The sequence below is a fragment of the Tabrizicola sp. genome, from assembly GCF_034366665.1.
In the GTDB taxonomy this organism is placed as follows: Bacteria; Pseudomonadota; Alphaproteobacteria; order Rhodobacterales; family Rhodobacteraceae; genus Tabrizicola.
Map to the genome: position 1 here is coordinate 1 of NZ_JAXMMF010000154.1, position 53,217 is coordinate 53,217.

56 protein-coding genes are annotated in these 53,217 nt (G+C 66.5%); 28 read left to right on the forward strand and 28 right to left on the reverse strand.

Features of this window, described 5'->3' with window-relative positions; all coding sequences use genetic code 11:
* The 3 genes from U1E69_RS21645 to U1E69_RS21655 all read right to left on the reverse strand — a co-directional run.
* A partial coding sequence (locus U1E69_RS21645; RefSeq protein WP_322246558.1) for a hypothetical protein occupies nucleotides 1-600 on the reverse strand: 600 nt, incomplete at its 3' end.
* Nucleotides 601-617: 17 nt separating this feature from the next.
* Complete coding sequence (gene argF, locus U1E69_RS21650; protein WP_322246560.1) at nucleotides 618-1,544, reverse strand: ornithine carbamoyltransferase; 927 nt, start codon at nucleotides 1,542-1,544, stop codon at nucleotides 618-620.
* 72 nt (nucleotides 1,545-1,616) lie between these two features.
* Complete coding sequence (locus U1E69_RS21655) at nucleotides 1,617-2,807, reverse strand: aspartate aminotransferase family protein (RefSeq protein WP_322246561.1); 1,191 nt, start codon at nucleotides 2,805-2,807, stop codon at nucleotides 1,617-1,619.
* A gap of 335 nt (nucleotides 2,808-3,142) precedes the next feature.
* Here U1E69_RS21655 and U1E69_RS21660 point away from each other — a divergent pair, with 335 nt between their 5' ends.
* Nucleotides 3,143-4,069 (forward strand): Hint domain-containing protein, encoded by a 927-nt coding sequence (locus U1E69_RS21660; protein WP_322246562.1) that lies wholly within the window; start codon nucleotides 3,143-3,145, stop codon nucleotides 4,067-4,069.
* Here the strand turns inward: U1E69_RS21660 and U1E69_RS21665 are convergent.
* Nucleotides 4,066-4,971: a serine hydrolase gene (locus tag U1E69_RS21665; RefSeq protein WP_416200319.1), complete on the reverse strand. Its 906-nt coding sequence runs from the start codon at nucleotides 4,969-4,971 to the stop codon at nucleotides 4,066-4,068. The two genes, U1E69_RS21660 and U1E69_RS21665, sit on opposite strands and share 4 nt — an antisense overlap.
* A gap of 154 nt (nucleotides 4,972-5,125) precedes the next feature.
* Between U1E69_RS21665 and U1E69_RS22660 the strand changes: the two genes are divergently transcribed.
* Nucleotides 5,126-5,269: an MYXO-CTERM sorting domain-containing protein gene (locus U1E69_RS22660; protein WP_416200316.1), complete on the forward strand. Its 144-nt coding sequence runs from the start codon at nucleotides 5,126-5,128 to the stop codon at nucleotides 5,267-5,269.
* 225 nt (nucleotides 5,270-5,494) lie between these two features.
* On the forward strand, nucleotides 5,495-6,100 hold the full coding sequence (locus U1E69_RS21670) for a GcrA family cell cycle regulator (RefSeq protein WP_322246564.1): 606 nt from the start codon (nucleotides 5,495-5,497) through the stop codon (nucleotides 6,098-6,100).
* Nucleotides 6,101-6,162: 62 nt separating this feature from the next.
* Here U1E69_RS21670 and U1E69_RS21675 read toward each other — a convergent pair whose 3' ends face one another.
* Nucleotides 6,163-8,169 carry an AsmA family protein gene (locus tag U1E69_RS21675; RefSeq protein ID WP_322246565.1) on the reverse strand — a complete coding sequence of 669 codons (2,007 nt, stop codon included), beginning with the start codon at nucleotides 8,167-8,169 and terminating at the stop codon, nucleotides 6,163-6,165.
* Between the two features lie 142 nt (nucleotides 8,170-8,311).
* On the opposite strand from U1E69_RS21675, the gene rimO reads away from it, so the two are divergent.
* The 3 genes from rimO to U1E69_RS21690 are packed head-to-tail and all read left to right on the forward strand — an operon-like array spanning nucleotide 8,312 to nucleotide 10,963.
* Nucleotides 8,312-9,691, forward strand: a complete 1,380-nt coding sequence (gene rimO, locus U1E69_RS21680) for a 30S ribosomal protein S12 methylthiotransferase RimO (protein WP_322246566.1) — start codon at nucleotides 8,312-8,314, stop codon at nucleotides 9,689-9,691.
* Nucleotides 9,688-10,524, forward strand: coding sequence for a hypothetical protein (locus U1E69_RS21685; protein ID WP_322246568.1), 837 nt, complete (start codon nucleotides 9,688-9,690; stop codon nucleotides 10,522-10,524). Before rimO ends, U1E69_RS21685 begins: the two co-directional genes overlap by 4 nt.
* Nucleotides 10,525-10,576: 52 nt before the next feature.
* Nucleotides 10,577-10,963 (forward strand): DUF393 domain-containing protein, encoded by a 387-nt coding sequence (locus tag U1E69_RS21690; protein WP_322246569.1) that lies wholly within the window; start codon nucleotides 10,577-10,579, stop codon nucleotides 10,961-10,963.
* 6 nt (nucleotides 10,964-10,969) lie between these two features.
* On the opposite strand, the gene U1E69_RS21695 is transcribed toward U1E69_RS21690, so the two are convergent.
* The 5 genes from U1E69_RS21695 to U1E69_RS21715 all read right to left on the reverse strand — a co-directional run bounded on the left by U1E69_RS21695 (nucleotide 10,970) and on the right by U1E69_RS21715 (nucleotide 13,336).
* Complete coding sequence (locus U1E69_RS21695) at nucleotides 10,970-11,299, reverse strand: PRC-barrel domain-containing protein (protein ID WP_322246620.1); 330 nt, start codon at nucleotides 11,297-11,299, stop codon at nucleotides 10,970-10,972.
* Between the two features lie 118 nt (nucleotides 11,300-11,417).
* On the reverse strand, nucleotides 11,418-11,780 hold the full coding sequence (locus U1E69_RS21700; protein ID WP_322246571.1) for a diacylglycerol kinase: 363 nt from the start codon (nucleotides 11,778-11,780) through the stop codon (nucleotides 11,418-11,420).
* A gap of 68 nt (nucleotides 11,781-11,848) precedes the next feature.
* The gene (locus U1E69_RS21705; protein ID WP_322246572.1) at nucleotides 11,849-12,205 is read right to left on the reverse strand and encodes a YigZ family protein; all 357 of its coding nucleotides are present in this window, start codon (nucleotides 12,203-12,205) and stop codon (nucleotides 11,849-11,851) included.
* 108 nt (nucleotides 12,206-12,313) lie between these two features.
* Nucleotides 12,314-12,562 carry a DUF6455 family protein gene (locus U1E69_RS21710; RefSeq protein ID WP_322246574.1) on the reverse strand — a complete coding sequence of 83 codons (249 nt, stop codon included), beginning with the start codon at nucleotides 12,560-12,562 and terminating at the stop codon, nucleotides 12,314-12,316.
* 66 nt (nucleotides 12,563-12,628) lie between these two features.
* Nucleotides 12,629-13,336 (reverse strand): M48 family metallopeptidase, encoded by a 708-nt coding sequence (locus U1E69_RS21715; protein WP_322246576.1) that lies wholly within the window; start codon nucleotides 13,334-13,336, stop codon nucleotides 12,629-12,631.
* Nucleotides 13,337-13,448: 112 nt separating this feature from the next.
* Here U1E69_RS21715 and U1E69_RS21720 point away from each other — a divergent pair, with 112 nt between their 5' ends.
* Nucleotides 13,449-13,691 (forward strand): hypothetical protein, encoded by a 243-nt coding sequence (locus U1E69_RS21720; protein WP_322246578.1) that lies wholly within the window; start codon nucleotides 13,449-13,451, stop codon nucleotides 13,689-13,691.
* A 5-nt stretch (nucleotides 13,692-13,696) separates the two neighbouring features.
* Here the strand turns inward: U1E69_RS21720 and U1E69_RS21725 are convergent, their stop codons facing one another.
* A complete protein-coding gene (locus U1E69_RS21725; protein ID WP_322246579.1) occupies nucleotides 13,697-13,945 on the reverse strand; it encodes a DUF167 domain-containing protein in 249 nt (82 codons plus the stop codon).
* A gap of 155 nt (nucleotides 13,946-14,100) precedes the next feature.
* Between U1E69_RS21725 and U1E69_RS21730 the strand changes: the two genes are divergently transcribed.
* Nucleotides 14,101-15,204: a class II histone deacetylase gene (locus tag U1E69_RS21730; RefSeq protein ID WP_322246580.1), complete on the forward strand. Its 1,104-nt coding sequence runs from the start codon at nucleotides 14,101-14,103 to the stop codon at nucleotides 15,202-15,204.
* Here U1E69_RS21730 and U1E69_RS21735 read toward each other — a convergent pair.
* Nucleotides 15,201-16,046, reverse strand: a complete 846-nt coding sequence (locus tag U1E69_RS21735; RefSeq protein WP_322246582.1) for a DNA/RNA non-specific endonuclease — start codon at nucleotides 16,044-16,046, stop codon at nucleotides 15,201-15,203. The two genes, U1E69_RS21730 and U1E69_RS21735, sit on opposite strands and share 4 nt — an antisense overlap.
* Before the next feature lie 159 nt (nucleotides 16,047-16,205).
* Here U1E69_RS21735 and U1E69_RS21740 point away from each other — a divergent pair, with 159 nt between their 5' ends.
* Both U1E69_RS21740 and U1E69_RS21745 read left to right on the forward strand, forming a co-directional pair.
* Complete coding sequence (locus U1E69_RS21740) at nucleotides 16,206-16,784, forward strand: nitroreductase (RefSeq protein ID WP_322246584.1); 579 nt, start codon at nucleotides 16,206-16,208, stop codon at nucleotides 16,782-16,784.
* Nucleotides 16,784-17,476, forward strand: a complete 693-nt coding sequence (locus U1E69_RS21745; RefSeq protein ID WP_322246621.1) for an EI24 domain-containing protein — start codon at nucleotides 16,784-16,786, stop codon at nucleotides 17,474-17,476. The genes U1E69_RS21740 and U1E69_RS21745 overlap by 1 nt, the downstream gene beginning before the upstream one ends.
* Nucleotides 17,477-17,546: 70 nt before the next feature.
* Here the strand turns inward: U1E69_RS21745 and U1E69_RS21750 are convergent, their stop codons facing one another.
* Nucleotides 17,547-17,816 carry a DUF1467 family protein gene (locus U1E69_RS21750; RefSeq protein WP_322246586.1) on the reverse strand — a complete coding sequence of 90 codons (270 nt, stop codon included), beginning with the start codon at nucleotides 17,814-17,816 and terminating at the stop codon, nucleotides 17,547-17,549.
* Nucleotides 17,813-18,217: a methylmalonyl-CoA epimerase gene (gene mce, locus U1E69_RS21755; protein WP_322246587.1), complete on the reverse strand. Its 405-nt coding sequence runs from the start codon at nucleotides 18,215-18,217 to the stop codon at nucleotides 17,813-17,815. The genes U1E69_RS21750 and mce overlap by 4 nt, the downstream gene beginning before the upstream one ends.
* 132 nt (nucleotides 18,218-18,349) lie before the next feature.
* Here mce and U1E69_RS21760 point away from each other — a divergent pair, with 132 nt between their 5' ends.
* Nucleotides 18,350-19,030, forward strand: a complete 681-nt coding sequence (locus tag U1E69_RS21760) for a response regulator (protein WP_322246589.1) — start codon at nucleotides 18,350-18,352, stop codon at nucleotides 19,028-19,030.
* Here the strand turns inward: U1E69_RS21760 and U1E69_RS21765 are convergent, their stop codons facing one another.
* From U1E69_RS21765 to U1E69_RS21785, 5 genes are all read right to left on the reverse strand, one after another.
* Nucleotides 19,031-19,747, reverse strand: coding sequence for a GNAT family protein (locus U1E69_RS21765; RefSeq protein WP_322246591.1), 717 nt, complete (start codon nucleotides 19,745-19,747; stop codon nucleotides 19,031-19,033).
* A gap of 63 nt (nucleotides 19,748-19,810) precedes the next feature.
* Nucleotides 19,811-20,278: a DUF1993 domain-containing protein gene (locus U1E69_RS21770; RefSeq protein WP_322246592.1), complete on the reverse strand. Its 468-nt coding sequence runs from the start codon at nucleotides 20,276-20,278 to the stop codon at nucleotides 19,811-19,813.
* Entirely contained in the window at nucleotides 20,278-22,074 is a 1,797-nt protein-coding gene (aspS, locus tag U1E69_RS21775; RefSeq protein ID WP_322246593.1) for an aspartate--tRNA ligase, read from the reverse strand. Before aspS ends, U1E69_RS21770 begins: the two co-directional genes overlap by 1 nt.
* A gap of 63 nt (nucleotides 22,075-22,137) precedes the next feature.
* Complete coding sequence (locus U1E69_RS21780) at nucleotides 22,138-22,779, reverse strand: aminotransferase class IV family protein (protein WP_416200317.1); 642 nt, start codon at nucleotides 22,777-22,779, stop codon at nucleotides 22,138-22,140.
* Nucleotides 22,737-23,873: an aminodeoxychorismate synthase component I gene (locus U1E69_RS21785; protein ID WP_322246595.1), complete on the reverse strand. Its 1,137-nt coding sequence runs from the start codon at nucleotides 23,871-23,873 to the stop codon at nucleotides 22,737-22,739. Before U1E69_RS21785 ends, U1E69_RS21780 begins: the two co-directional genes overlap by 43 nt.
* A 167-nt stretch (nucleotides 23,874-24,040) precedes the next feature.
* Between U1E69_RS21785 and carB the strand changes: the two genes are divergently transcribed.
* Complete coding sequence (carB, locus tag U1E69_RS21790; protein ID WP_322246596.1) at nucleotides 24,041-27,412, forward strand: carbamoyl-phosphate synthase large subunit; 3,372 nt, start codon at nucleotides 24,041-24,043, stop codon at nucleotides 27,410-27,412.
* Nucleotides 27,413-28,038: 626 nt separating this feature from the next.
* On the opposite strand, the gene U1E69_RS21795 is transcribed toward carB, so the two are convergent.
* On the reverse strand, nucleotides 28,039-28,335 hold the full coding sequence (locus U1E69_RS21795; protein ID WP_322246597.1) for a hypothetical protein: 297 nt from the start codon (nucleotides 28,333-28,335) through the stop codon (nucleotides 28,039-28,041).
* Between the two features lie 335 nt (nucleotides 28,336-28,670).
* Between U1E69_RS21795 and U1E69_RS21800 the strand changes: the two genes are divergently transcribed.
* Nucleotides 28,671-29,081, forward strand: coding sequence for a ketosteroid isomerase-related protein (locus tag U1E69_RS21800; RefSeq protein ID WP_322246598.1), 411 nt, complete (start codon nucleotides 28,671-28,673; stop codon nucleotides 29,079-29,081).
* The gene (locus U1E69_RS21805) at nucleotides 29,078-29,674 is read left to right on the forward strand and encodes a GNAT family N-acetyltransferase (RefSeq protein ID WP_322246599.1); all 597 of its coding nucleotides are present in this window, start codon (nucleotides 29,078-29,080) and stop codon (nucleotides 29,672-29,674) included. The genes U1E69_RS21800 and U1E69_RS21805 overlap by 4 nt, the downstream gene beginning before the upstream one ends.
* 2 nt (nucleotides 29,675-29,676) lie before the next feature.
* Here the strand turns inward: U1E69_RS21805 and U1E69_RS21810 are convergent, their stop codons facing one another.
* The 3 genes from U1E69_RS21810 to U1E69_RS21820 all read right to left on the reverse strand — a co-directional run bounded on the left by U1E69_RS21810 (nucleotide 29,677) and on the right by U1E69_RS21820 (nucleotide 33,159).
* Nucleotides 29,677-30,192, reverse strand: coding sequence for a flavin reductase family protein (locus tag U1E69_RS21810; RefSeq protein ID WP_322246600.1), 516 nt, complete (start codon nucleotides 30,190-30,192; stop codon nucleotides 29,677-29,679).
* A gap of 109 nt (nucleotides 30,193-30,301) precedes the next feature.
* Nucleotides 30,302-30,724: a Cu(I)-responsive transcriptional regulator gene (gene cueR / locus U1E69_RS21815; RefSeq protein WP_322246622.1), complete on the reverse strand. Its 423-nt coding sequence runs from the start codon at nucleotides 30,722-30,724 to the stop codon at nucleotides 30,302-30,304.
* A complete protein-coding gene (locus tag U1E69_RS21820; RefSeq protein WP_322246601.1) occupies nucleotides 30,724-33,159 on the reverse strand; it encodes a heavy metal translocating P-type ATPase in 2,436 nt (811 codons plus the stop codon). The genes cueR and U1E69_RS21820 overlap by 1 nt, the downstream gene beginning before the upstream one ends.
* Before the next feature lie 296 nt (nucleotides 33,160-33,455).
* On the opposite strand from U1E69_RS21820, the gene U1E69_RS21825 reads away from it, so the two are divergent.
* Both U1E69_RS21825 and U1E69_RS21830 read left to right on the forward strand, forming a co-directional pair.
* Nucleotides 33,456-34,151, forward strand: coding sequence for a cytochrome c oxidase assembly protein (locus tag U1E69_RS21825; protein WP_322246602.1), 696 nt, complete (start codon nucleotides 33,456-33,458; stop codon nucleotides 34,149-34,151).
* Nucleotides 34,151-34,660, forward strand: a complete 510-nt coding sequence (locus tag U1E69_RS21830) for a CopD family protein (protein ID WP_322246603.1) — start codon at nucleotides 34,151-34,153, stop codon at nucleotides 34,658-34,660. Before U1E69_RS21825 ends, U1E69_RS21830 begins: the two co-directional genes overlap by 1 nt.
* Here U1E69_RS21830 and U1E69_RS21835 read toward each other — a convergent pair.
* Nucleotides 34,630-35,196 (reverse strand): DUF2231 domain-containing protein, encoded by a 567-nt coding sequence (locus U1E69_RS21835; protein ID WP_322246604.1) that lies wholly within the window; start codon nucleotides 35,194-35,196, stop codon nucleotides 34,630-34,632. The genes U1E69_RS21830 and U1E69_RS21835 overlap by 31 nt on opposite strands.
* Before the next feature lie 126 nt (nucleotides 35,197-35,322).
* Here U1E69_RS21835 and U1E69_RS21840 point away from each other — a divergent pair, with 126 nt between their 5' ends.
* The 3 genes from U1E69_RS21840 to U1E69_RS21850 are packed head-to-tail and all read left to right on the forward strand — an operon-like array spanning nucleotide 35,323 to nucleotide 38,698.
* Nucleotides 35,323-35,901: a cytochrome B gene (locus U1E69_RS21840; RefSeq protein WP_322246605.1), complete on the forward strand. Its 579-nt coding sequence runs from the start codon at nucleotides 35,323-35,325 to the stop codon at nucleotides 35,899-35,901.
* Nucleotides 35,898-38,399 carry a cbb3-type cytochrome c oxidase subunit I gene (locus tag U1E69_RS21845; RefSeq protein WP_322246606.1) on the forward strand — a complete coding sequence of 834 codons (2,502 nt, stop codon included), beginning with the start codon at nucleotides 35,898-35,900 and terminating at the stop codon, nucleotides 38,397-38,399. The genes U1E69_RS21840 and U1E69_RS21845 overlap by 4 nt, the downstream gene beginning before the upstream one ends.
* Nucleotides 38,396-38,698, forward strand: coding sequence for a hypothetical protein (locus U1E69_RS21850; protein WP_322246607.1), 303 nt, complete (start codon nucleotides 38,396-38,398; stop codon nucleotides 38,696-38,698). Before U1E69_RS21845 ends, U1E69_RS21850 begins: the two co-directional genes overlap by 4 nt.
* A 37-nt stretch (nucleotides 38,699-38,735) precedes the next feature.
* Here the strand turns inward: U1E69_RS21850 and U1E69_RS21855 are convergent, their stop codons facing one another.
* On the reverse strand, nucleotides 38,736-40,277 hold the full coding sequence (locus tag U1E69_RS21855) for a sorbosone dehydrogenase family protein (RefSeq protein WP_322246608.1): 1,542 nt from the start codon (nucleotides 40,275-40,277) through the stop codon (nucleotides 38,736-38,738).
* Nucleotides 40,278-40,291: 14 nt separating this feature from the next.
* Complete coding sequence (locus tag U1E69_RS21860) at nucleotides 40,292-40,726, reverse strand: DUF2231 domain-containing protein (RefSeq protein WP_322246609.1); 435 nt, start codon at nucleotides 40,724-40,726, stop codon at nucleotides 40,292-40,294.
* 169 nt (nucleotides 40,727-40,895) lie between these two features.
* On the opposite strand from U1E69_RS21860, the gene U1E69_RS21865 reads away from it, so the two are divergent.
* The 3 genes from U1E69_RS21865 to arsJ are packed head-to-tail and all read left to right on the forward strand — an operon-like array spanning nucleotide 40,896 to nucleotide 43,991.
* Entirely contained in the window at nucleotides 40,896-41,735 is an 840-nt protein-coding gene (locus tag U1E69_RS21865; RefSeq protein ID WP_322246610.1) for a metalloregulator ArsR/SmtB family transcription factor, read from the forward strand.
* A gap of 4 nt (nucleotides 41,736-41,739) precedes the next feature.
* The gene (locus U1E69_RS21870; protein WP_322246611.1) at nucleotides 41,740-42,747 is read left to right on the forward strand and encodes an ArsJ-associated glyceraldehyde-3-phosphate dehydrogenase; all 1,008 of its coding nucleotides are present in this window, start codon (nucleotides 41,740-41,742) and stop codon (nucleotides 42,745-42,747) included.
* Nucleotides 42,744-43,991 (forward strand): organoarsenical effux MFS transporter ArsJ, encoded by a 1,248-nt coding sequence (gene arsJ, locus U1E69_RS21875; RefSeq protein WP_416200318.1) that lies wholly within the window; start codon nucleotides 42,744-42,746, stop codon nucleotides 43,989-43,991. The genes U1E69_RS21870 and arsJ overlap by 4 nt, the downstream gene beginning before the upstream one ends.
* Here the strand turns inward: arsJ and U1E69_RS21880 are convergent.
* Both U1E69_RS21880 and U1E69_RS21885 read right to left on the reverse strand, forming a co-directional pair.
* Entirely contained in the window at nucleotides 43,984-46,230 is a 2,247-nt protein-coding gene (locus U1E69_RS21880; protein WP_322246612.1) for a xanthine dehydrogenase family protein molybdopterin-binding subunit, read from the reverse strand. The genes arsJ and U1E69_RS21880 overlap by 8 nt on opposite strands.
* A 1-nt stretch (nucleotide 46,231) precedes the next feature.
* Complete coding sequence (locus tag U1E69_RS21885; RefSeq protein WP_322246613.1) at nucleotides 46,232-46,696, reverse strand: (2Fe-2S)-binding protein; 465 nt, start codon at nucleotides 46,694-46,696, stop codon at nucleotides 46,232-46,234.
* A 94-nt stretch (nucleotides 46,697-46,790) separates the two neighbouring features.
* Between U1E69_RS21885 and U1E69_RS21890 the strand changes: the two genes are divergently transcribed.
* The 6 genes from U1E69_RS21890 to U1E69_RS21915 all read left to right on the forward strand — a co-directional run bounded on the left by U1E69_RS21890 (nucleotide 46,791) and on the right by U1E69_RS21915 (nucleotide 53,203).
* Nucleotides 46,791-47,399 (forward strand): helix-turn-helix domain-containing protein, encoded by a 609-nt coding sequence (locus U1E69_RS21890; protein WP_322246614.1) that lies wholly within the window; start codon nucleotides 46,791-46,793, stop codon nucleotides 47,397-47,399.
* 105 nt (nucleotides 47,400-47,504) lie between these two features.
* Nucleotides 47,505-48,431, forward strand: a complete 927-nt coding sequence (locus U1E69_RS21895) for an ArsR/SmtB family transcription factor (protein ID WP_322246615.1) — start codon at nucleotides 47,505-47,507, stop codon at nucleotides 48,429-48,431.
* 107 nt (nucleotides 48,432-48,538) lie between these two features.
* A complete protein-coding gene (locus U1E69_RS21900) occupies nucleotides 48,539-50,044 on the forward strand; it encodes an alpha-N-arabinofuranosidase (protein ID WP_322246616.1) in 1,506 nt (501 codons plus the stop codon).
* Between the two features lie 106 nt (nucleotides 50,045-50,150).
* Complete coding sequence (locus tag U1E69_RS21905; protein ID WP_322246617.1) at nucleotides 50,151-51,422, forward strand: extracellular solute-binding protein; 1,272 nt, start codon at nucleotides 50,151-50,153, stop codon at nucleotides 51,420-51,422.
* Nucleotides 51,423-51,482: 60 nt separating this feature from the next.
* Nucleotides 51,483-52,364 (forward strand): sugar ABC transporter permease, encoded by an 882-nt coding sequence (locus tag U1E69_RS21910; RefSeq protein ID WP_322246618.1) that lies wholly within the window; start codon nucleotides 51,483-51,485, stop codon nucleotides 52,362-52,364.
* Nucleotides 52,361-53,203: a carbohydrate ABC transporter permease gene (locus tag U1E69_RS21915; RefSeq protein ID WP_322246619.1), complete on the forward strand. Its 843-nt coding sequence runs from the start codon at nucleotides 52,361-52,363 to the stop codon at nucleotides 53,201-53,203. Before U1E69_RS21910 ends, U1E69_RS21915 begins: the two co-directional genes overlap by 4 nt.
* Nucleotides 53,204-53,217: the final 14 nt, after the last annotated feature.

The window sequence follows — 53,217 nt, forward strand, 5'->3', positions numbered from 1 at the left end:
CCAGCTCGGCAGGGCGGGCCTGTGGTTCGCGCCGGGCGGGGCCAACGCATAGGCCGCCACATGGCGGATGCCCAAAGCGCGCAGACAGGCCTGCGCCTTGCCGCCGAAGCCCACGACCGTTGCCTGCGGCATCAGTTGCACCTGCCGGGCGAGATAGCGGTCGGCGCAGGTGCGGTCCCGCAGCCCGCCGATCTCCTGGCTGACCGAACAAAGCCGGCCTTCGGTCAACCAGACCGAACGCAGCTGGTCGGCAAACGGGCGTCCGGGCGCGATCTGATCGATGAACCAGCGTACATTCCGGTGAAACAGGTCGCGCGATCCCGCAAGGATCTGGAACGTGGCGGCGATCGTGGCCGCCAGAAGTTCGTCGGGACCGGCTTCTGGATAGCTGTCGCCTGGGTAGACGCCTCCAGGTTCGGCGAAGACCAAAATCGCGCGCACCTCATTCAGGTCGCCAGTCGCGCCCAGGAACCCCCGCGGCACATGGCCCCGGCCTGGCTGCCAGACCGCCTGTGGGCAGGTGCCGAACAAGGCGCAGGGGGCATAGGCCGGGCGCAGAATTTCGGCGAGCGCGGGATGCGGCTGTGGCGCGGCTGACATCCGTTACACCCCGAGCGTTACACCCCGAGGCACCAGCGCATGATGGCCTTCTGGGCGTGCAGGCGGTTTTCTGCTTCGTCGAAGATCACCGAATGGGGGCCGTCCATCACGGCGCTGGTCGCCTCGTCGTTGCGATGCGCGGGCAGACAATGCATGAAAAGCGCATCGGGCTTGGCGCGGGACATCAGCTGTTCGTTCACCTGATAGGGGCGCAGCTGGTTGTGGCGGCGCTCCTTGGCGGATTCGGGGTCGTGCATCGAGACCCAGGTGTCGGTGACCACAAGGTCGGCGCCTTCGACGGCGGTGAAGGGGTCGCGCTGGATGGTGATCTTCGAGCCCTTCTCACGCGCGAAGGCGACGAACTTGTCTTCGGGGTCCAGAGTTTCCGGCCCGGTGAAGGTGAAGTCGAAGCCGAACTGCCCGGCGGCATGCAGGAAGCTGGCCGCCACGTTGTTGCCGTCGCCGCACCAGACGACCTTCTTGCCCGCGATGGGCCCACGATGTTCTTCGTAGGTCATGACGTCGGCCATGATCTGGCAGGGGTGGGTCCGATTGGTCAGGCCGTTGATCACGGGGACGGTGGCGTGTTCGGCCATTTCCAGAAGCGTGGCTTCCTCGAAGGTCCGGATCATGATCAGGTCGACGTAGCGCGACAGGACGCGGGCGGTGTCGGCGATGGTCTCGCCGTGGCCCAGCTGCATTTCCTTGCCCGAAAGCACCATCGTCTCGCCGCCCATCTGGCGAACGCCCACGTCAAACGAGACGCGGGTGCGGGTCGAGGGCTTTTCGAAGATGAGCGCGACCATGTGGCCCTTCAGCGGCTGCTCGTCATCGGGCGAGCCCTTGGGGCGGCCGTTGCGGGCGGTCTTCATGGACTGCGCAGAGTCGATCATGGTCCGAAGCTGCGCGGGGTCGGTCTTGTGGATGTCGAGGAAGTGTTTCATTTCGTTTCGCTTTTTGGCTGGTAGCCGGGGACTTTGCCCCCGGACCCCCAGGATATTTGGACCAGTATGAAATCAGGCAGCTTGTTCGAGGTGGGTCGCAGCCTGATCGAGGCGGGTAAGCGCCTCGGCGATGTCAGCGTCGGGGATGTTGAGTGCGGGAAGAAGTCGTAGGACGTTGTCGGCGGCGGCGACAGTCAGGACGCCGGCCTCGTAGCCCGCCTTGACCACTTCGGTCGGGGCGGGCTTGCACTTGAGGCCAAGCATCAGACCCTCGCCCCGGACGGCCTCGAAGACCGTGGGGTGGCGCGCGACGAGGGATTCCAGGCCCTGACGCAGGAGCGCGCCCTTGCGGGCCACCTCGGCCAGGAAACCGGGGTCGGAGATCAGTTCGACGACCTTCGCGCCCACCGCGCAGCCCAGCGGGTTGCCGCCGTAGGTGGAGCCGTGGGTGCCTGCCGTCATGCCGGACGCCGCGTGTTCGGTGGCAAGGACCGCGCCCAGGGGGAAGCCGCCGCCGATGCCCTTGGCGACCATCATGATGTCGGGGGTCACCCCCGCCCATTCATGCGCGAAGAGGCGGCCGGTGCGGCCCATGCCGCATTGTACCTCGTCGAAGATGAGGAGCGTGCCGGTCGCATCGCAAAGGTCGCGCAGGCCCTTGAGGCACTGGTCGGGGACGACGCGGATGCCGCCTTCGCCCTGGATCGGCTCGATGATCACGGCGCAGGTCCGGTCGGTGATGGCAGCGCGGATCGCGGCGTGATCGGCGTCATTTGTGGGCCATTTCAGGTGCTTGAACCCGGGCATCAGCGGGCCGAAGCCCTTGACCATCTTTTCCGACCCCGCCGCGGCAATGGCGCCGGTGGAGCGGCCGTGGAAGGCGCCCTCGAAGGCGACGATCTCTGTCCGCTCGGGCTGGCCCGCGTCGTAATGGAACTTGCGCGCCATCTTGATCGCAAGCTCCGCCGTCTCGGTGCCCGAGTTGGTGAAGAAGACCGTGTCGGCGAAAGTGGCGTCGGTCAGAAGCTTCGCCAGCCGCTCCTGTTCGGGGATCGTGTAGACGTTCGAGACGTGCCACAGCTTGCCCGCCTGATCGGTCAGCGCCTGCACCAGGGCAGGGTGCGCGTGGCCCAGCGCGTTCACGGCGATCCCCGAGCCAAGGTCCAGATATCGGCGGCCGTCCTCGGCCGTAAGCCAGCTGCCCTCGCCCTTGACGAAGGAAAGGGGGGCGCGGTTGTAGGTCGGCAGAACGGACGGGATCATGGGCATGTCCTTGCAGGGTAAGGCCAATGGGTGCCTGACGGCTGGCCGGGAGTCAACGGAAGGGGAAGAGGCGTGGCGCGCGGGGTGCGCCGGGGACAGCGGGATGCGGCGTCAGACGCTACGGCGTCGGCGCGAGGCAAGGTTATGGCGGGTCCCGGTGGTCATGGCCGTCGGATAGCCGGAAGTCGCCCCTGGGTAAAGCAAATTCGCACGGCCGCAGGTTTGGCGTTTTCGCTGGAAATGACCTGTAAAGGCTGGCAAGGCAGGATCAGGGGACGACGGGGCCGACGGCCCTGGGAACAGGGCGACAAGAATACCGGAGATTTCGGGCAGGCATGGTTGCGGAACGCATCACTGTCGGCGTCTACGCGCTGGACGATGTGCGGCTGCCTCGGGCGGCGGCCGGTCGGGGTTGGGCGCAGCGCCTGGCCGAGCAGGACCCCGCGCTTGCCCCCGCAGCCCAGCCGGTGGATCTGGTCCTTGAGATCAGCGCCGATGGCCTGGCGCTTGCGGAACCCGCCGCGCTGGCCGGGGTGAAACACGCCGCAAGTCTGCGGGTCGCGATCGAGCCGGTGCCAAGTCGCGTGGGGCTGTTCCTGGTGCGGATCGGGGCGAAGGTGGTGGCCGTCGCCGTGGCGGGACCCTGGGACGCCGCGGTATTGCCCGCCAATGCGCCCGCTCCGGTGGAGGGTGTTGCGGCCTATGGCGCGGGCACGCTGATCGACACGCCCGACGGGCCACAGCTTGTCGAGACGCTGGCGACGGGCGCGGTGGTGACGACGCTTTCCAATGGCTCACGCCCGTTGCGCTGGGTCGGGCGGCGGCGGGTCTCGGTGCTGGAACTCTTGGCGCACCCCGCCCTGCGGCCGGTGGAGTTTGCGGCGGGCACGGTGGGCAACATGCGGCCACTGGTGGTCTCGGCGCAGCAGCGGATGCTGATCGACGACTGGCGCGCCGAGGTCTATTTCGGCGAGGACCGGGTGCTGGTCGCGGCGCAAGCGCTGGTCGACGACCGCGCAGCGCGGGTGGTCCTGCCCGCGGGGGGCGTCGACTACGTGGTGCTGCTTTGCGACCGGCACGAGGTGCTTTTGGCCGAAGGGGCGCTGTCGGACAGCTTTCACCCTGGCGAGATGGGCCTGTCGGGTCTGGGTGCGGCAGAGCGGGCCGAGATCGAGGCGCTGATCCCCGAGGCCGAGTTTCTGCGGCGCAGGGCGGCCTTTCCCATCGTACGCAACGCCGAAGCGCGCGCCTTGCGGCTTTAGCCGGCGCAGATTTCCGCCAGCATCTTGATGATCGGCGGGTAGTAGTCGGCATCAAACCCGGCATCGGTCTGCAGGACCGACAGGAAGCAGGCGACGCGGCCCGTCTGGGGGTTCGCGACCAGGTATTGGCCTCCGTAACCGCCGTGGCCGACCCAGGTGCCGTCGGTGTTGGTCTGGTTGGAATAGCGCAGATGGGCGCGGGGGGCGGGCATGGCCACTCCACCGCGGCGGGTGGCGTCCAGGAAAGCCGCCGAGCCGAAGGGCTGGCCGTCCACCCCCTGCCCGTTCCGCGCCAGGATCGCGCCATAGCGGCAGAGGTCGCGGGCGGTCAGGCAGATGCCGCCGCTGAAGATCGGCAGGCCGTGGCGGTCGGTGCCGATGTGCAAGGCCCCCTCGACCGCCGCCGCGTCGGCCAGATCGGCAAGCCAGAGCCGCAGGGGCCGCCCGCCCCGCGCCTCGGCCGCCAGCATCAGGACATCGGTGTTGGCGCTTTTGTAAAGGCTGGTCCCCGTGGGGTTCCGCGTGTCGCTGGCCCCCGGTGCAAGGCCGATGCCCGTCAGAAGGTCGCGGAGTGCGGGTTCAGGCCCCTTGGGCAGGCGCATCCCCATTGCCGCCTCGTGCAGGAAGGCAGTGGTATCGGGGTTGGTGTAATCCTCGTCATAGGCGTTCTGGACGTTCATGTCGGCCACGTCCTGCACTGTGGCCCCGTGGTAGCCCGGCCCGATGAAGGGCAGGATTTCGCCCAGGGTCTCATCCATGTTGATCTTGCCGTCCTCCCACAGCCGACCAAGGATCAGGTGCGCGGCCAGCTTGGAGATCGACATGATCGCATGCGGCTGATCGGGGGAGAAGTCGGGGGCATAGGCCTGATACAGCAGCCGGTTGCCTTCGGTGACCGCCATTGCCGAAAACCACGGCAGCGCGGTCAGGCGGCGCACGTCCTCGCGCGCGGGGATGGACAGGTCGGCGGACAGGCGCAGGTCCAGGACGCGGGCGGCGCGGAACGTCTGGGCGTAGCGGGCGATCCGGTGCAAGGTGTGAAACCCCTGCCGCCGATTGGGGGCCGAGTTCCAGTGCGGGTGTCGGTCGGGGCCGACCGAAAGGTCGGGGTTCGGATGGGTGGCAAGCGGCATGGCACTACTCCTGCTTCACAGGAAGATAGGAAGGCGGTCCCAAGGGGAACAAGTCAGGCGAGCCTGACGACGGCGCACGGCTGCGTTACCTTTGGCCCGGCGGCGGGCGGGCAGGCGTCCGGGGGGCAGGCCTCCGGGGGGCAGGCGTCCGGGGGGCGTGGTGATGGGGGGCGTGGTGATGGACGGACGGGACGAAACCGGTGCCTGATCTGGCAATCGAAAGAGCCACCCTTGCGGCCCCCTGCCCCGGACGGATACAATGCCCGGATATTCAAGACAGGCGGAGATCGGGATGTCCTGGACGGACGAGCGTGTCGAGACGCTCAAGCGCATGTGGAACGAGGGCCAGTCGGCCAGCCAGATCGCCAAGGAGCTGGGTGGAGTCACCCGCAATGCGGTGATCGGCAAGGTCCATCGCCTTGGCCTGTCGAACCGGGTGGGCGGCAAGGAGGAAGAGGACGAGGGCACGCCAGCCCCCGCCCCTGTCCAGGCCGCAAAGCCCGAACCTGCGCCGCGGCCGGACCCGGCCCCTGCCGCCCCGCGCGCCGAGCCACCGCGCGCGGCTGCCCCGGCGGCTCCGGCACCGTCGGCCTCGAACGTGACGCCGCTGCCGCTGCGCAAGGCGATTGTTCCGGCCGGTCAGCCGCTGCCGCCGCAGCCCAGCCTGAACGAGATCAGCCCGGAGGCGCTGGCCTCGGTCCGCGAAGTGGAAAAGCGCGCGCGCAGGCTGACGCTGATGGAACTGACCGAACGGACCTGCAAATGGCCGATCGGCGATCCGGCGACCGACGACTTCTGGTTCTGCGGCCTGCCCAGCCTGCCCGGCAAACCCTATTGCGAGGCCCATGTCGGCGTCGCCTTCCAGCCGATGAGCGCCCGTCGCGACCGTCGCCGCTGACCTGACCTGACCTGACCTGACCTTAAAAGCCGGTGCCGAAGGGTGCCGGCTTTTTCCTTGGGTCAGTTCCCCTTCAGGATCTCTTCCAGCGCCTTCACGGCCTGATCTTCCAGCGCCTGCGTCGCCGCGTCCTTGGCCGCATCGCCCAGGCTTTCGTCGGGTGCGACCTCGACGCCCAGCTCTTCACGCAGGCGCTGTTCCAACTCGGCCTTGGCGGCGGCTTCGGCGGCCTTGGCCTCTTCTTCCAGACGCGCGGCGACGGCCTTGGCCTCGGCCTCCATCTTCTCACGCGCGATGGATTCCAGGTCCAGCCGGAAGCTGGGGTCGGCCCAGGGGCCGGTGATGAGCAAGGGCACCATCACCCCGCCGGTCCCGTCTTCGGCCGCAAGCGCGGTGGGGCGCAGGCGGTAGTTCAACGTGCGCTCGCCCAGGCCCAGCTCACCCGAGCCCGAGGCGGTGACATAGGGCGCCACCAGCTTGAGGTCGCTGTTGGACAGCACGCCCTTCGCGATGGAATACGTTCCGGCAAGGCCGTCGAAGATGGTCTTCTGCCCCTCGCCGACAAAGCCGGGGTCCAGGGTCCGCAGCATCCCGGCAATGTCCAGCCCGCGCAACTCGCCCCTCCCCAGTTCCAGCGTGCCCTGGCCTTCCAGGCTTTTCACGATCGCATCGACGGAATTGCCGACGCCCAGGAACTCCAGCTCGGCATCGGCGGTGGAAACCAGCCGGTCCCAGCCCGCAAGGTCTGTGAACAAGGGCTGGGTCTGCAGGCCCGCAAAGGCCAGCCTGCCGCCGACCGACAGCCCGCCGCGCCCGTTCACCACGAAATCGCCCGAGATCTGGCCGTCGTAGGCCTGCATCTCGCGGATGTCGACGACCGCACGGGCGCGGTCGATGGTCACCAGCGCGCGGGTCTGGCCCAGTTTCAGCACGCCCAGATCGATCGAGGGTGCCGACAGCGCGACCTCGGCATCCAGCGCGCCAAGGGCCGAGACGTCGATCTCGCCTTCGGGCCAGCCTTCGGCGTCCATCCCGCCGGCCTGGCCGCCGCCCATCTCGCCCTCCGGTCCGGTGCCGATCACGATGGGACCGGCGGCAAGTGCGCCTTTCAGCAAGGGGCGTGCCTCACCGGGCAAGAGGTCAAGGTCGCCCTTCAACTGGTTCTGGTCGGCCGCGATCTCGGCCCCTCGAAGGAAGGCCGCGCCGGTGCCGTCCAGCGTCAGGGTGCCGCTGATCTGCAGCTTGTCCTGGCCCAGGCCGAGTGGCGGGCGCGACAGTTCCGAGCCCGTCAGCGCGCCCAAAGCCGGCAGATCAGCCAGGTCGGCGACCAGCGCGCCTTCGGCCACCACCGGAGCATAGCCGCCGCGGCCGTCGAAAGTCACCTTCGAGCCGCCTGCCGTCAGCGTCGCCGTCACCGGCACGACCCGGCCCAAGGCAAAGGCGGAAAAGACCCCGCCCGACAGGTCCAGCGCCGCCGCCTGCCCGCCGGACAGACCCGTGGCCGTCAGCGTGAAGGGGCCCGAGAAATCCGGGATCGCCAGCGTCGCATCCACCCCGTCCAGCGCGATCTCGCGGCCCGACTGGCGGTCGACGTAGCGGATGGTGCCGCCGGTGATCGTGCCCTGATCCAGCGAAAAGCCCGTGGCCGGAGCCGGGACCGAGCCTGCGCCACCCCCGGTCCCTGCGGCAAAGACCCAGTTCGCCTCGCCCTCGGCATTGCGTTCCAGGTTGATCTCGGGGCGGTCGGCGGCAAGGCCCAGGATCTTTACCTCGCCCCCGAACAGCGCGCCGATGTTCACGTCGATGGACAGGCCTTGCGCCTGAAAGAGCGGCTGGTCGCTGTCCGCCCATTCGGCATTGGCGATGCTGACCGGACCGGTCGAGATGCCCAGCGACGGCCAGAGCCGGGGCGAAACCTCGCCTTGCAGCTGCATCTTGCGCCCCGTGATCGCCTCGAACTGGGATGAGACCGCCTGTGCCACCCTCTCGGCCGGCACCATTGCTCCCAGCCCAAGGCCCAGGACCACAAGCACAGCCAGCGTAACCCCGACCCGGACGATCCAGCGCATGCTCAACTCCTCGGAGATTTTCTTGTTTTGCCGAAGTCTAAGCCCCCCGGCGGCGGGATGCCAAGTCGGGGGGACCACACTGGCATCAAATGGCCGAGAGGGCGGGCTTTCCAGACCGGTCGGCGCAGAGTATAGGGCGCGCATGTCAGAAAACCCGCCGCTCCTTCGCCCCGACCTTGCCCGCGCTCTGGTGCCCGACACCCGGCGCGCGGGGCAACCGACCATCGGCATGGTCAGCCTTGGCTGCCCCAAGGCGTTGGTTGACAGCGAACGCATCCTGACCCGCCTGCGGGCCGAGGGCTATGCGATCAGCCCGGACTACAAGGGGGCCGACGCGGTGATCGTGAACACCTGCGGTTTCCTGGACAGCGCCAAGGCCGAAAGCCTGGAAGCCATCGGCGAGGCCTTGCAGGAAAACGGCCGGGTGATCGTGACGGGCTGCCTTGGGGCGGAACCGGAGTATATCACCGGCGCGCATCCACGCGTGCTGGCCGTGACGGGTCCGCACCAGTACGAAAGCGTGCTTGACGCGGTGCATGCCGCGGTGCCGCCTTCGCCCGATCCGTTCATCGACCTTTTGCCTGCGACCGGGGTTTCCCTGACCCCCCGGCACTACAGCTATCTGAAGATTTCCGAGGGCTGTAACCACAAGTGCAAGTTCTGCATCATCCCCGACATGCGCGGGCGGCTGGTGTCCCGCCCCGCCCATGCCGTTTTGCGCGAGGCGGAAAAGCTGGTCGAGGCGGGGGTTCGCGAGCTTCTGGTAATCTCGCAGGACACCTCGGCCTACGGGGTGGACCGCAAGCATGACCTGTCGCCCTGGAAGGGCGGCGAGGTGCGCGCCCACATCACCGACCTTGCGCGCGAGATGGGCAAGCTGGGCGCCTGGGTGCGGCTGCATTACGTCTACCCCTACCCGCATGTGCGCGACCTGATCCCGCTGATGGCGGAAGGCCTGGTGCTGCCGTATCTGGACATTCCCTTCCAGCACGCCCACCCCGACGTTCTGAAACGTATGGCCCGCCCCGCCGCCGCCGCCCGGACCCTGGACGAAATCGCCGCCTGGCGCGCCATCGCGCCAGACCTGACTTTGCGGTCGACCTTCATCGTCGGCTACCCCGGCGAGACCGAGGCAGAGTTCCAGACCCTGCTGGACTGGCTGGACGAGGCGCAGCTGGATCGCGTCGGCTGCTTCCAGTACGAAAACGTCGCCGGGGCGCGGTCGAACGATCTGCCCGACCATGTGCCTGCCGAGGTGAAGCAAGAGCGGTTTGATCGCTTTATGGAAAAAGCTCAGGCGATTTCCGAGGCGAAACTGGCCGCAAAAGTTGGAAAAGTGCTAGAGGTGATCGTGGACGAGGTCGACGAGGACGGCGCCACCTGCCGCACCAAGGCCGACGCGCCCGAGATCGACGGCAACCTTTTCATCGACGAAGGCTTCGAGGCGCTGACCCCCGGCGACATCGTCAAGGTCCAGGTGGACGAGGCTGGGGAGTATGACCTCTGGGGTCGGCTGGTGTGACCTTGGGGGCTGGCGAAGTCCGCGTCGGGGCGCACCGGCTTCGCATCCTGAAGCAGCGAAACGGCTTCGCCGGGATCATCGTCGGTCGGCACAAGGAGCAGGTGACCGGCACGACGGCGCTTGAGGTCGAGACCCGGCTACGGGCCATGCTGGCCGAAGAGCATCCTGACTTCATCGGTCTGGACGGCGCGCGGAAGCGTTTCCTTGGCCTCTTTCCCGAAGGCTTCACCGATCCAGCCTACATCGGCGACAGCACCACGGGGGAACGCCACTACAAGTCGAAAGCTGCCGAAACACTGCAACGCGATGTGCCAGTTGCGGGCACGTTCGACACGCCGGACATCGGCCTTGCAGCCCTGCGCGTCATGCAGCAGACCAACCTGCTCGACCCGTTTTCGAAGGCGAAACTTGCCGATGTCCTGCGCGGCCCCCGCGCGGCCGAGTTTCTGTCTATTGCCCGCAGCTTCGCGATGGGCGACACGAATGCGGCCTGCCGTGACCTTTCCCGTCAGTTCAAGGCCGAAGGCGTGGCAAGCTGGGTCTGCCTAACCTATTTCCCCTTCCTGTGGCTGCCCGACCGCCACATGTTCCTGAAGCCCACGTTCACCAAGGCCTTTGCCACGCGCATTGGGCACAGCTTCGCGCACGACTACGAAAGCGCGCCGAATCCTGAGACCTATGCCTCGCTTCTGCACATGACTGCGGAAGTCGGCAACGGCTTGGGCGACCTTGATCCGGCGGACAACATAGATCTGCACAGTTTCATGTGGGTGGTGATGGACTATCGCGACACCGACGTCATGCGACCGCCGACAGGTGACGGCCAGGCCTAACTGCGGCAGCCTGACGCCTTCCACCCCGTCCGCACCGGACTACTTGTCACCCATGACACAGGAAACCCGCGTTCTTTACAACGAGACCTGTCCGGTCTGCCGGTTCGAGATCGACGCCTACCGCCGCCGAGCGATAACGGACGGGCTGCCGATCCGTTTCGACGGGATGGACCGGGCCGAGGATTGGGGACTGACGCCGGACCGCGCGGCCCGGCAGCTGCATGTCTGGCAGGACGGACAGGTGCTGTCGGGGATGCCCGCGTTCCGGGCGCTCTGGTCCGCGATGCCGCGGTGGCGTTGGCTTGCCAAGGTGACCGCGTGGCCTCTGGTCCGGCCTGTGATTGATGTGTTGTATGACCGCGTGGCCGCTCCGCTGCTGTACAAGGCGCATCTGCGGCGGCAGCGCAGCCAAGGCCCGGCCAACGGCCGGACCCTCTGACGACGATCACACCCAGTAGGGCGGGACGCCGTAGTAGTCGTAGTTGCGCCGCTGGTAGTCGCGGTCGTCAGACCAGTTGTCGCCCCCGGTGGGCGCTCCGGTCAGCTGTTCCTCGGTGATGTCGGTGACGAAGCCGCCCAGATCGGTGTCATAGCTCAGCTTCTTCCACGGCACGGGATGGTGGCCCTCGCCGATCCCCAGAAAGCCGCCGAAGCCCATGACCGCATAGGCGATCTGGCCCGAGACCTTGTCGATCATCAGGTGGTCGATCTGGCCCAGGTGGTCGCCGGTGGGGCTGTAGACCGCCGTGCCGTTCACATCGGCGCTGGAGACCATCGAGGAGGTGGAGCTGTGGCCGGACGCGGTGGCGCGGTCGGCAAAGGGGGCGTCTTGCATGGGGTAGCCTCTCGGGTTGGGGGTTTTCCAGACAACCGGAGCAGGCGCCGTTTGTTCCCTACCCCAGCAGGATCACCCCCCAGGCCACCCCCGCCGCGAGGGCGGCAAGCGCCACGCAGGCCGAGCCGCAGTCCTTGGCCTTCTTCGCCCGCGGGTCCGGACCGGGAGAGACCATGTCCACCACTTCCTCGACAGCGGTGTTGATCAGTTCGGCCGCAAGGATCAGCAAGCCCAAGGCCAGGATCAGGGCGCGTTGGCCGGGCGTCAGGTCCAGCGTGAAGGCCAGCGCGGCGGACAGGACGTTGGCCAGGGTCCATTGCCGCAGCGTCTTTTCCGTGGCCCAGGCCGCGCAAAAGCCCGCCCAGGACCAGATCACCGTATTGGCCAGCCGCCGTGCCTCGGCCCGCAGGGCATCTTGCATCCGTCCTCCCCCTTTTGCGTTTCGGGGCAGGTTAGCCCCACGCCGGGCCTGCGCCAAGCCGCCCGGTCCTAGCCGCGCAGCGCCGCCAGGGCTGCGCGGGTGCAGGTCACGATATGGGCAAACCGGTCGCCGCCCAGGTGGACGCCACCATACCAGCGGGTGACGACGACGATGCGGTCGGGAACCGCCTCACGCTCCAGCATCTTCAGGATGACCGCGCCCGCCCCGGCCTCGCCATCGTCGTTCTTCAGGGGGCCGCCGTCGGCCAGCAGTGCTGCCCAGGAATGGTGCGTGGCCTTGTCGAACTTGCGACGGCGGCGCAGCGTGGCGAGGAAGGCGTCGATCTCGGCTTTCGAGCGCACCGTGCCTGTGGCGGCGGCATAGCGCGACCCACGGTCACGGAGGAGGTCTTCCAGGACGATCATGCCAGAGGTCCTAGGGAAAAATGGGGCGGCGGACCAGAGGGGTTGGTCCACCGCCCCGTTCACCCGGCATCCGTGTCGGCGGACCGCCGCGTGAAGCTCATCCGGGGTCTAGCCCAAAGCCTCGATCCCGGGCTTGTTCGGGCAGAAGTCGGGCATCGCCCGCGCCGCGCCGGAACTGACCAGCCAGCCTTCGCATTCCGCGCCGCGACCGCAGGCGGCACAGCGGGTGATCAGATCCTCAAGCTCGTCGCGCTGCAGCCAGCCTTCGACCACGGCGCGCGGCAGGTTCACCCCGGAAATCCGCGCCATGCCGCGGGTCAGCCACCATGCCTTGGGTGCCTCTGGATACCCGATCATCGCAAAACCTCCTGGTAGGTATCAGGCCATGCTGCCCAAGGTCGCGACGGTTCGCCTTGACCCAGATCAAGGGCGCTGCAACCGCCGCACTGTCGCCTCGACCAGCGCCTTGCGTTGCGCGTTCGGGGGATGGCTGCCCAGGAACTTGTCGCCGGGGTCCGGCAGCCGGTCGAAGAACCCGGAGCCGCGCACCGGATCATAGCCCGCGACCAAGGCGATCTCGGCGCCCAGCGCGTCGGCCTCCAGCTCGAACTCTCTGGAATAGCTGCGTGCCGCGACCTCGGCCCCCATGTTCTGCGCCGCGCGAACCTCGTCTGGCGACAGCCCGCTGGTCTGCGCCAGAACCCCCGCCAGCAGTGCGCCCGACAGCGCCTGGTCATTGCGCTTGGGGATGTGGCCCGCGATGTGATGCGCTGCCTCGTGGCCCAGGACGAAGGCCAGCTCGTCGGGGTTGCGCGCATCGGCGATCAACGCAAGGGTGAAGCCGATCACCGGACGCCCGGTCCGGTCCAGCGTCTGGAACGCATTCGGCGGCTGGCCCGGCCGGTCGTCCACCACGATGCGGAAGTCGCAGTTCGCGGCCACGCTGCGCTGGCGGCAGTAGCTTTCGGCCACAGGTTCGACCCGGGCCAGCACGGTCAGGAAATTCTCGGCCGCCGCGCGGGCGGGCTGGACCTCGCTGGTGGGCGCGGGTGGCAGGGCCGGAGGCGCGGGATAGGTCGAGACGCAGCCGCCCAGGGACAGGATAAGGGCGGCAAGCAGGGAAAGACGCATGGGGAACCTCGACCGGATTTTGCCAAGGGTAGCAAATCGGCGGGCGGGGGAAAGGGCGGCTCACGCAAGCGTCATGCTTGCGGCGGCCGGGCCTTGGGGCTAGCCTGAGATCATGTTCACCATCGAGCACGAATTCGACGCAACGGTCATCACCCTGGTCGACGAGGGCGAGGATGCCCCGTTGCTGGAAGACATCGTGATCAACGCCTTCGAGGATTGCGTTACCCTGGAACAGGTCGATCCGCAGACCGACGAGGTGATGCGTATCACCTTCTCGACGACCCAGATGCGCGACCTTGCCGCGGCGCTGAACTTGCCCGAGGGCAGCTACCGGCTGGAACGGAAGGTCCCGTAACCGGGCTAGTCCAGCCGGAAGAGCTTGTCGCGTGTCGTCGCCCCCCGGATCAACTGCAGCCGCGTCTTGGCGACCCCCATCGCCTTGGCAAGCGCCGCCCGTGCGGCCTCGGTCGCCTTGCCGGCCTCGGGCGTATCGGTCACGGCAACGCGGATCTGGCCGTCCAAAAGCTCCACTCCCGCGCGGCGGGCGTTCGGGGTTACACGGATCGCGATCGTGGCACCGGGCTGGGCAAGGTGGGACAGGTCAGTCATGCCCGGTTGAAAGCCGGGCGCGCGGGTCAAGACAAGAGCCAAATTTCTTAAGCAAGAAATTTGACAAATTCCTTACTTAAGGAATTTGGGTCCCGGCCGCACCGTCTGGCCAAACCTCCCCGCCACCCCTAGTCTTGCCGCAAAGGGAGACGCCCATGACCACCGCTTTCTTCTGGGACGAACGCTGCTTCTGGCATGGCGGCGGCAACTACGCCTTCACGCTACCCGTTGCGGGCCTGGTCCAGCCGACCCCCGGGGGTTTGCCCGAGAACCCCGAGACCAAGCGACGCCTGCGCAACCTGATCGGGGTCACCGGCCTGACCCGGCATTTGTCGATGCGAGGTGCCGAGGCGGCGACGAAAGAGGACCTCCTTCGCGTCCACCCTGAAAGCTATCTTGCGGCGTTCAAGAACACCTCCGATGCAGGCGGGGGCGAGTTGGGCCTGCGCACCCCCTTCGGCGCAGGTGGCTACGAGATTGCGGCCCTTTCGGCGGGTCTGGCGACAGCCGCACTGCGGGCGGTTCTGACGGGCGAGGTGCGCAACGCCTATTCCCTCTCGCGTCCCCCCGGCCACCATTGCACGGCCGATTTCCCGAACGGCTTTTGCCTGCTGAACAACATCGCCGTGGCGATCCGCGCCGCGCAAGCCGAAGGGCTGGTCCGCCGCGTCGCCGTGATCGACTGGGACGTCCACCACGGCAACGGGACCGAGGCGATCTTCTGGGATGACCCCGATGTCCTGACGATCAGCCTGCACCAGGAGCGGAACTACCCCCTCGACACCGGCGGGGTCGAGGCTACGGGCGGCCCCAAGGCCCCCGGAGCGAACCTCAACCTGCCCTTGCCCCCCGGCACGGGGCACGCCAGCTACCTTTACGCGATGGAGCGGGTGGTCCTGCCCGCGCTGGACCGTTTCAAGCCCGATGCCATCATCGTCGCCTGCGGCTTCGATGCCGCCGCTGTCGACCCCCTGGGCCGGATGCTTTGCACGGCCGAGACGTTCCGGCTTTTGACCAGAATGGTGATGCAGGCCGCCGACCGGCTGTGCGACGGACGGCTGACCCTGGTCCACGAGGGCGGCTATTCCGAGGTTTACGTCCCCTTTTGCGGCCATGCCGTGCTGGAAGAATTGTCCGACGCGCCCGTCACGGCCCCTGACCCCTTGGGCGCGACCCTGGCCAAACGCCAGCCCGACGCGCGCTTCAATGCGTTCGTGAGGGGATGGATCGACGAAGCTGCGCGCACGCTGGGCCTTTAGCCCTCGGGTGCGGGCACGTCGCTGTTGCCGGGGGTGATCGCCGCGAAGGGCCAGACTGTCGGGCTGGTGTGCAGCACAAGCTTGGCCTTGTCCTTGGCCGACAGCCGGGGAAAGAAGGTCAGCCCGGTCTGCGCCTCGATCTGGGGCAAGGACGAGATTGGCGCGGTTTCGGGCTTGGTCGAAGGATGCTCTTGCGGGATCATCAGCGCCAGGATGTTCAGGTTGCCCGGCGCGTCGAAGGGATAGCGTTCCGGCTCGGCGATGATCAGGAACAGCGCCTCGGGCACCGGGACCATCTTGCCGGACTTCCTTTGGATCATCGTCGGAGTCGCCCCGAAGACCGGGCCGGTCATCACCCAGACATGCTTGCGCATCGGCGCGTAGGACTTGACGATGCCGTGCTCCAGGTTCTTCCAGATGCCCCGGTTCATCGGGCTGCGCTGCGGCACGATGTTCGACATCAGGAACGTCTCGAATTGCGCCACCCGGCCGAACTGGGTGTTGATCGCGAAATTCGGCACCATGTGCCCCCGGTCATAGGTCTGCCCCGCCACGCGTCCAAAGCCCTGCGTGCCGATCCGCCAGGCCTCGGGCAGGCGGGGGTCATCGTAGAAGAACTCGGGCCGCTGGAAGTCCACGTCCCGCACTGCCGCCGCGACCTGGTAGGCCGCCCAGAGCGGTTGGCCCCGGTCGGGGCAGAAGCCCAGCGCATAGCCGTGGTTGACGATGATCTGCACAAGAGGGTTCGTCTGCGCATTGGCGGGCGCGCCGAAAAGACAGAAGAACTCCAGAAAATGGGCGATGGGGGCGGAAACCGGCAGAAGGCTGGAATTGTCGGACATGGGGGTCACCTGAAACGGCTGCTGAAATGCGGTCAGTCTAGCACGGGACGCCTGCCCGGCGTGTGACAATCCCGCGCCGTGCTACCGCCACCCGCCCGGTCTGGCGCCTTCCCGACATTCCCCCTAAGCTTCCGCGCGACACATGAACCCAGGTCCCGAATGCCAGTCCGCAACGATGCCGCCCTTGCCTTCCTGAAATCCCGCCGCTCTCGCCCGGCGAAGCTGTTTTCTCTGCCGGTTCCGACCCGCGACCAGCTGGAGGAAATCCTGGCCGCCGCCACCCGTGTCCCGGATCATGGCAAGCTGGAGCCCTGGCGGCTGATCGTGGTGCAAGGGGCCGCGTTCCAGCGCCTGGCCGACCTGGCCGAGACGCGCGCGCGGGAACTGGGTGGCGACGACGAGAAGATCGCCAAGGGCCGCGGGCAGTTTGACCTGGGCAAACTGGCCGTCGTGGTGATCGCCTCGCCCAAGCTTTCGCCCAAGATACCGGCGGCCGAGCAGGTCCTCTCGGCAGGCGCGCTTTGCCTTGGCATCGTCAATGCCGCCGAGGCCGCAGGCTGGGGCGCGTCGTGGCTGACCGGCTGGCCGGCGCATGACGCGACCTTCGCCGCCCGCGCCTTTGGCTGCACCGAAGGCGAAAGCGTCGCCGGCATCGTTCATATCGCCACCCCGCCCGAGGACGGACCCGACCGGCCCCGGCCTGACCTGTCTCGCATTGTCACCTGGGTCGAGGCGTGATCTTCGCGGCCTTCTTCAAGGCCCTTGGCCAGCTGGGCGACCGCCGCTTTCGCCGCGTTGTGATCCTGGGCGTGCTTCTTGCGCTGGCGCTTCTGTTCGCGGTCTATGCCCTGTTCCTGCAGCTGGTCTGGTGGCTGTCGCCCGACCAGATCGACCTGCCGGTGATCGGCCCGGTGACGGGCATGGACACGCTTCTGGGCTGGACCTCGGTCCTGTTCATGATCGGGCTGTCGGTGTTTCTGATGGTCCCTGTCGCCTCGGCCTTTACCGGGCTGTTCCTGGAAGACGTGGCCGATGCCGTCAAGGACCGGCACTATCCGCAGCTTCCCGCCGCCACGCCCTTAAGCTTTGGCGAAAGCCTGCGGCAGTCGGTCAATTTTCTGGGCCTGGTGCTGGCGGTGAACATCGGCGCGCTGTTCATCTACCCCTTCCTTGGCCCGTCGATCCCGCTGGCCTTCTGGGCGCTGAACGGCTTCCTGTTGGGGCGCGAGTATTTCACGCTGGTCGCCCTGCGCCGCCTGCCGCCGTCAGAGGTCAAGGCGATGCGCCGTCGCAACCGCTGGACGCTGTGGGCTGCGGGCACGCTGATGGCAGCGCCCCTGTCAGTGCCGATCCTGAACCTGGTGATCCCGGTCCTGGGTGTGGCGACCTTCACGCACCTGTATCATCAGCTCGCCACCGCCGGTCGGTAGCGCAACCCAAATTTCTTAAACAAGAAATTTGTCAAAATCCTTACTTAAGGATTTTGGCCCGGTCCCAGCGTCAGGGCGTCATCCGGCCGAACCAGTCCAGGTCTTCCATCGTGATCCAGCCCGACAGGATCACCCCCGCGATCACCGCCCAGATCGGCGTCGCGATCAGCGTCGTGACCCAGGCCTTGCGCTTCATCACCTCACCGGCCGGTGCCCCCGGAGGTGTCCCCGGCACGATGTCATTCGCCTCGTCCTGCGAGACGGTGCGGTAGGGCAGGACGCAGAACAGCGTCATGAACCAGGTGATCGAATAAAGGACCAGTGCCGCCGTGATCGTCATGCCTGCTCAAGCTCCACCAGACAGCCGTTGAAATCCTTGGGGTGCAGAAACAGCACCGGCTTGCCATGCGCGCCGATCTTCGGCTCGCCCGAGCCCAGCACCCGCGCGCCCGAGGCCTTGAGGTGGTCGCGCGCCGCCAGGATGTCGTCGACCTCGTAGCAGATGTGGTGGATGCCGCCCGAGGGGTTCTTCTCCAGAAAGCCGTTGATCGGAGATGTCTCGCCCAGTGGATGCAGAAGTTCGATCTTGGTGTTCGGCAGTTCGATGAAGACCACCGTCACCCCGTGGTCGGGTTCCGCCTGCGGCGCGCCGACCTTGGCCCCAAGGGTGTTGCGGTACTGCGCCGCTGCGGCTTCAAGGTCGGGCACGGCGATGGCGACGTGGTTCAGGCGTCCGATCATGGGGTCCTCCGGGCTGTTGGTGCCGCTTATGCGGTCCGGCCTTCGGTCATGCAAGTGGCTCAAGGGTCGCAGGCGTTAACCCGGACTTTACGGCGATCAGGGAAAACTCGGCGCACGAAGATGAGGTTGCCCATGCCGTTTCCGCCCGAACCGATGATGCCGCCGCCCCCGCTGCATGGCCAGGGCCGCCTGCCATTGCAGGGTCTGTCGCTGTTGATCGTCGACGACAGCCGCTTTACCTGCGACGCCCTGCGCCTGATCCTGCAGCGCGCGGGTGCCCGGCTTCGGCGCGCGGAAAGCCTTGAAATCGCACGGCTGCATCTGGCCTTCCGCCGTCCGGACCTGGCCATTATCGACCTTGGCCTGCCCGATGGCCGGGGTGAGGACCTGATCGCCGAGCTGGCAGCCGAGGGGCTTCCCGTCCTTGGCCTGTCGGGCGACCCGGACGGGCGCGAAGCGGCGCTGGATGCCGGCGCGACCGAGTTTCTGGAAAAACCGCTCGGCTCGGCCGCAGCGCTGGTCCGGCTGATTCGCCAGCTTGCCAGCGGTGCAGGCCCGGTCGAAAAGGGTGATGACACCCCTGCCCCCCTGGGCGATCCGCTGGCCTTGCGCGACGATCTGGTGCGCGCCGCCAGCCTGATCACCGCGCCGGGCGACACGGCCTATGCCAAGGGCTTCCTGCGCAGCCTGGCGCGGGCGGCGGGCGATGTCGCCTTGCAGGCCGCCGTGGAAGAGACACACACCGCCTTCGACCGCGCCAAACTGGCGCGCATGATCGAGAATCGGCTTGCCGCCCTCAGTTCGCTGGCGTGATCAGCGCTCCAGCGCCGGATCGCTTGCCGCCCGCACCAGCCGCGTCAGGTCGGACAGCCGTTCCTTCTGCTGGCCCTGCGCGTCGAAGTTCGCGGGCGCAAGCCAGGCCGCATAAGCCTCGGCCAGGGCAGGCCATTCGCTGTCGATCACGCTGAACCAGGCGGTGTCGCGGTTGCGCCCCTTGACGATCATGTGCTGCCGGAACACCCCCTCGAAGCTGAAACCCAACCGCTGCGCTGCCCGGCGCGAACCCAGGTTCAGGGCATTGCATTTCCATTCATAGCGCCGGTAGCCCGCCGTGAAGGCCCAGTCCATCATCAGGAACATGGCTTCGGTCCAGGCCCGACCGCGCTGCATGGCCGGAGAGATACAGATATGCCCGACCTCGATCGACCCGGCCTCGGGCGTGATCCGCAGATAGCTGGCGATCCCGCCGGCAAGGCCCGTCGTCCGGTCGCGCAGCACCAGAAAGCGCGGGTCGTCGCCGGCTTCCTTTTCCCGCGCCCAGCGGTGATAGGCCGAGCCCGAGGTGAACGGCCCGTAAGGCATATAGTCCCAAAGGCTGTCGTGTCCCTGGAAGGCCCCGTGCAGTTCGAACGCATGGGCTTCGGCCGAAAGCGGCTCCAACCGCACCATGCGCCCCTCCAGCGCGGTGAAATCCGGGCGCCGAGGGGGGGTCCAGCCTGCGACCAGCTCTCCCAGCCTTGCATCCGACATCACGCGTCCTCCCCTGCCCCTGGGTCAGGCTAGGCCCGCAGCCCAGCCGACGCAAGCCGCTGGCTAGAAGTGGAAATCCGCAGGATAGGAGTGGAAGCCGTCGAAATCAGCTTTGCCCAGCGGCACCCCTGCAGCGCGCAAGGCGGCGTAACCCATTGTCAGGTGGAAGAAAAAGTTCGGCAGGCCGTAGAGATGCAGGAACTCTGCCCCGGTCTGCTCCAGCACTGCGAAACCGGCCTGATGGCGGATGATGCGCGTCTCGGCCCCGTCGAAGTCGGCCGGGGTCATCGATCCCAGCAGCGCGCGGGCGACGGCCAGCCGGGGACCAAGTCCCTGCGGCAGGTCCGGCACCTCGCGCCCCGCAAGCGGGCAGGCGATCCGCAAGGCAAAGCCCGCCGCAGTGGCGAACTGCTGGCGGGCGGGGAAGCTGTCGGCAATGCGGGCGTCCAGGGCATCCGGCCCCGCGACCGCCACGATGTCGCTGACGCGCGACAGGTAGTGGCGGAAGACGGGGACCGAGGCCTGGTACATCAGCTGTCCTTCGGCACGACGCGCAGGTTCAACTCGCGCAGCTGCTGCAGGGTCGGATCGCTGGGAGCGTTCATCAGCAGGTCCTCGGCCCGCTGGTTCATCGGGAACATGATCACCTCGCGGATGTTCTGGGTATCGGCCAGAAGCATCACCAGCCGGTCGATCCCCGCAGCACAGCCCCCATGCGGAGGTGCCCCGTACTTGAATGCCTTGACCATGCCGCCGAACCGCTTGTCGACTTCGCTGTTCGGGTAGCCCGCGAGTTCAAACGCCTTGTACATGATCTCGGGCTTGTGGTTGCGGATGCCGCCAGAGATCACCTCATAGCCGTTGCACGCGAGGTCATACTGGTAGGCATAGACGTCCAGCGGGTCGCCATTCAGCGCCTCCAAGCCCCCCTGCGGCATCGAGAAGGGGTTGTGGCTGAAGTCGATCTTCCCCTCGTCGGTCTTCTCGTACATCGGGAAGTCGACGATCCAGGCAAAGCGGAAGCTGTCCTTGTCGGTCAGGCCGAGTTCTTCGCCGATCACGTTCCGCGCGCGGCCCGCGATGGGTTCAAAGGTCTCCGGCTTGCCGCCAAGGAAGAAGGCCGCGTCGCCCTTCTCCAGGCCCAGCTGGACCCGGATCGCCTCGGTCCGCTCGGGTCCGATGTTCTTGGCCAGGGGACCGGCGGCTTCCATGCCCGAGCCATCCTCGGCCTCGCGCCAGAAGATATAGCCCATCCCCGGCAGGCCCTGCTGTTGCGCAAAGGCGTTCATCCGGTCGCAGAACTTGCGTCCAACGGGTTCGCCCGACGGCCCCTTGGGTGCCGGAATGGCGCGGACTTCGTTGCCGTCCTGCTCCAGAAGCTTGGCGAAGATGGCAAAGCCGGAGCCGCGGAAATGTTCCGACACGTCCTGCATCCGGATCGGGTTGCGCAGGTCTGGCTTGTCGGAGCCGAACCATTTCAGCGAATCCCGGTAGGCAATGCGCGGCCAGTCGGCGTGGACGCGGCGCGCCTTGCCGAAGTGTTCGAACAACCCTTGCAGCACCGGCTGGACGGCCGCAAAGACGTCGTCCTGGGTGACGAAGGACATCTCGACATCCAGCTGATAGAAGTCGGTGGGCGAGCGATCGGCGCGCGGGTCTTCGTCGCGGAAGCAGGGCGCGATCTGGAAATAGCGGTCAAAGCCCGCCACCTGGATCAGCTGCTTGAACTGCTGCGGCGCCTGCGGGAGCGCGTAGAACTTGCCCGGATGCAGGCGGGACGGCACCAGGAAGTCGCGGGCACCTTCGGGTGACGACGCGGTGATGATCGGCGTCTGGAACTCGGTGAAGCCCTGGTCCCACATGGCGTTCCGCAACCAGCGCACCACGTTCGACCGCAGCATCATGTTCTGGTGCATCGTGTCGCGGCGCAGGTCGAGGAAGCGGTAGGTCAGCCGGGTTTCCTCGGGATATTCGGTGTCGCCGAAGACCGGAAGTGGCAGTTCCTCGGAGGCGCCCAGCACCTCGACCTCGGTCACATAAACCTCGATCTCGCCGGTGGGGATCTTGGCGTTGACCAAGGACGCATCCCGCGCCTTCACCCGGCCGTCCACCCGAATGACCCACTCGGCCCGCACCTTCTCCAACGCCGCAAAGGCGGGCGAGTCCCCGTCGCACAAAAGCTGCGTGATCCCGTAATGGTCGCGCAGGTCGATGAACAGCACCCCACCGTGGTCCCGCACCCGGTGAACCCAGCCCGACAGGCGGACGGTCTGGCCGACATGATCCTTGTTCAGCGCGGCACAGGTGTGGCTGCGATAGGCGTGCATCATCGTTCCCCTTTCCAGGGCCTCAATTTCCTCGCGCCGATACACCTTGCCCCCTGCCTGAAGTCAAGCCCACGCCCTTTCATACTGGCGCAAATATCCCCGTATGAAAACTGCAGGGATCAGACCACGAAGCGCGTTGCCGACCCAAAGCTTTGCACCGGAAAGATCCTCTGCCCGCAATACCTCCTTCGGGCAGCCCAGTTCTGCCCGCAAGACGCCCGGCAGCAGGCCCGACGCGAGGGGTGGTGTCCGCATCCCCTGCCCCCGGTCGAAAAACACCGTGGTGATCGAGCCGTCGCAGACTTCGTCGCGTTCGTTTAGGAAGATCACCTCGTCCAAACCTTCGGGCAGCGCGCCCCGCGCCCGGTCATAGGCCGCGCGTCGGGTGGATTTTATCCGCAGCCAGGGGTCGTCCGATCGCAACCTCTCCTTGGCCAGGCCCACGCGCCACTCGGCCTTGGCCGCAGGCAGAGGCGCGACCGTCCACTCCGCCCGGCCCTCCCCGTCCAGGGTCAGCCTCAGCCGCGCCGGGTGGTGCGGTCCGTCGGGCGCAACGTCTGGACAGGGCCAGCCCAACATTTCTGCCGACCGCTGCAGCCGGTCCAGATGCAGCGCCCAGCGTGGCGCGGCGCGGCCGTCCCACAGCACCGTCTCGATCAGCTTCAGTCCCGGCTCACGGCCGCCTTCACGAAGCGCGCTTTCCACAGCGCCTCCTCCCATTCGCCTGCCGCAGTCGAGCCATGCGTCAGCCCGCCGCCCACGTTCATAACGATCTCAGATCCGCTGATCGAAAGTGTCCGAATCGCGACCGAGAAATCGGCGTCCCCGGACGGCGACATCCATCCCACCGCACCACAATAGACGCCGCGCGCAAAGGGCTCGACCTCGCGGATGATCTCCATCGCCCGGATTTTCGGCGCGCCGGTGACCGAGCCGCAGGGAAACAGCGCGGCCATCAGCCCCGGTAGGGTCGGCGGCCCGTCCAGCACGCCTTCGACGGTCGAGGTCATCTGGTGCACCGTCGCATAGCTTTCGATGGCGTAAAGGGCGGGCACTTTCACCGTTCCCACCCGCGACAGTCGCGAGATGTCGTTGCGCAACAGGTCGACGATCATCAGGTTCTCGGCCAGGTCCTTCTCGTCGCTCAGCAGATCCGCGATGATCGCGGCATCCTCGGCAGGGTCCTTGCCGCGGGGCCGCGTGCCCTTCATCGGGCGCGTGACGATCTTGCCGCCCTGCACCTTGAAGAAAAGCTCGGGCGACCGCGACACGACCACCGGCCCCACCCCAAGGTCGACATAGGCCCCATGTCCCACCGCCCCTGTGCGGCGGAAGGCCCCGTATAGCCCCAGTGCCGTTCCCTGGGCCAGCCGCGCCACCATCGGAAACGTCAGGTTGACCTGGTAACAGTCCCCGGCAGCAATATAGTCGAAAATCTTCCGCGCGGCGGTCCCATAGGCGCGCCGCCCGACCAGCGGCTCGGGGGCGGTCATCCGCGTCCGCTCGCCCTCGGCCCCGGCCCGTGCCAGCACTTGCCCTGCAGCCAGGGGGCGATCAAAGACCCCCAGCGCCACGAGCGGGCCGGGCCGCTTGCGCGGCATCCGGCGGGCTAGCTTCGGCTCCAGCGCGTAGCCTGCCTCGTAGGCGACATAGCCGGCCAGCCAGGCCCCCTTTGCCCGAAGCGCCTCGGCCCGGGCCAGCGCGGGCGCGACATCGCCTGGGGTCTGGGCGGCAATGACCTCGCGCGGCGCGTCGAAAAGCGCCGGTGCCCCGTCTGGCCCATGTTCAAGAAGGATCACCCGCGCGCCCCCACTGTCCTGTCTGTCGAGATAGGCCGATCCTGCACCCCGCGCCAGTGGCTTTCCCGACAGGCCTGACGGGGTTTGCGACCCGCCGGTTTGCCCCTTGCGCCGGTCCGGCTTCTGTCTATAACCCGCACAATTTTGCGCAATAGGTGGGGGCTGACATGCCGAAGCGGACCGATATCAAGTCGATCATGATCATCGGCGCGGGCCCCATCGTCATCGGCCAGGCGTGTGAGTTCGACTACTCCGGCGCCCAGGCCTGCAAGGCCCTGCGGGAAGAAGGCTACCGGGTCATCCTGGTGAACTCGAACCCCGCGACGATCATGACCGACCCCGGTCTGGCGGACGCCACCTACATCGAGCCGATCACCCCCGAAGTCGTCGCCAAGATCATCGAAAAGGAACGCCCCGACGCGCTGTTGCCGACGATGGGCGGGCAGACCGGCCTGAACACCGCGCTGGCGCTGGCCGACATGGGCGTGTTGGAAAAGTACAAGGTCGAGCTGATCGGGGCCAAGCGCGAAGCCATCGAAATGGCAGAAGATCGCAAGTTGTTCCGCGAGGCGATGGACCGGATCGGCCTGGAAAACCCCAAGGCCACCATCATCGCGGCCCCGAAGAAGGCCGACGGCAAGTACGACATCGCCGCCGGAGTGGCCGAGGCGATTGCCGCCATTGAATACGTCGGCCTGCCTGCCATCATCCGTCCCGCCTTCACCCTTGGCGGCACCGGCGGCGGCGTCGCATACAACCGCGACGACTATGAGGCGATCGTGAAGTCCGGGCTTGAGGCCTCGCCGGTCGCGCAGGTGCTGGTCGACCAGTCACTGCTCGGCTGGAAAGAGTTCGAGATGGAGGTTGTCCGCGACCGCAAGGACAACGCCATCATCGTCTGCTCCATCGAAAACGTCGACCCGATGGGCGTCCATACCGGCGACTCGATCACCGTGGCCCCCGCGCTGACCCTGACCGACAAGGAATACCAGATCATGCGCAACGGCAGCATCGCCGTCTTGCGCGAGATCGGGGTGGAGACCGGCGGATCGAACGTTCAGTGGGCGATCAACCCCGCCGACGGCCGCATGGTCGTGATCGAGATGAACCCCCGCGTGTCGCGCTCCTCGGCGCTGGCGTCCAAGGCCACCGGCTTCCCCATCGCCAAGATCGCCGCGAAGCTGGCCGTCGGCTACACCTTGGATGAACTCGACAACGACATCACCAAGGTGACGCCCGCGTCGTTCGAGCCCTCCATCGACTATGTCGTCACCAAGATCCCCCGCTTCGCCTTCGAAAAATTCCCCGGTTCCGAGCCCAACCTCACCACCGCGATGAAATCCGTGGGCGAGGCGATGGCCATCGGTCGCACCATCCACGAATCCCTGCAAAAGGCGCTGGCGTCCCTGGAAACCGGCCTCACCGGCTTTGACGAAATCGCCATCCCGGGCGTTCAGGGAACACCCGTCCCGGGCCTGACCCGGGACCTCGACGCCCAAAGCCGAGCCTCCATCGTCAAAGCCCTCGGCCAAGCCACCCCCGACCGCCTCCGCGTCATCGCGCAAGCCATGCGCCACGGGTTGACCAACGACGAGATCAACCAGATCACCTCCTTCGATCCCTGGTTCCTTGCCCGCATCCGCGAGATCATCGACTTGGAGGCCACAATCCGCAAGGAAGGCCTGCCCACCAACCCCGAGGCGCTCCGCAAGCTCAAGATGATGGGCTTCACCGACGCCCGCCTCGCCAAACTCACCGGCCGGGACGAAGCGCAAGTCCGCCGCGCAAGGCAACGCCTCGGCGTGACCGCGGTCTTCAAGCGCATCGACACCTGCGCGGCGGAGTTCGAGGCCCAGACCCCCTACATGTACTCCACCTACGAACACCCCGCGATGGGTGACGTGGAATGCGAATCCCGGCCCTCCAAGGCCAAGAAAGTCGTCATCCTTGGCGGCGGCCCGAACCGCATCGGCCAGGGGATCGAGTTCGACTATTGCTGCGTCCACGCCTGCTATGCGCTCACCGCTGCGGGCTATGAGACCATCATGGTCAACTGCAACCCCGAGACCGTCAGCACCGACTACGACACCTCTGACCGCCTGTATTTCGAACCGCTGACCCTGGAACACGTCCTCGAAATCCTGCGGGTCGAGCAGGAAAACGGCACCCTTCACGGCGTCATCGTCCAGTTCGGCGGCCAGACGCCCCTTAAACTCGCCAACGCCCTGCACGCCGAAGGCATCCCGATCCTCGGCACCACGCCCGACGCCATCGACCTGGCCGAAGACCGTGAGCGGTTCCAGCAGCTTCTCCACAAGCTCGGCCTCAAGCAGCCGCACAACGGCACCGCCCGCAGCCGCGACGAAGCCTTCAAAGTCGCGCAGGATGTCGGCTATCCCCTGGTCATTCGCCCCTCCTTCGTCCTTGGCGGCCGCGCGATGGAGATCATCCGCGACGACGCCCAGCTGGAACGCTACATCACCACCGCCGTTCAGGTCTCCGGCGACTCGCCTGTCCTTCTCGACTCATATCTCTCCGGTGCCGTCGAGGTTGACGTCGATGCGTTAAGCGACGGTAAAGCCGTGCATGTCGCTGGAATCATGGAACATATCGAGGAGGCAGGCGTCCACTCCGGCGACTCGGCCTGCTGCCTGCCGCCGCACCAGTTGTCCGCCGAGACCGTCGAGGAACTCAAACGCCAGACCGTCATCATGGCCCTCGCCCTCAACGTTGTCGGCCTGATGAACGTGCAATTCGCGATCAAGGACGGCGTGATCTACGTCCTGGAAGTGAACCCCCGCGCCAGCCGCACCGTGCCCTTCGTCGCCAAGGCCACCGACAGCGCCATCGCCTCCATCGCCGCCCGCCTGATGGCCGGTGAGCCGCTGTCCAACTTCCCGATGCGCGCCCCCTACCCCGCCGGCGTCGGCCCCGACAGCCCGCTGCCCCTCGCCGACCCGCTGACCCTCGCCGACCCCAACACCCCGTGGTTCAGCGTCAAAGAGGCCGTCCTCCCCTTCGCCCGCTTCCCCGGCGTCGACCCGGTCTTGGGGCCGGAAATGCGATCGACCGGCGAGGTGATGGGCTGGGACCGCACCTTCGCCCTGGCCTTCCTCAAGGCCCAGATGGGCGCCGGGACGATCCTGCCGGAAAAGGGCCGCGTCTTCTTGTCGGTCAAGGACATGGACAAGACCCCGGCCCTCGCCGCCGCCGCCCGCGACCTTGTGGCGATGGGCTTCGTGATCGTCGCCACCAAGGGCACCGCGAAGTGGCTGGCCTCGAAGGACGTGCCCTCCGAGGCCGTCGCCAAGGTCTACGAAGGCCGCCCGAACATCGTCGACCGGCTGAAGAACAACGACATCGCCCTGGTGATGAACACGACCGAGGGCACGCAGGCCGTGTCCGACAGCCGTGACATCCGGCGCGTCGCGCTGATGGACAAGATCCCGTATTTCACCACCGCCGCGGCGTCAGTGGCTGCTGTGGCGGCGATGAAGGCGCGTGGCGAGGGGTATGGGGTGCGGACGTTGCAGGGTTGAGGTTGGCCGATACAACATATAGCTGAATTTGGTGGGTTATCCCCACATTTGCGATCCGGCTTTCAGCATATTGGTACTTTTCCCTTGATTTCACCCATATATTGGGGGATAAGTCTGGGGAAACCCCCATTGATAGGGGGTCAAATGCGTGGTCGCGCTTTTTGCGCTTGACCTGCATATATCTCGTAGCGCACATTTCGTCGTGACAGTCGGAGAATCGAAAGACGCCGCCCCGGGGTGCATCCCAAAGCGGCGTCCCACTCCGAAACCGCGAAACCTGAAGGTCGCTGCGGTACATCGCGAAGCACTTTGGTTTGAATCAAACCAAAGACGGTGAGTCAAGCGGCCTTCGCAAACAAAGGAGGTCGCCATGGGCGACAAACTGAAGCCGGGGTCGTCCGCCCCTCGTTCTGGACAATATGAGCAGGTTGGGCCGCGCGGTGGGCATACTGGTTCTGAGCGCACTGTGGTGCGTGGGGAACCGCTGCCGCCGACGCCTAGGCCGGGTATGGGTTACGTTCTCGTCGATCCGACGAAAAACGGGGCCGGAAAAGGCAAGTGAGCCGAAAGGGTGTCGCAGGAAACTGCGGCACCCATTTAGTTCCGGCCTTGCCTCCAAGGTCGCCTTACAGGCAACTATCCGCCGAACCCTTAGCCACAATCGCCTGCCAATCCGGTCCCAGCGTTTGACGCGCCGACAGCGCATCCTTCATCCGCGGATCACCCTTCTGGATGATCTGGATGACCATGTCCTGCGTGTTCGTCCCGTAGGTGTCGAAACCGCCGTAGGTAGTGAACATCCCGCCCGTGATCTCCGACCTCGACTGGTCACCGACCACGATGAAGCGGTCAGCGCCACGCTTGATGACTTCGATGGCGGCCTCACGGAAGGCGATCTCTCGCGTGCCCTTCGCGCCGCACATGTCCTCAGCTTGCGTTGAAATTTTGAAAGACGACTGCGTCAGCGGCTGCACACTCGTTTCGACGCATCCGACCAAAGCCACCAAGGAACATGCAACGACAAATTTCCGCACGGGCGAATCCTTCCTGTTCATAACATTCTGCCACTAATGCATAGCGGCGCAATTCTTAACAATCCCCTAACAGAAAATCCCAACCCACTGAAATTCCTCCAAAACTCCAATTTGTCCACCGTGGACACCCCTCCCCCCAAGGTCGCTTTCCACCCCCAACCCGTCCCCTCCGGCTTGGAAACCCCGGCCCGGCCCGCTACTCTCCGACCCCAAAGGAGACCCCCATGCCCCGCGAGACGACCCTCTCCCTGATCCGCCGGTACTACGACGCCTTCAATGCGGGCGACCCCGAGGGGATGCTCGCCTGCCTGACCGACGACATCGAGCACCGGGTGAACGAGGGCGGGCACCGGATCGGGAAGGTGATGTTCCGGGAGTTCTGCGGCCACATGGGGGTCAGCTACCGGGAGCAACTCAAGGACCTCACCATCTTCGCGACCGACGACGGCACCCGGGGGGCGGCGGAGTTCGTGGTCCACGGGGAGTATCTGCAGACCGACCCCGGCCTGCCGGAGGCGCGCGGCCAGACATACATCCTCCCCGCCGGGGGGTTCTTCGAGGTCCGGGATGGCCTCATCAGCCGCATCACCACCTTCTACAACCTCAACGATTGGGTCCGGCAGGTCCAAGGATGAACATCGACGAGATCGACGTCCGGGTCCTGCGCGGCCCCGACCTGGAGGCCGCCCTCGACGGCGTGGCCAAGCTACGGATCACGGTGTTTCGGGACTGGCCCTACCTCTATGACGGCTCGCTGGACTACGAACGCCAATATCTGGACACCTACCGCGACAACCCCGGCGCGCTGCTGGTGGGGGCGTTCCATGACGGCCAGCTGATCGGAGCCTCGACCTCGACCCCGATGGAGGACCACGCGCCGGAGTTTTCCGCGCCCTTCCGCGACCTTGGACTGAAACCGGAAAGCATCCTCTATGGCGCCGAGTCGGTCCTCCTCCGCCCCTACCGCGGCTTTGGCCTGGGTCACCGGTTCATCGACCTGCGCGAGGAACACGCCAGAAACCTGGGCCGCACCCATGTCGCCTTCTGCTCGGTCATCCGGCCCGACGACCACCCGGCCCGCCCCGCTGCGGCCCGGACAAACGACGCCTTCTGGCGCGGGCGGGGGTATGAGACGCTGCCGGGCGTGGTGGCGCGGTTCAGCTGGAAGGATCTGGGCGACAGTGCCGAAACGGAGAAGCCCCTGCAGTTCTGGATGCGGCGGCTTTAGGTCTACTTCACGTCCAGATGGATCGCCCGCCGATAGGCCCGCTGGCCGTAAAGCAGGGCCGACCCGCTGCCGGAAAGCTGCACTGCGCTGACGCGGCCGATGATCACGTGATGCGTCTCCCACAACAGCGCGGTGGCAAGGCGACATTCGAAGCTGGCCGTGGCCCCGGCCAACATTGGCTGACCGATGTCGCCAGCAGCCCAGGTCACCTGGTCGAAACGTTCCTCCCGGTCAGTGGCGCTGCGGCCGGCGAAGAGGTTCGCGATCTCTTGCTGGTCCTCGGCCAGAAGGTTGGCACAGAAGGCGCGGTTCTGCAGGATTGCGGTCGCGGCCGGGGATTGGCGGTTGATGCAGACCAGCAGCGACGGTTGCTCGCCATCGGCCGAGACCGAGGTCAGCGAGGACACGGTGACGCCCGCGCGTCCGCCCTCGCCGTCGGTGGTGGCGACGGCGACGAAGGTGGCCGCGCGGCTCATGCCTTCGACAAAGGCGGCGCGGAGGTCGGCGAACTGGGGCATCAGGTTTCCCGGGGCAATGGCTGCAAGCTGCGGACGGGCGCGTCCAGTGGTGGATCTAAGCCTGTATCATGCCGAGAAAATGGCGCTGAGGCCGGGCGAGCAGGTTTTTCTATCGCACCCCGCCCGCGCGGGCCGCGAAAGCCTGGGGTCCGCCCAGATCGTCCAGGATCGGACAGTCGGGCCGCTGGTCCCCGGCGCAGCAGTGGACCAGATGTTCCAGCGCCGCCTTCATTTCCTGCATCTCGCGGATGCGCGCCTCCAACGCCTGCACCTGGGCTTCGGCCAAATGCTTGACGTCCGCGCTGGCCCTTTCCCGGTCGCGCCACAACGCCAGAAGATCCGCGACCTTTTCCATCGGGAAGCCAAGGTCACGGGCGCGACGCACGAAGCGCAGGATCTGCACCTCTTTCGGGCCGTAGGTCCGGTAGCCTGATCCCGTCCGACCGGCAGGGGGGATCAGGCCGGTTTCCTCGTAATAGCGGATCATCTTGGCCGACACGCCCGAGGCCCGGGCAGCTTCACCGATGTTCATCATGTGCGAGCTCCATAGCGTTTCAGCCGCAGGGCGTTGGTCAGGACGAAGACCGAGGACATCGCCATCGCCCCGGCGGCCAGCACCGGGGACAAAAGGATGCCGAAGGTCGGGTAAAGCACCCCGGCCGCGACGGGGATCAGTGCCGCGTTGTAGGCGAAGGCCCAGAAGAGGTTCTGCTTGATGTTGCGCATCGTGGCGCGGCTGAGGCCGATGGCATCGGCCAGCGCGGGCAAACGGCCCGAGACCAGCACCACATCCGCCGCCTCGATGGCGATGTCGGTGCCGGTGCCCATCGCGATGCCCACGTCCGCCTCGGCCAGGGCAGGCGCGTCATTGATCCCGTCACCCGCGAAGGCCAATGCGCCATGCGCCTTCAGTTTGCGGATCACCTCGACCTTGCCTTCGGGCGTCACCTCGGCCACCACCTCGTCGATGCCAAGGTCGCGGGCGATGGCCTGCGCGGTCCGGGCGTTGTCGCCCGAGATCATCGCAAGCTTCAGCCCCATCGCCTTCATCGCGGCAATGGCGGCAGGGGTTGTCGGCTTCACCGTATCGGCCACTGCCAGCAGGGCCACCAACTTGCCGTCCCGCGCCGCGTAAAGCGGGCTTTCACCGCGGTCGGCCAGACGTTCGGCCTCGGGCAGGAAGGCGGCGATGTCGACCCCGCGATTGCCCATCTCGCGCGCCGAGCCAAGCGCGATCTCTGCCCCTGCGACGCGGGCAAAGACGCCGTGGCCGGGCTTGGCCAGGAACCCCTCGACCGCGGGCAGGGCCAGACCCTCGGCCGCAGCGACGATGGCGCGGGCGACGGGGTGTTCGGACTGTGCCTCGACCGCCGCCAGCACGGGGAGCAGGGCCTCTTTCGTCTCGCCCTCGGCGGGCTTGAAGCTGGTCAGCACGGGCTTGCCTTCGGTCAGAGTGCCGGTCTTGTCGAAGGCCACCACCTGCACGCCCTGCAGCGCCTGCAACGCCTCGCCCTTGCGGAAAAGGACGCCCAGTTCAGCCCCCCGGCCCGTTCCGACCAGGATCGAGACCGGAGTCGCAAGACCCATCGCGCAGGGGCAGGCGATGATCAGGACCGCCACGGCATTGACCAGGGCCATCGGCAAGGACGGCGCAGGTCCGAAGATCAGCCAGACAAGGAAGGTCACCACCGCGAGGGCCATCACGGCGGGGACGAACCACAGCGTCACCTTGTCGACCAGCGCCTGGATCGGCAGCTTGCCGCCCTGCGCAGCCTCGACCATGCGGATGATGCGCGACAGCATGGTGTCCGCGCCGACCGACACCGCCTCCATCACGAGGGCACCCGTCTGGTTCACCGTGCCGCCGATCACCCGGTCGCCCGCGTGCTTTTCGACGGGCAGGGGTTCGCCGGTGACCATCGATTCGTCGATCCAGCTGGCCCCCTCGGCCACGCGACCGTCGACGGGCACACGCTCGCCCGGCCGCAGTTCCAGAAGGTCCCCGGGCCGCACCTCGGCCACGGGCAGGTCCTGGACCTTGCCCCCACGCCGCACATGGGCGACGACGGGTTGCAGGCCGATGAGCCGCTCGATGGCTTTGGACGACCGGCCCTTGGCGCGGGCTTCCAGCAACCGGCCCAGCAGGATCAGGGTCACGATCACCGCGGCGGCCTCGAAATAGACGACGACCGATCCCGGCGGCAGCAGCGCGGGCTGGAAGGTCGCCAGCGTCGAATAGGCCCAGGCCGCACCCGAGCCGACTGCGACAAGGCTGGACATGTCGGGCGCGCCCTTCACAAGCGCGGGGATGCCCTTCAGGAAGAAGCGGCGACCTGGACCGGCCAGGACAATGGTCGTCAGCACGAACTGGATCAGCCAGCTGGTGGTCTGGCCAATGGTGCCCATGATGAAGTGGTGAAAGGCCGGGATCATGTGCGACCCCATTTCCAGCACGAAAACCGGCAGGGTCAGCACGGCGGCAAGGATCAGGTCGCGGGTCAGCCCCTCGGCCTCGCGCTCGCGGCGGTCGGTCACGGTTTCGGTCGTGGCACTGGCGACGCGGGCGGCGTAGCCTGCGGCCTTGACCGCCTGGATCAGCGCTGCGGGGTCTGCCGCACCCTCGACCCGGGCGCTTTCGGTGGCAAGGTTGACATTGGCCAGTGTCACCCCCGGCACGGCCTTCAACGCCCGTTCGACCCGCGCGACGCAGGAGGCGCAGGTCATGCCTTCGATCGTCAGGTCCTGAACAGTGGCCGGAACCTTGTAGCCGGCCTTCTCGATCGCGCCGATCAGCGCTGCGGGCGGGGCGATGCCGGTGATCTCGGCGGTTTCGGTTGCCAGGTTCACCGCGGCGGCGCTGACCCCCGGCACGGCTTTCAGCGCCCGCTCGACACGCCCCGCGCAAGAGGCGCAGGTCATGCCGGTGATGGGCAAAGCGAGGGTGGTTTCGATGCGTGGAGCGGTCATGGTCCGATCCTCCTTGATGGTCGGGACCTTCCCCATATGGACCTTCCCATGATGGGAAGGTCAACCCCCTGACAGGTATTTTCTGCCGATACGTCGAAAGACCGCCGCCCCAGCGCTGTCTTGTAGGGCCGCGACCCTTCCGGGGATCTGGGAACGCACCGCAGGCTTCTGCGTTAAGCGACGATCTGAGCGACAATCCGAACAAGGACTTCCCGCATGGACCCGTCTCATCCAACGACGTCCTGCTGCTGCCCCGACCCTGGAACAATGCGGCGGTTCAACGCCCTGGCCGCCGCGTGACCGGGTGGGAGGGCCTTTACTGCGGCCCCGCGCCTGCGCCGGATGAGATCTGGCTGCGCTGGAACCTTGATCCCTGGGCGATTGCCGTGATCGCGGGTCTGGCGCTGCTTGCAGGGAGAAACAGGCCAGGCCTTGCCGCCATCTTCGTGCTGGCAATCGCCTTCCTGTCACCACTTTGCGCGTTGTCCTCGGCGCTGTTCTCGGCGCGGGTCCTGCATCACGTCCTGCTGGTGGCCGTCGCGGCCCCGCTTCTGGCGCTGGCGAGGCCCTCGGGATCTGACACCGGGACCGGCCTTCCCTTCCTTGCCGCCACCGCTGCGCTGTGGCTGTGGCATCTGCCCGTCGCCTATGATGCCGCCCTGTCGGACATGGCGATCTACTGGGTGATGCAGGCCAGCCTTCTTGGATCGGCCTTTCTGTTCTGGCGCGCCGTCTTCCGGCTCCCGGCGGGCGAGGGGCTGGTCTGGGTCTTCCTGGGCTATCTTGGCATGGGGATGCTGGGCGCGATCCTTACCCTTGCGCCCGAAGGCCTTTATGCCACCCATGCCTCTGCTCCGCTGCTCTGGGGCATGACGCCGCTGGCCGATCAGCAGCTGGGCGGTCTGGTAATGTGGATGCCGGCCGGGCTGCCCTATGCGGCCTGGGGCGGGATGCTGGCCCGCCGTGCCTGGCGCGGAATGGGGGCCGCGTGATGGGCTGGGCCGAGGCGCTGACCCCGCATCTCAAGGCGCTGCACCTGGGCTTCCTGGCGCTGTGGGTTGCCGGGCTTTTTGCCCTGCCGCAGATGCTGGCCCGGCATGACCCCGGCCTGATGCAGTCCGAGTTCGCGCAGATCCGCCGCGCCACGCATTATTCCTATGTCTGGGCCGTCACCCCCGCCGCCGTCATCGCGATCGCGTCCGGCACGGCGCTGATCTATCTGCGCGATGTCTTCACCGTGTGGCTTTTCGGCAAGCTGGTCCTTGTGGCCGGGCTGGTCGCCGTCCATGCCTGGGTCGGCCATACGATCATCGCCGTGGCCGAGAGCGACGGCCGCCATGACCCTCCCGCAGCGCTGGCGCCGGCTATCGTCACCCTGGGGCTGGTGATCGGCGTCCTGGTGCTGGTCCTGATGAAACCCGAGCTTGAAGACCTGCCGGTCCCGGAATGGCTGAAGGCCCCGCTGGACCGTCAGTTGCCCTTCGACGTCCCCAACCGATAATCGAAGACCAGTTTCCCGCCATGCCAGCCCGTCGCACTAACCACCAGGACCGCGAAGCCGGACAGAAGCAGCCCCCAGGGCAGCACGGCCGATTCATACCCGGTCAGCCGCCAGCCCCAGTTCAACCCCAGAAGCGACAGCAGCATCACCGCGATGACGAAGTGCGTCCAGGCCGCCGCACGGATGCGGATACCCGGCACCATCAAAAGCTCCATCGTGCCGGTCAGCCCGGCCAGCAACCCGAAGAGGAAGGCCGTCCCGCAGGCCCAAAGCGCCGCCCAGGCCCAGCGTTCCTCGCCGGACCACCAGTAGAACAGGTCCGCCCCGAAGGCGCAGAAGGTCAGCGCGACGGGGAAGGCGACGGACATGGCGTGCAGGGGATGGCCCAGGATCGCCATCCGGGTTTCGGTCTTGTCAAAGTCCGGATGGCTGGCAATCGGATCGCTGACCGAGGCCGCCTCGTCGGGCGTCGGGCGGTACGGCTGCGGCTGGGTCCTGTCCGTCACGGTCGTTTCCGGCTTGGTCTTTTCCGTCATGGGGGTCTCCTTCGCGCCCTGGCCTGCGGGGCAACGCTTCAGGGGCTGGCCGGTTGCCAGACCCAGCTGTCGATCCTGCATCCGGCGGGTCCGGCGGCTGCGGCCATCGCGGACATCTGGTGGATCATGCTGGCGGGCGGCCTGGCAATCCTGGCGCTTGTTCTGGCGCTGCTGACCGCCGCGCTCTTGCGCCGCCCTGCCCTGCCGCCCGCCGCTTCCGACACAGGCGACCCTGAACGCGGAAGCGGGCTCTGGCTCTGGACGCTGGGCCTGGCCTTTCCGCTGGTGACGCTGGCCGCGCTGACCGTCTACGGGCTGCAGATCGGTGAGCGGCTTTTGCCGCGCGAGGACCCCGACCTTGTCACGGTGACCGCCGAGGCGCGGCAATGGGCCTGGACCTTCGGTTACCCCGATGCGCCGGACCTTGCCACCGACGGCGTGCTTCACATCCCGGCCGGACGCCCCGTGGACGTCCGGATCACCAGCCGCGATGTCGTTCATTCCTTCTGGGTGCCGCGCCTTGCGGGCAAGCTGGACGCCCTGCCCGGCCACGTGAACGTCCTGCGGATCGAGGCTCCCTCTCCCGGCATCTATGCCGGTCAGACCGCCGAGTTCAACGGCGCGGGCTACCGCGAGCATGTCTTCACCGTCCAGGCGCACGACCCGGCCGCCTGGGCTCGCTTCCTGCAGGAAGGGCCGCCATGACCCAGACGCCCCTCCGCCGCGGCACGGCCCTGCGGCTGCACCGTCAGCTTGAGCGGATCTGGTCGCCCGACCCCCGTTTCCGGGGATGGCTGACCACGAACAACAACAACGACGTCGGGCGGCTTTTCCTGGCCGTGGCGACGCTGTTCTTCGTGATCGGTGGCCTGCTTGCCATGCTGATCCGGGCGCAGCTTGCCACGCCCGGCTCGGCCTTCATGGGACCCGAGGCCTACAACCAGGTCTTCACGATGCACGGCACCGTGATGATGTTCCTGTTTGCCATCCCCTTCTTCGAGGCGCTGGCGGTCCTTCTGCTGCCCGGGATGCTGGGAACCCGCGACCTCGCCTATCCCCGGCTTGGGGTCTACGGGCTTTGGGTCTACATCTTCGGCGGTTCGGCGGTCATCATCGCCATGCTGATGGGCCTGGCGCCCGACGGCGGCTGGTTCATGTATCCGCCCTTGAGTTCGGCCGCCTTTTCGCCGGGGATCGGGGCGGATGTCTGGCTCTTGGGCATCACCTCGATCGAGGTCTCGGCCATCGCCACCGCGGTCGAGATCGTCGTCACCGTCCTGCGCTACCGCGCTGCCGGGATGAGCCTGTCGCGGATGCCGATCTTCGCCTGGTACATCCTGATCGTGGCGCTGATGATCCTGACGGCCTTCCCGCCGATGATCCTGGGCTCCTTGCTGCTGGAGGTCGAACGCGCCCTTGGCTGGCCGTTCTTCCAGGTCGAAAACGGCGGTGACCCCCTCTTGTGGCAGCATCTTTTCTGGCTTTTCGGCCACCCGGAGGTCTACATCATCTTCCTGCCCGCCGCCGGGATGATCGCCACCATCCTGCCGGTCATGGCCCGCACCACGCTTCTGGGTTACGGCTGGGTCGTGGCGGCGGCGGTGTCGCTGGCGGTCCTCAGCTTCGGGCTTTGGGTCCACCACATGTTCACCACCGGCATCCCGCACCTGGGGCTGGCGTTCTTTTCGGCCGCCTCGACGCTGGTCGCCGTTCCAACCTCGATCATGATCTTTTCCTGGATCGGCACGCTCTGGAAAGGCCGGGTGCGGATGGAGGTGCCGATGCTGTGGTTGATCGGCTTCTTCGCGACCTTCGTGATCGGCGGGCTGACCGGGGTGATGCTGGCCATCGTGCCCTTCAACTGGCAGGTTCACGACACCCACTTTGTCGTCGCCCATCTGCATTACGTGCTGATCGGCGGCTATGTCTTACCGATGATCGCGGCGATCTACTATTTCCAGCCGCTTCTGACCGGGCGCTTCCATTTCTTCCGTCTTGGGGCCGTGGCCTTCTGGCTGGTGGTCCCCGCCTTCCACATCACCTTCCTTGCCGTCCATGTCGCGGGCCTTCTGGGCCAACGCCGCCGCACCTGGACCTATGACGAGGGGCAGGGCTGGGACCTGCTGAACCTTGTCGCCTCGACCGCGTCTTTCGTCATGGCCATCGGCTTTGCGCTGGTGATCCTGGACATCGGGATCAACACCTTCGCCGGGCTGCGCGGCAAGCGGAACCCCTGGGGGGCCACCACGCTGGAATGGGCCGCGCCGATGCCCTCGCCCGCCTACGGCTTCGCCTCGATCCCCATCGTGCAGGGCCGCTATCCGCTGACGGCGGACCCCGACCTGCCCCAGCGGATCGCGAAGGGTGAAGGCTACCTGGGCGACGCATCCCGCAACCGGCGCGAGACGCTGATCGTCACCACCACGACGGGCGCGCCGTTGCAGGTGGCCGTCATGCCCGGGAACTCTGCCCTGCCGATCGTGCTGGCGGTCGTCACCAGCACCTCGTTCCTGGCGCCGCTGGTCCAGGCCTACTGGCTGTCGGGCCTGGCACTGGTGGGCGTGGTCATCGTGGCGCTGGTCTGGGTCTGGACCACCGCCCCGCGCCGGGCCGAGGGGCTGGTCGATGCCGGTCACGGGACGCACCTGCCGGTCGCTGCCGAGTGCGCCGACCCGCCCGGCTGGTGGGGCTCGCTGTTTCTGCTGGTGGCGGACGGCGTGCATTTCGGCTCGCTGATGTTCGGTTACGCCTTCCTCTGGACCGTCGCGCCGAACTGGCCACCGCCCGCCTACCTTGGCCCGACGCTGCTTCCGGTGCTTCTGGCCCTTGGCGGAGCCGCCGCGCTGGCCGCTGGTCCGCGTCTTGCCGCCCGGGCCATCGGAAAAGGCCTGCGGACGGCACCCGCGCTGGTCCTGGGCCTGGTCGGAGTGCTGGCGCTGGCCGCCGCTGCCGCCTCGGTCATGCTGGCGCGACCTGACCCCGCGAGCCATGCCTATGACGCGACGCTGTGGCTTCTGGCGGGGCATGTCGGCTTTCATGCCGCGCTGACGCTGATCATGCTGGCCTACCTTGCCCTGCGCCGGATCGCCGGGCACGGCCTGCGGGTCGGCGAGGCGCGCATCGTCTCGCTCTGGGCCGATTTCACCGCTGCGACGGGGCTGGTGGCCCTGGGGGCAGCCTGGCTGCCGGGGGCCTTCGGATGACGAATATCCTGCGTCTCGCACTGCCCTTCACGATCTGGCTGATCGGCTTCAGCGCCGTCTATGCGCTGCAAGGCCTGACCTGTTCGCGCCATTGGCCCGAGGGGGTAGAGCCGCGCCCGGCACTGATCGCCGGCGCGGCCCTTTTCGTGGGGGTCCAGGGACTGGTCCTTGCGGCACTGCTTGCCCGAAGGTCGTCATCGCGCTTCGTGCAGACCACCGCCACGATCCTGGGCACCGCGGCTTTGGCGGCGGCGCTTTGGACCGTCCTGCCGGTGCTGACCATCACGGTCTGCGGCTAATCTGCAGGGCTGGTCGGTCGGCGCCAGTCGGTCGGCGCTAGTCGGTCGGGGCGGGGTCGGCCTGGGCGGGTTCTGCAGGGGCAGCTTCTGTCGGGGACCCATCCTCGGCAGGGGGCGTGCTTTGCGGTGCTGCGCCTTCGCTGTTCGCCGTCCCGGCAGCAGCGTCCGTCGCCACGCGGTCCGTCTCGACCGGGGCATCGGTGATCCGCCCATCCGCTGCGGCCACACGCCAGACGGTGTTGCCCGCGTCATCGGCAATCAGCAGCGCGCCGGTCCCGTCGATCCCCAGACCGACGGGACGCCCGCGCACCTGTTCTTCCTCGGGCAACAGGAAGCCGGTCACCACGTCCTGCAACATCCCGTCAGGCTTGCCGTCGCGGAACGGGACATAGGACACCTTGTAGCCGTTGAACTCCTCCCGGTTCCAGCTGCCGCGCTGCCCGACGAAAGCGCCATTGGCGAACTCCTCCGGCATCGCCGAGCCTTGCGTGAAGACCAGGCCCAGGGCGGCCACGTGGCTTGACAGCGCATAGTCCGGCTGGATCGCCGCCTGAACCAGATCGGGCCGCTGCGGGCGGACCCTTTCGTCGACATGCTGGCCGTAATAGCTGTAGGGCCAGCCGTAGAACCCATCCTCGACGACCGAGGTCATGTAGTCCGGCACCAGGTTCGGCCCCAACTCGTCCCGCTCATTGATCACGGCCCACAAGACGCCCGTTTCGGGGTGGAAGATCAGCCCGTTGGGATTGCGCAGGCCCGAGGCGAACATCCGCGAGGCCCCGGTCGCCCGGTCGATCTGGAAGATCGCGGCACGGCCCCGTTCCAGTTCAATTCCGTTCTCGCCCGCGTTCGAGTTCGACCCCACCGAGGCGTAAAGCTTGGTCCCGTCGGGGCTAAGCGCCAGGTCTTTGGTCCAGTGGTGGTTCAACGGGCCGCCAGACAGCAGCGTCACCAGATCGGGCTCGGCCGTGATCGCTGTCTCGCCCAGCGCGTAGGGATAGCTGACCACCCCGTCGGCGAGGGCGATGTACAGCGTGTCGTCGATCCAGGCCAGGCCGAAGGGCGAATTCAGCCCGGTCAGCAAGTCGTGGCGAGCGTCGACTACCCCGTCGCGGTTCGGGTCCTGCAGCAGGGTGATCAGGTTGGTGTCCTTTTGCGGACCGCCGCCCCCGCCTGCGGCCATCGACATGATCCAGCCGCGGATATAGTCCTTGGGCCGGAACTTGGGCTTGCCCGCGGGCGCTTTCGACTGCACCACCAGCACATCGCCGTTGGGCAGCGTATGCACGGTGCGCGGGTTCACCAGATCGGTGGCATAGGCCGTGATCGTCAGACCCTCGGGCACCGTGGGAGTCTCGCCCTGGTCCCAGCCGACGACCTCGCCGACGTTCATGCCAGGTAGAAGGTCATGATACTGCGGTTCGGGCAGCACCGGGTCGGGGCCGATCTGGCTGGAGATGTCGAAATCCTGGGCTTTGTCCCTGGCTTGGTCCTGGGCCTGAACAGATGCGGACAGGACGGCAGCCAGCGCGATGCCGGTCATCAGGACCGCACGCGGGGAAAGGGGGGTGGATGGCATTCTGGCGTCTCCTCTCAGGCGCGCTGCAGGGGCTGGACCGCCGCGCGGCGCAGCGTCGCCGACACAAGCATCAGCAGGCAGGTCAGCAGGGAAAGCCCAAGGCCCCAGGGCACGATGGCGGTCCAGCCGTCTCCGGCGTGGACCAGGCTGTTGGCGAAGGCCAGGGCCAGGACCACGGCGTTCAAGACCACCACCAGCCACAGCGGACGTCTGCGATAGACCGCAAGGCCGATCAGCCACAGAAGGACGGCAAATCCCCCCGCGACAAGGCCCGCAAACAGCAGCCAGGCGGAGAAGTCCTTCCACATCAGGATCATCGTCTGCGTATAGGCCCAGTCCGTCAGCAAGGTCAGCGCAAAGAACGCCGCCGCGAAGGACCTAAGCGTCTCTTGTCCAGGCAACGACGCCCAGGACGAGGGAGCGGGATAAGCAAGGTTGCGCACTGCCATCTGAACCCCTTCGGTTTCGCGGAACACAGGTGGCAAACCCGGTACCGCCGGATTTGGTTCCTGGAAATCTGGCTGCGGGTGTCCCGCCGCAACTCGCACCGCAGGGCAGGCGGAAGCTGTCATGAAAGGTTCATTGGACGGCGGAAATCATTTCCAGTAATCGGGAAATATGGAACAGACCTTCGCTTCCCACGCCTTTGCGACCCTTGGTCATCCCGGCCGCCTGGCGGTATTTCGCCTTCTGGTGCGCTTTGCCCCGCAAGGCGTCAGGCCGACCGAGATCGCTGCGGCCTTGGGGCTGAAGCAGAACACCCTGTCGCACCACCTGGCAGACCTGACCGGCGCGGGTCTGGTCTCGGTGGCCCGCCAGGGCAGGTCCCTCCTTTATGCCGTCGATCTGGACGCGACCGAAGCGCTGATCGGCTACCTCGCCCTCGATGTCGGGCGGGGGCGACCCGACCTTTTGTCCCCTCTTCTAACCGCCCGGAAGGACGCCGCCATGCGCGATACCGATTTCGATGTGCTCTTCATCTGCTCGGGCAATTCGGCCCGGTCGATCTTTGCCGAGGCGCTTTTGCGCGATCTGGGTCAGGGCCGGTTTCAGGCCTTTTCCGCGGGGACCCGGCCGGGAAGCGAGTTGAACCCTTTCGCGCTGGATGTCCTGCGGCGCAACGGCCACGACGTGACGGGCCTGCGGTCCAAGCATGTGTCAGAGTTCCAGCAGCCCGGCGTCCCGATCATGGATTTCGTCTTCACCGTCTGCGACACCGCCGCGGCCGAGGAGTGCCCACCCTGGCCGGGCCAGCCGATCACCGGCCACTGGGGCCTGCCCGACCCGGTAAAGGCCACCGGCACGGATGCGGAAAAGGCGCTGGTCTTCGCCCGCACCTACGCCGCCCTGCGCCGCCGGATCATGGCCTTCGTCGAGTTGCCCTTCGAGTCGCTGACGCGGCTTTCGCTGCAATCCCATGTCGACGCAATCGCGACCGACCAAGACGCAAAGGCCTGACCCGATGCCCCGTATTGCCCTGAACGGCCTTGGCCGGATCGGAAAGCTTGTCCTGCGAGACCTGATCGACACGGGGGCCGGGGGCGAGATCGTGCTGCTCAACGATCCCGTCGGCGACGCCGACCAGCACGCTCTGCTGATGGAGTTCGACTCGGTCCACGGTCGCTGGCGGACCCCGGTGTCGGCTGCGCCAGACGCGCTGGTCCTGAACGGCCAGCCGGTTCGCCTGACCCATCACAAGACCATCGAGGCTCTGCCCCTGGCCGAGCTGGCGGTGGATCTGGTGATCGACTGCACTGGCGTCTTCAAGACCGCCGCCAAGGTCGCGCCCTATTATGCGGCGGGCGTGAAGAAGGTTGTCGTCAGCGCGCCGGTCAAGGATGGCGGGGCGCTGAACCTGGTCTACGGGGTGAACCATCACCTCTACGACGGCAGCCAGGCGCTGGTGACGGCGGCCTCCTGCACGACGAACTGCCTTGCCCCGGTGGTCAAGGTGATCCACGAAGCGCTTGGCATCCGCCACGGCTCGATCACCACGATCCATGACGTGACCAACACCCAGACCATCGTCGACCGCCCGGCCAAGGACATGCGCCGCGCGCGGTCCGCACTTCTGAACCTGATCCCCACGACGACGGGAAGCGCCACGGCGATCACGCTGATCTACCCCGAACTCGAAGGCCGGCTGAACGGCCATGCGGTGCGGGTGCCCTTGCTGAACGCCTCGCTGACCGATTGCGTCTTCGAGGTCGAGCGGCCCACCACCGCCCAAGAGGTGAACGCGCTGTTCGCCGCCGCAGCGGACGGCCCGCTGAAGGGCATCCTGGGGTACGAGACGCGAGCCCTGGTGTCCTCGGATTTCACCAATGACCCGCGCTCTGCCATCGTCGATGCGCAGTCCACGATGGTGGTCAACGGGACGCAGGTGAAGATCTACGCCTGGTATGACAACGAATGGGGCTATGCCTGCCGGTTGGCCGATATCGCCCGTATGGTGGCCGGATCGCTGTGAGTGCCGCAAACCCCCTGCGCGCCTATGCGGCTGTCACGGCGGCCTACTGGGCCTTCATGCTGTCGGACGGCGCCTTGCGGATGCTGGTGCTACTGCACTTCAACGCATTGGGCTTCACGCCGATCCAGCTGGCCTGGCTGTTCCTGCTGTATGAACTGGCGGGTATCATCACCAACCTGGGCGCGGGCTGGCTTGCTGCCCGCTTTGGCCTGGCCGCGACGCTGTACGGCGGGCTTGCGCTGCAAATCGGCGCGCTGATCGCCCTGGCGCAGCTGGACCCGGGGTGGAGCATTGCAGCCTCGGTCGCCTTCGTGATGGCGGTCCAGGGGGTGTCGGGCGTCGCCAAGGACCTGGCGAAGATGTCGTCGAAGTCGGCGGTCAAGCTTCTGGCCCCGTCCGAGGCTGGGGGCCTATTCCGCTGGGTCGCCGTGCTGACGGGGTCCAAGAACGCGGTCAAGGGGCTGGGGTTCTTCTTGGGGGCCGCCCTGCTGGCCCTTCTTGGTTTCACGACGGCGGTCTGGGCAATGGCGGGCGTGCTGGCGGTGATCCTGATTGCCGTGGTGCTGTTCCTGCCCTCGGGCCTGCCAGGGCGAATGAAGGCGGACGAGGCCTGGGGTGGCTGGCGGTCCAAGGACGCACGGGTCAACCGTCTGTCGCTCGCGCGCCTGTTCCTGTTCGGCGCACGGGATGTCTGGTTCGTGGTCGGCATCCCCGTCTACTTCCAATCGGTCTTGTCCGACGGCACTTCCGAAGGACGGCGCGAGGCCTTCTTCCTGATTGGCGGGTTCCTGGCGCTGTGGATCATCGCCTATGGCGCCGTGCAGGCAGCTGCCCCCCGTATCCTGGGCGCGAAGAACCAACCCGAGGCGGAAACGGTGCGGAAGGCGGTCCGCTGGGCCGGCCTTCTGGTGCCGATCCCCTTCCTGCTGGCCGGGGCCGCCTGGGCCGCCGAGGGGCCCGCGCCCTGGCTGACAGCCATGCTGATCGGCGGGCTTCTGGTCTTCGGTTTTGTCTTTGCGATCAACTCCTCGGTCCATTCCTACCTGATCCTTGCCTTCGGATCAGCCGAAAGGATCACGCGGGACGTGGGCTTTTACTACATGGCCAATGCCGCCGGTCGCCTGATCGGGACCCTGCTCTCCGGCCTCAGCTATCAGGTTGGCGGGCTGCCGCTGTGCCTGGCCACGGCGGGGGTGATGGCGGCGGGCAGCTGGTTTGCCGCGCGCCGCCTGCTGCCTAGGTGACAAAGTCGAAGGTCTTGCTCAGGGGCAGTTCGCGCGCGCGGGTGCCGGTCAGGTCATAAAGCGCGTTCGCCAGCGCCGGAGCGGCAGGGGGGGTCCCCGGCTCGCCCACGCCGCCGATATGCCCGAATGTGCCGTTGTTCTGCAGAATCCTGACCTCGAAGTGCGGCGTGGTATGCATCCGCAGCGCGTCATAGTCCGGGAAGTTCTGCTGCACGACCGCCTGGTCGGCAAAGCCGATCTCTTCCTGCACCGCGGCCGACAGGCCATAGACCATCGCGCCGGTCATCTGCGCCTCGACGATCCCTGGGTCCATCGCAAGGCCGGGGTCGCAGGCGATCCAGGCGCGGGTCAGCTTGATCCCTGCGGGGGTCTGCTGGACCTCCACCACCTGCGCGACCGGGGTGCCGAAGGAATAGCAGAACGCCACGCCGCGCCCGAAGCCGGGCCGCTTCAGGCTGTCCCAGCCCGACATCTCGCGCACGGTTTCCAGCAAGCTGGCCGAGGGCGCGTGGGTGTCGCGCATCAGCTCCAGCCGGAAGGCCAGCGGATCGGCCTTGGCGGCATGGGCCAGTTCGTCGATGAAGCTTTCCAGGAAGAAGGCGTTCATCGAATTGCCCACCGACCGCCAGAAGCCCAAAGGCACCGTGAGGTCGGCGACATGGCCGTCATAGCGGTAATGCGGCAGGCCGTAGGGCTGGTCGAAGCCGCCCTCGACCGTGGCACGGTCCGGGCCGGGGGGCGCAAAGCCGATCAGCCGCGCCAAAGCGCTGCGGGTGGCCGAAGGTGCCGCCGTCCGGCCCCAAAGCGCGGTGGCCTTGCCATTTTCGACCCGCCCCGAAAACCGCGCGATGGCGGCCGGGCGGTAGAAGTCCTGGCCCAGATCCTCTTCCCGGCTGTAGGTCAGCTTGACCGGAGTGCCCGGCATCGCCGCCGCCACCCGCGCGGCCAGCACGGCGGGCACCGGATCGGTGCGGCCGCCGAACCCTCCGCCCATGACGGGCGTGTGCAGCGTCACCTTGTCCGACCCGATCCGCAGAGCACCGGCGATGGCGTCGCGCGTCATGATCGGGGCCTGATTGCCGCACCAGACCTCGGCCGAGCCGTCGGCCTTGACCCAGGCGGTCGCGTTCAAGGGCTCCATCGCGGCATGGGCCAGGAAGGGGATGCGGTATTCGGCCTCGATCACGTCGCCTTTGGCCAGTTCGGTCTCGACATCGCCCTCGTCGCGCAGGCGCGAGTCCGGTTCGGTGGTGAATGCCGCCTCGATCCGGGTCAGCATGGCGGCGCTGTCGGCGGGATAGTCCGCCTCGCCCCACTGGATATCCACCAGTTGCGCCGCCTGCATGGCGGTCCAGGTGTTGCTGGCGATGACCGCAATGCCGCCACCCAGGCCGACCACCTGCTCCACCCCCGGCAGGGCCAGTGCCGCCGATGGGTCAAAGCTGGTCATTGCCCCCCCGCGCCGGGGGTTCATCCGGACGGTGGCGAACTTCATCCCCGGCAGCACAACGTCGATCCCGAAGGTCTCGGTCCCGGTGGACTTCGCCACCATGTCCAGCCGCGGCATCGACTTGCCCACATAGCGCCAGGTCGAGGGGTCGCGCAGGGGCACGTCGTCGGGCACCAGGTCCACTGCCTCGGCCGCCAGTTCGGCGTAGGTGAAGGTCTGCGCGCCGATCACCTTGCCACCCTCGGTCCGCAGCGTGTCGGGGGCGACCCCCAGCCGCTTCGCCGCCGCAGCCTTCAGCGCCTCGCGCGCGCCGGCACCGGCCAGGCGCATCTGGACGAAGCCGCCAATGGCCCCGGTCGACCCCCCCGTCATCTGCATCGAGAATATCTTTGGCACCGCCGCCAGGATCGCGTTGTGCGACTTCGCTTGCAGCGACAGCCGGTAGTCCGGCTCGTTCGACATCCGCTCGACGAAGCCCGCGTTGTAGTAGGCCTGCGCCGGAGGCCCGTGCAGGACGCGCACCTGGTCCCAGTCCACGTCCAGTTCCTCGGCCACCAGCGCGGCCAGCGTGGTGGAAATCCCCTGCCCCATTTCCGCGCGGGGGGCAATCACGGTGATGCCGTCAGCGTTGATGATGACCCAGGGGTTCAGCGGCATCCCGTCCGGGCCGGGAACCAGAGGGTTCGCGGGGACCTCGGCCACCTTGTAGGCCCCGAAGGCGGCCCCACCCACGAAGGCGGCACCAAGGACAAGGAACGAGCGGCGGGTGATCGTCTTCCAGCTTGCCATGTCAGCCTGCCTTCATCATCTGGGCTGCATCCAGGATCGCGGCCCGGATGCGCGGATAGGTACCACAGCGGCACAGGTTGCCCTGCATCGCGTCGTCGATGTCCTGATCCGTCGGCTCGGGCACCTGCGCCAGAAGCGCTGCCGCCTGCATGATCTGCCCCGACTGGCAGTAGCCGCATTGCGCGACCTGATGCCTGACCCAGGCCTCCTGCAGCGGCGCAAGCGCGCCCGGCTGGCCCAGACCTTCGATGGTCGTTATCTCTCCCACGGCGTCCGAAAGGGGGACCTGACAGGACCGCACCGCCTGACCGTCGATCAGCACCGTGCAGGCCCCGCAGGCCGCCACACCGCAACCGAACTTGGTTCCGGTCAGCCCAAGACCATCGCGCAGCGCCCACAGAAGCGGGACATCGTCCGGCAGATCAACCTGGCGCGGGGTGCCGTTGATGGACAGGGTAAAGCTCATGGGTCACTCCCTTGGTTTCTGACACTTTGGACTCATAATGTCAGCATGTCAACGCCTGTTTGACGTATCGTCCGGGCTTCCCTAGACTGGCGCCATGACAGCCGCCATCACAGCCGAGGTTGAAGCGCCCATTGATCCGAAGGAAGCCGCAATCCTGCGCGCGGCCTTCGAATGTTTTGCGCGCTATGGTCTGCGGCGGACGTCTATGGCCGACATCGCCAAGGGCGCTGGCATGTCGCGCCCGGCGCTTTACCTCCATTACGCGGGCAAGGACGACATCTTCAACGCGCTGGTCCGCATCCATTTCGAACGCTCGGAAAAGTCGGTGGAGCGGGTTCTGGCCCGTCCCGGCCCCGCAGCCGAGATCCTGCTGGCCGCCTTCCACGCCATCGATGGCGATGCGGTGGAGGCCATGCTGAACTCGCCCCACGCCGACGAGATCCTGTCGTCGAACAGCCCCTTCACGCAGCCCGCCGTCGAAGCGGCCTATGCCCGCATCACCAGCCACCTGGCCGACTGGATCCGGCAGGGCGTGGCCGAGGGCCGGATGACTCTGGCCGGCCTGAACGCCACCGCGGACGAGATTGCACGGACGGTGATGGCGACGAAATTCGGGATCAAGGCCTTCGCGACCGACTTCGCCGACTACCGCGCGGCGCAGGCCCGGGTGGCCGCGATCTTCGGCAAGGCGCTTAGCAGTTAGGCGGCACCCTGCGGCGTGCGGCCCCTGAAGCACCTTCCGACATGACCGGCTTTATTTGCATCCACATTCCTGATACGGAACGGATCAGTAGAACCGCGTGCTCACATGACCAACCAGATCCTTGTTGTCGACCCTCTTGAGCGGCCGGACATCCTACGCAGCCTGGCCAGCGAAGTCCGGGTTCGCATCCTTGAACATCTGACCCGCAAGGGTCCGCGCAACGTCAACCAGGTGTCCGAGGAACTGGACCTTCCGCAGTCGACGGTGTCGTCCAACATGCAGATCCTGGTGGACGCGGGGCTGGTGCAGACGCGGTCGGAAAAGGGGCGCAAGGGCAGCCAGAAGATCTGCGCCTCGACCTTCACCGAGATGCTCATCGCCTTCAAGGAACCGACCCCCGCCAAGCATGCGAACGCCATCGAGGTCGCGATGCCCATCGGGCTTTACACCCGCTGCGAGGTCAGCGCGCCTTGCGGGTTGTGTTCGCCCGACGGGATCATCGGCCTGCTCGACGTGCCGGACACCTTCCTTGACCCAGACCGGATGCGCGCCGGGCTTTTGTGGTTCAACCACGGCTTTGTGGAATACCAGTTTCCCAACAACGCCAAGCTGGCCGGAACCTCGGTCCGCGCGCTGGAACTGACGCTGGAGCTGTCCTCGGAAGTGCCGGGCACGTCGAAGGACTGGCCCTCGGACATCACGGTGGCGATCAACGGGTACGAGATCGGCACCTGGACCTCTCCGGGCGACTATGGCGACAAGCGCGGCAAGTACACGCCCGACTGGTGGAAGCTGGCGGGGTCGCAGTATGGCGACCTCAAGCGCTGGGAAGTCACCGATGCGGGCACCTTCCTGGACGGCACCCGGCTGTCGGACTGCAGCCTTGGCGACCTTGAACTGAACGCGCACCGGTCGATCCGGGTCCGGATCGGCGTCAAGGAAGACGCCCGCCACCCCGGAGGCATCAACATCTTCGGGCGCGGCTTTGGCAACCATGACCAGGACATTGCGCTGCGCCTGATCCGCAGCTGACCGCCCCCAACCTTTTTGCTTGACCCAGGGCGGCTCCTGACGAACTATACCCGGAAAGCTGGTATGAACCAGAGAAACGGATTCTCACATCCGGACGGGAGGACATCATGAAAGCACGGGTCACGGCGCACAGCGCATATACGATCGCCGACATCGACAAACGGCTCTACGGCTCATTTCTGGAGCATCTTGGCCGTGCGGTCTACACCGGCATCTATGAGCCCGGCCACCCGACCGCCGACGCCGAAGGAATGCGCCGCGACGTGATCGACCTCGTTCGCGCGCTGGATACCCCGATCTGCCGCTATCCCGGCGGCAACTTCGTGTCGGCCTACAACTGGGAAGACGGGATCGGCCCGAAGGACCAGCGGCCCAAGCGCCTTGACCTTGCCTGGCGCACGACCGAGACCAACCAGGTCGGCATCCACGAATTCGCCGATTGGGCCGAAAAGGCCGGGACCGAGATGATGCTGGCAGTCAACCTTGGCTCGCGGGGCCTGGATGAGGCGCGGGCCTTCGTCGAATACGTCAACCACAAGGGCGGGACCTACTGGTCGGACCTGCGGGCGAAGAACGGCCGCAAGGACCCCTGGAACTGCCGCCTCTGGTGCCTGGGCAACGAGATGGACGGGCCCTGGCAGGTCGGCCACAAGACCGCCGGCGAATACGGTCATCTGGCGAATGAAACCGCCAAGGCCCTGCGCGGCCTTGACCCGACGCTGGAACTTGTCGTCTGCGGCTCGTCCCACTCGCACATGCCGACCTACCCGCAGTGGGAAGCCACCGTGCTGGAGGAAACCTACGACCAGGTCGACCACATCAGCCTGCACATGTACTTCGAAAACTACGAGAAGAACTCCAACGAATTCCTCGCCTTGCCGCAGAAGCTGGACAATTACATCGGCACCGTGGCGGGCATCATCGACTATGTGAAGGCCAAGAAGCGGTCGAAGCGGAAAGTGACGATTTCCTTCGACGAATGGAACGTCTGGTACCACGAACGCAAGGCCGACGCCGAACGGATGCGCACCTGGGATTGGCCCGAAGCCCCGGTCCTGCTGGAGGACCAGTACAACTTCGAAGACGTCCTGCAGGTCGGCTGCATCCTGAACACCTTCATCCGCCGCGCCGACGTGGTGAAGATCGCCTGCATCGCGCAGCTGGTGAACGTCATCGCCCCGATCATGACCGAGCCCGGCGGCGCGGCCTGGCGGCAGACGATCTACTGGCCGTTCCTCTTTGCGTCGAAGCACGGCCGCGGCACGGCGATGCAGCTGGCGGTCGAGGTTCCGACCTACGACGCCGACGCCGCAGCGGGCGTCCCGTGGCTGGACATCGCCGGGGTGCGTGACGACGACGCGGGGACGCTGACCTTCTTCGCCATCAACCGCTCGGGCACCGAACCGATGGAGGTCGATGTGGCGCTGGACGGCTTCACCGCGAAGACGGTCGAGCACACGCTGATCAAGCACACCGACCTTGAGGCGCGGAATTCCAAGTCCAATCCCGACAACGTCGCCCCGCAAAAGGGCAGCGGGGCCAAGCTGGGCGGCAAGGGACTGCACCTGACCCTGCCGCCGCATTCCTACTCGATGATCCGGGTCGGGCGTTAGTATCCAATCATCGGATACGTATCAGGTTTAAGTTGATCGAATCGGGAAAGCGGATACGCTTTTCCCATCAGACGCGGCGAACCACGCCGCCATGAGGGAGGAAATGATGACCATAAGTGGAATGCTGAAGGCCGCCATCGTCGCAACCATCGGCCTTGCCGGGGTCGCACGGGCGGAAGAGACTGTCGTCTGGTGGGACTTCCTGGGCGGCGGCGACGGCGTGCGGATGAAGAAGCTCATCGACGACTTCAATGCCGCGCACGCGGGCCAGGTCAAGATCGACGCGACCACGCTGGAATGGGGCACGCCCTTCTACGCGAAGGTCCAGACCTCTGCCGCCGTGGGAGAGGCGCCGGACGTCATGACCTATCACGCCAGCCGCATCCCGTTGGCCGTGCAGCAGGGCGTGTTGCAGGAAATCACGCCCGAAGACTGGGCGACGATGGGCCTGTCGCAGGCCGACTTCGCCCCTGCAACCTGGGATGCGGTGACCATCGACGGCAAGCAATATGCCGTGCCTTTGGATACCCACCCGATCGTCCTTTATTACAACAAGGACCTTCTGGAAAAAGCCGGGATGCTGGATGAAAACGGCAAGCCGAAGGGTCTGGACAGCCGCGAGGGCTTTACCGCCACCCTTCAAGCCCTGAAGGATTCGGGCGTCAAGTTCCCGCTTGGGTCCGTCACCGCCGACGGCAACTTCATGTTCCGCACGATCTATTCGCTTGTCGGCCAGCAGAACGGCGAGCTGATGACCGACGGCGAGTTCCTGGCCGGCGACAACGGTGAAAAACTGGCAAACGCGCTTGGCGTCCTTGCGGAATGGACCACGGCGGGCCTGCAATCGACCTACACCGACTATCCGGCGACCGTTGCCCTCTTCACCAGCGGTGAAGCGGCGATGATGATCAACGGCGTGTGGGAAGTGCCCACGATGACCGACCTCAACGCGCAAGGGAAGCTTTTCAACTGGGGCGCCGTGGAACTGCCGGTGATCTTTGACAAGCCTGCGACCTATGCCGACAGCCACAGCTTCGCGATCCCCGCCAACCAAGGCAAGGAAATGACGCCCGAAAAGCGCGCCGCAGTGCTGACGGCGATTTCCTGGATCGAGAAGAACTCGCTCTTCTGGGCTACCGCTGGGCACATCCCCGCTTATGGCCCGGTCACGGAATCGGCCGAATACAAGGCGATGGAGCCGAACGCGACCTACTCTTCGCTGACGGCAAACATGATCTTCGACCCGAAATCCCCGATGGCGGGCGTGGCCGGGCCGATCTTCGACGTCATGTCCACCTACTTCGTGCCGACACTGAACGGCGAGATGGACCCGGCGGAAGCCGTGGAGATGATCAAGGAAGAGCTGAACGCTCTGTGATCTGACACAAAAGCGGGCCGCCTGTCACCGGGCGGCCCCAACTTATCCGGGGACGCGAGCATGCTGACCAATCGCCGCAAGGATGCCTGGATCGCCGCCGTTCTGGTGGCCCCCTTCCTTGCGATATATCTTCTGGTCTTCGTCTGGCCGACCATCCAGATGTTCGGCATCTCGTTCACCAACGCCCCCCTGATCGGCAGTGGCGACTGGGTCGGCACCGAGAATTACGAGCGGCTTCCAAAGGACCCGCGCTTTCGCACCGCCGCCTGGAACACCGCCTATTTCGTCATCCTGACCGTCCTGCCCGGCACCTTTGTGGCGCTTCTGATCGGGCTTGGCGTCTCGCGGTTGAAGGGGCGGTTGCAGTCGGCCATTCTGGCGCTGTTCTTCCTGCCCTACATCCTGCCCGTGTCGGTGGTCTATCTGATCTGGGACTGGGTGCTGAACTTCCAGTTCGGCATCCTGATGCACGTCCTGGACCTGTTTGGCATGGACCGCATCCCGATCATGAAGACCCGCGAATGGTTCATGCCCGCAGTCGGCGTCGTGACGATCTGGTGGACGGCAGGCTTCTCGATCCTGCTCTTCCTCGCCGGCCTGCGGTCGATCCCCCCCGAGATCTACGAGGCCGCAGCCCTGGACAATGCCAGCCGCTGGACGACCTTCCGCCGCATCACCTGGCCGCTTCTCTGGCCGGTGACCAGCCTTGTCTTCACCATACAGCTGATCGCGCAGCTGAAGATCTTCGACCAGGTCTACCTGTTTTCCCAGGGCGGACGGCCCAACGACAACATGGTCCTTGTCTATTACGTCTTCCAGCGCGCCTTCCAGCAGGACCAGGGCGGCCGCGCCGCTGCCGTCGCCGTGACGCTCTTCGTCCTCGTGGTCGTCGTCTCGGTCCTGCAGTTCCAACTTCTGCGCCTGGCGGGGGGACGCAAATGACCATCAACGGCCTCCAACGCGCGAATTTCTGGGGCGGGGTGATCACTGTCCTGACTGTCCTGCTGGCCCTTCTTTGGGCCTTCCCGCTGTATTGGGGCGTCATCTCGTCGCTCAAACCCGAGGACGAGGTCGTCCGCCCCTATATCGAGCTTTGGCCCGAAAACCTGACGTTCAGCCACTATTACACCGCGATCTACGACACCCAGATCGTGACCTGGTACATCAACTCCATCGCTGTCGCCGTGGGGGTTACGGTCATCACCATCGTGACTTCGATGCTGTGCGGCTATGCGCTGTCGCAGCTGCAGTTCCCCGGCCGCAAGGCGCTGTGGTGGCTGATCCTGGCCAGCTTCATGGTCCCGACCCAGGCGCTGATCATCAACCATTTCGTGCTGACCTCGCAGCTGGGCCTGATCAACACCTGGGCCGGAATCATGCTGCCGCAGCTGATCCACCCCGTCATCATCATCGTCTACAAGCAGTTCTTCGACCAGGTCCCGAAGGACTTCCGCGAGGCCGCCGTGATGGACAACGCGGGCGAGTTCCGCATCCTTTTCAAGGTCTACCTGCCGATGAACTGGGGGGTGACCACGGCGCTGTCGATCGTCACCTTCATCTGGACCTGGAACGCTTTCCTCTGGCCCTTCCTGTCGGTGACGAAGACCGAGATGATGACGGTCCCCGTCGGGATCACCCAGGTCAACGATGCCTTCGGGGTCTACTACGCCCGCCAGCTTGCCGCCGCCGTGCTGGCCGGTCTGCCGGTGGCGCTGGCCTACCTTCTGTTTCAGCGCAAGGTGACCGAGGCGATCACGCTCTCTGCCGGGATCAAAGGGTAACGGGCCGCGGGGGG

Excerpts from the sequence above, each read along its gene's own strand:
- argF (WP_322246560.1), bottom strand. The coding sequence starts at position 1,544 with ATGAAACACTTCCTCGACATCCACAAGACCGACCCCGCGCAGCTTCGG.
- U1E69_RS21655 (WP_322246561.1), bottom strand. The coding sequence starts at position 2,807 with ATGATCCCGTCCGTTCTGCCGACCTACAACCGCGCCCCCCTTTCCTTC.
- U1E69_RS21660 (WP_322246562.1), top strand. The coding sequence starts at position 3,143 with ATGGTTGCGGAACGCATCACTGTCGGCGTCTACGCGCTGGACGATGTG.
- U1E69_RS21665 (WP_416200319.1), bottom strand. The coding sequence starts at position 4,971 with ATGGCGGTCACCGAAGGCAACCGGCTGCTGTATCAGGCCTATGCCCCC.
- U1E69_RS21670 (WP_322246564.1), top strand. The coding sequence starts at position 5,495 with ATGTCCTGGACGGACGAGCGTGTCGAGACGCTCAAGCGCATGTGGAAC.
- U1E69_RS21675 (WP_322246565.1), bottom strand. The coding sequence starts at position 8,169 with ATGCGCTGGATCGTCCGGGTCGGGGTTACGCTGGCTGTGCTTGTGGTC.
- rimO (WP_322246566.1), top strand. The coding sequence starts at position 8,312 with ATGTCAGAAAACCCGCCGCTCCTTCGCCCCGACCTTGCCCGCGCTCTG.
- U1E69_RS21690 (WP_322246569.1), top strand. The coding sequence starts at position 10,577 with ATGACACAGGAAACCCGCGTTCTTTACAACGAGACCTGTCCGGTCTGC.
- U1E69_RS21695 (WP_322246620.1), bottom strand. The coding sequence starts at position 11,299 with ATGGTCTCCAGCGCCGATGTGAACGGCACGGCGGTCTACAGCCCCACC.
- U1E69_RS21700 (WP_322246571.1), bottom strand. The coding sequence starts at position 11,780 with ATGCAAGATGCCCTGCGGGCCGAGGCACGGCGGCTGGCCAATACGGTG.
- U1E69_RS21705 (WP_322246572.1), bottom strand. The coding sequence starts at position 12,205 with ATGATCGTCCTGGAAGACCTCCTCCGTGACCGTGGGTCGCGCTATGCC.
- U1E69_RS21710 (WP_322246574.1), bottom strand. The coding sequence starts at position 12,562 with ATGATCGGGTATCCAGAGGCACCCAAGGCATGGTGGCTGACCCGCGGC.
- U1E69_RS21715 (WP_322246576.1), bottom strand. The coding sequence starts at position 13,336 with ATGCGTCTTTCCCTGCTTGCCGCCCTTATCCTGTCCCTGGGCGGCTGC.
- U1E69_RS21720 (WP_322246578.1), top strand. The coding sequence starts at position 13,449 with ATGTTCACCATCGAGCACGAATTCGACGCAACGGTCATCACCCTGGTC.
- U1E69_RS21725 (WP_322246579.1), bottom strand. The coding sequence starts at position 13,945 with ATGACTGACCTGTCCCACCTTGCCCAGCCCGGTGCCACGATCGCGATC.
- U1E69_RS21730 (WP_322246580.1), top strand. The coding sequence starts at position 14,101 with ATGACCACCGCTTTCTTCTGGGACGAACGCTGCTTCTGGCATGGCGGC.
- U1E69_RS21735 (WP_322246582.1), bottom strand. The coding sequence starts at position 16,046 with ATGTCCGACAATTCCAGCCTTCTGCCGGTTTCCGCCCCCATCGCCCAT.
- U1E69_RS21740 (WP_322246584.1), top strand. The coding sequence starts at position 16,206 with ATGCCAGTCCGCAACGATGCCGCCCTTGCCTTCCTGAAATCCCGCCGC.
- U1E69_RS21750 (WP_322246586.1), bottom strand. The coding sequence starts at position 17,816 with ATGACGATCACGGCGGCACTGGTCCTTTATTCGATCACCTGGTTCATG.
- mce (WP_322246587.1), bottom strand. The coding sequence starts at position 18,217 with ATGATCGGACGCCTGAACCACGTCGCCATCGCCGTGCCCGACCTTGAA.
- U1E69_RS21760 (WP_322246589.1), top strand. The coding sequence starts at position 18,350 with ATGCCGTTTCCGCCCGAACCGATGATGCCGCCGCCCCCGCTGCATGGC.
- U1E69_RS21765 (WP_322246591.1), bottom strand. The coding sequence starts at position 19,747 with ATGTCGGATGCAAGGCTGGGAGAGCTGGTCGCAGGCTGGACCCCCCCT.
- U1E69_RS21770 (WP_322246592.1), bottom strand. The coding sequence starts at position 20,278 with ATGTACCAGGCCTCGGTCCCCGTCTTCCGCCACTACCTGTCGCGCGTC.
- aspS (WP_322246593.1), bottom strand. The coding sequence starts at position 22,074 with ATGCACGCCTATCGCAGCCACACCTGTGCCGCGCTGAACAAGGATCAT.
- carB (WP_322246596.1), top strand. The coding sequence starts at position 24,041 with ATGCCGAAGCGGACCGATATCAAGTCGATCATGATCATCGGCGCGGGC.
- U1E69_RS21795 (WP_322246597.1), bottom strand. The coding sequence starts at position 28,335 with ATGTGCGGCGCGAAGGGCACGCGAGAGATCGCCTTCCGTGAGGCCGCC.
- U1E69_RS21800 (WP_322246598.1), top strand. The coding sequence starts at position 28,671 with ATGCCCCGCGAGACGACCCTCTCCCTGATCCGCCGGTACTACGACGCC.
- U1E69_RS21805 (WP_322246599.1), top strand. The coding sequence starts at position 29,078 with ATGAACATCGACGAGATCGACGTCCGGGTCCTGCGCGGCCCCGACCTG.
- U1E69_RS21810 (WP_322246600.1), bottom strand. The coding sequence starts at position 30,192 with ATGCCCCAGTTCGCCGACCTCCGCGCCGCCTTTGTCGAAGGCATGAGC.
- cueR (WP_322246622.1), bottom strand. The coding sequence starts at position 30,724 with ATGAACATCGGTGAAGCTGCCCGGGCCTCGGGCGTGTCGGCCAAGATG.
- U1E69_RS21820 (WP_322246601.1), bottom strand. The coding sequence starts at position 33,159 with ATGACCGCTCCACGCATCGAAACCACCCTCGCTTTGCCCATCACCGGC.
- U1E69_RS21830 (WP_322246603.1), top strand. The coding sequence starts at position 34,151 with ATGGGCTGGGCCGAGGCGCTGACCCCGCATCTCAAGGCGCTGCACCTG.
- U1E69_RS21835 (WP_322246604.1), bottom strand. The coding sequence starts at position 35,196 with ATGACGGAAAAGACCAAGCCGGAAACGACCGTGACGGACAGGACCCAG.
- U1E69_RS21840 (WP_322246605.1), top strand. The coding sequence starts at position 35,323 with ATGCTGGCGGGCGGCCTGGCAATCCTGGCGCTTGTTCTGGCGCTGCTG.
- U1E69_RS21845 (WP_322246606.1), top strand. The coding sequence starts at position 35,898 with ATGACCCAGACGCCCCTCCGCCGCGGCACGGCCCTGCGGCTGCACCGT.
- U1E69_RS21850 (WP_322246607.1), top strand. The coding sequence starts at position 38,396 with ATGACGAATATCCTGCGTCTCGCACTGCCCTTCACGATCTGGCTGATC.
- U1E69_RS21855 (WP_322246608.1), bottom strand. The coding sequence starts at position 40,277 with ATGCCATCCACCCCCCTTTCCCCGCGTGCGGTCCTGATGACCGGCATC.
- U1E69_RS21860 (WP_322246609.1), bottom strand. The coding sequence starts at position 40,726 with ATGGCAGTGCGCAACCTTGCTTATCCCGCTCCCTCGTCCTGGGCGTCG.
- U1E69_RS21865 (WP_322246610.1), top strand. The coding sequence starts at position 40,896 with ATGGAACAGACCTTCGCTTCCCACGCCTTTGCGACCCTTGGTCATCCC.
- U1E69_RS21870 (WP_322246611.1), top strand. The coding sequence starts at position 41,740 with ATGCCCCGTATTGCCCTGAACGGCCTTGGCCGGATCGGAAAGCTTGTC.
- U1E69_RS21880 (WP_322246612.1), bottom strand. The coding sequence starts at position 46,230 with ATGGCAAGCTGGAAGACGATCACCCGCCGCTCGTTCCTTGTCCTTGGT.
- U1E69_RS21885 (WP_322246613.1), bottom strand. The coding sequence starts at position 46,696 with ATGAGCTTTACCCTGTCCATCAACGGCACCCCGCGCCAGGTTGATCTG.
- U1E69_RS21890 (WP_322246614.1), top strand. The coding sequence starts at position 46,791 with ATGACAGCCGCCATCACAGCCGAGGTTGAAGCGCCCATTGATCCGAAG.
- U1E69_RS21895 (WP_322246615.1), top strand. The coding sequence starts at position 47,505 with ATGACCAACCAGATCCTTGTTGTCGACCCTCTTGAGCGGCCGGACATC.
- U1E69_RS21900 (WP_322246616.1), top strand. The coding sequence starts at position 48,539 with ATGAAAGCACGGGTCACGGCGCACAGCGCATATACGATCGCCGACATC.
- U1E69_RS21905 (WP_322246617.1), top strand. The coding sequence starts at position 50,151 with ATGACCATAAGTGGAATGCTGAAGGCCGCCATCGTCGCAACCATCGGC.
- U1E69_RS21910 (WP_322246618.1), top strand. The coding sequence starts at position 51,483 with ATGCTGACCAATCGCCGCAAGGATGCCTGGATCGCCGCCGTTCTGGTG.
- U1E69_RS21915 (WP_322246619.1), top strand. The coding sequence starts at position 52,361 with ATGACCATCAACGGCCTCCAACGCGCGAATTTCTGGGGCGGGGTGATC.